Here is a 57,671-nt window from a genome sequence, read left to right on the forward strand (position 1 = left end):
GTTGATTCGTTTTGTGATGATTCAGAAATTGCAAACTATCACACTGATGATCAATTTACCGATATAGATGAAAATGAATTGAGAGAAATTGCAAAGATTGCTCTTCAACAACTTTTGGAGTTGAACAATAAATATTATGATTAACTGATTATCCTTAGCTACGCTTTGCTTAATTCTAAGTTTAATAAAGGATAATTTATGCTTTTTATTGAACATATATAGTGACGCTTCGCTCAACACTATGGATAGTTAGGAAAAAGTTTACTTTTCTAAAAAGTAAAAAACTTTTTTAACCTTCGACATGTATAATGCTAAAATCTCGAAGAGCAGGGGGTAATTACTCACATTTATTAACTATCCGTAGTGACCCATCGCTTAACACTACGGATAGTGGAGGTTTCGGTTAGTGAGGTCTCCTACCGATAATATAAATTTGAAGTTAAATATTTACAGATTAAAATCTGCAATATTAGGCTTCGAGATGCGCTACGCTAACATCTCGAAGAGCGGATTAAATATTTACAGATAAAAATCTGTAGTATCAGGCCTCGAGATGCGCTACGCTAACATCTCGAAGAGCTGAGTGTCTGCATATCTGCTCCGTTAGAGGAAAGAAAGTTTACTTCGCTTTCAATTTTATTAATTCATCAATAAGCGATGGCAAAACATTTCTTGCCATCGCTATGAAATCTTGATCTATTGCGGAAAGGTTTATAAATTCAATGTCATAATTTTTCTCCCCTGTTTGAATAAAATTTGACCCACTAATATGGTCTCTTCCTTCAACAAATGATTTCCACGGACCTGGTGTAACTTTTGATAAAATATTTAATATTTCTTCTATTTCTATTAACATACTATTTCTTTGGATTGTCAATTGTAGGTTTAAATAAGGCTTCGGCTTTTTGTGGAGTTATTCCACTTAAAGTGGCGTGATTAGGATTTCTGTCGTTTGGACTGGGAGTTACTTGACCTCCAGCAGCTCTAATATCACCAACAGTTGTAGTTCCCACTTTGTTATTTGGAATACCTGATGATAATTCTTTTATAGAAAGATTGTTTGCACTATTTACAGATGCTCCGTTAATTTGACCTTTTGAATTAATTGTTACTCCACTTCCGTTTTCAAATTGTATAGCGTTACATGTCCCTCCTCGAACAACATTCGCTTCATTTTGTAACATCCCTTCCACCGCAGTGGCTTCACCCGAAGCAGCATATCCAACTGTTCCCGCTATAACACCTGCGCTCGCTGTTCCATAAGCGGCAGTCGCATCACCCATTAAAGCAGATAATATAGTCCAACCGCTTTCCCCACTACCCGCAACCCATGCTGCACCTCCTGAACCTGCTGCAGCTATTGCTGGTGCAGTAACTATCCCAACTGCCATATAGCCAAATCCATCCGCTATAGCAGCTCCACTTTTTGCATCAGTTTCATTTTGTGTTTCAAACCTTTCAAAATGTCCTTTTGCTAAATAATTTTGACCATTAAACCAATAAGAGCTAATTTGATCACTTGAACTATTATCATTCTTTAAATAAAAATATTTACCTTGACTTTGGCCATCTTCTGCAATAATCCACTTTTCATTTGTGTAAGGATCGACAACACCATAAGCAGTAAATCTTTGTCCACTAACTTTATCATATACATCTATAGAATTCGAACCTCCTAAAGTCACACCTTTCTTTAACCACTTTTCCACCCTTGATGTTGGTTGTAAACCTAATAAATCAACACACCTTAACACATCATTTCCTGCAAATTGATATGGACTGTACCATGGATATGATTTTGCCAAAGGATCAACACTTAATAATCTTCCCAAGCGAACGTCAGTAATTCTAAATCCATAATCTTGTATCCCTTCCCCAGCATTCTTATCATTTTCTTTTCCATTAAACCCGTACCTGTACTCACTTCCGTTGGTATATTTCCTTCCTGGCATTTGCATACCGAACGGATAATAGTCATTGGCCGTAACTACCTCTGCGCTGTAATAATCATTGGTACCGTTACCAGCATCATGCCCTAGCTTTTTATCAGATATAGTTACCAACACATTGCCTAAATGGTTGCTTAACTCAAAGAGCTTATTACCTCTTGTAAATATACTACTAAATGCTGAATAATTTACCGCCATAAGGTTGCTTACATTGCGGTTAATATGCCATACACCCAAGCGGCTGCTGCCATACAAACTTACTTCAGTTTGGGTAAGGGCATTGCTGTTTATACTAGCATCAACACTGTAAATACTCATTACATTACCACTAGCATCTCTCACATAAAAGGTTTTTGTAAGGGTACCATTTATATTCACCAATTTGCTAATACGGTTTCCTGAGGCATCATAAGTGTAATTAATAACTGTGGTTACGCCGCCTTTTATTTTAGTGAGCTTGCTCATTTTACCATAAACCGTCCACTCAATCATGGGTTTGAGGTAGTCGTTAGGGTCGTAAATACCTTCAGCTTTATCTTGTACTAAATTACCAATAGCATCGTACTTATAATTAATTTGGTCACTTTGGTGGTCAATATCATCTGGGTAATTGTTGCCTATTGCACCAATATCTCTAACCCCTCTTAACTGATTTTTATTAGGCTCGTATTCATAGGTTAAATAATCCATATCAGTAGGCAAGCCAACACTTGGAGCACCATTACGCAAGTAACTCTTAATATTTCCATTAGGGTCGTAGGTAATCCTTTCTTTATAGTCATCTATATAAGTAGGGGTATTGTTATTGCCAAACACATTGGTATTGTTATTAAAGCCATTATAACTGTTCATGGCTTTAATACGGTTTAACTGATCATACCTATACCCATATAACAATGCAGCGGCACCACCATTGGTGGTGGCCAATGCTGGTATGTTCACCAACATACCTCTTATATTACCATTAAATAAGTTTTTACCTACTTGCAATGTTTCTGATGGTGCATTCGGTAAACCATTGGCAATACCTACAAAAGGGTTGGTGGTGGTATTAATGGGTTTGTAATCGCCTTCAAAATAATGAAGGTTGTACCCATAGGCATCACGGGCAACGGTGCTATTTCCAATACCATCTTGCCCCATATCAACACCACTATTCAATGCAGTGGTACTAGTAGCTACGCTACTGCTGTTTACTCCTTTTAACCAACCTTGTATAGTATAAGCATATTGCAACCCTTGTACTTCATTTTTACCTAATATGGTTTGGTACAATGGACCATGGCGATAGTAATCATATGCAGCATCTTGCTCCCAATATACACCATCATTACTGGTGTATACATGGGTAATTCTATTTTCAGCATCGTATTGGTATTTATGGAAAAACTGATCTGAAAAGCCAGGCTGGTATGATACTTTATTTACTTTACCACTTATTAAATCATAATCATAAACCATCTTCTTAAATCGATGGCTGGCATAAGTGCCTAAACTACCTTTTAAATCTTGCACCAACGTATCTACATTACCATGTATATCATAGCTATAATAAGTGGCTGCGGCCTGCTCCCCTACATATACCTCTAAACCATCAGCAGGTTCTACATCAATTATTTGGGTATAACTTACCCTGTTACGTAAATTTTGTTGTACCAAGGTACTTTGGCTAGGTGTGTTGAGGGCATCATCACCTGCGTAATAACTAATATCATACACGGTTCGGGTAATTTGCTCTTTTAAACCACCAGTGGTTTTATTGTCGAGCCAATTTTGTAGCGCTACTTCGTTTTGGCTAATAGCTTGGGTCATTATATTTGTTTGAGGCTTCTGCCCTACTTGTGTAATTCTACCCAAAGCATCGTACTGGGTGTAACTGTATTTGTTTTGGGTGATTTGGGCCGCATTTTGACTCACCACTAACCTACCTAACCGATCATACCAAAACTTACTCACCCCGGCATCAGGCGTTTTTTGTTCAACCACTTGGTTGAGTGAATTGTAACGGTATTGCGTTGCCAATGCTTCATTATTATCAGGGTGGGTAAAATCAGCACCAGCATTACGAGCAGCTTTTACATTGGCTAAATAAGTAGCCGTATAATTTGGTTTTACTGCAGCTGGCGGCATGGTTTTTACTAAATTACCAGCTTGGTCGTAATAGTATAAGGTATAATGATACTCTTTTGGTAAATATTCAACATAAAAAACCTCAGTAGCTTGTACAGAAAGGCATTTTGCTTTGTACAAACTATCAAAATTAGCTATCAACGAATCTTTTAAATTATTAAAAATTAATTGTGCGGCATACTGTGCAGCTGTTTGTGTTTGCAAACATGGGTTGTACGGTATGGTATCTAAATTTGCCGGACTATTAGTTGGAGGATCAAATGAACAAATAGTCATTGTGTTCATGTTACTGGAATTACATTGCTGGTAAGCTTGTAAATACGTAAGGGTATTATATGAAAAACCTGTGCGATAATTGATAAACCTAGCCCAAAGTGCATTTTGGCTCATTTGCTCATCAGTGATATTATCACCTAAATAAGGTACTGCTGCATATGGTTGATATAAAAGCCTAAAGGCAGGTGTAAGTTCATTTACCAGTTTATTACAAGTAATGCATGGCTTTACATAACCACAATTTAAAAATGCTGGTATTACTGCATAACTTGGTAAAATAATGGGTTGGTAAACCAAACAAGTATCTGTATTGGTACAACCATTATAGAAGTAAGTGCTAGAGGTTAATACCCTTGTACATGACGCTTTATAACAGCGCAACACAAATGAATATACAGCGCAAGAATCATAGGTTGGCGACGTAAAAGTATAACTGCTTAAGCCACACACATTGCCATTATACCCAACTTGATTACCATTTTGATCATACATATACAACTTACACGAATCGCAACCTGGTGTAGTTTGAAAATATACTTGAAAACTATGATTATATTGGGTAGCATTTACATACGAAATGGTTGGTTTAGTACAATTAGAATCAGGATTGATGATGATATCACAAGGATTATAAAATGACGTATCAGATGCTAAAACTCCACAATTTTCTGTATTACATGTAACTACAAATTTGTATTTAAAACATGAGTCTAAGGCTTTAAAATTTGCAATGCCAGCACCACATGTAGGGTATGAATATTGAATAGGTGTATTATACTGATCAAACATTGTTACTAAACAATTTTGACAAGCATTGGGAGCATTAAAATAAACATTAACAACGGAATTAGCTGCAATATTTACAGATGTTATAACAGGTTTAGTACATACTTCATGTGTCACGTTACATTTATCGTAATATACTGTGTCAGAGATTAAGGTACCACATTCGCCCCTTGTGGAACATGACATAATGAATTTGTATTTCACACAAGTATCACTTACCTCAAATGTTGTAGTGTTCCCTCCACAAGAAACTACATTTGTTTGTACAACGTTATTAAATTCATCAAACATAGTTACTCCACAAAAATTACATGGGGTTGATGATGTATAACGTACTTCTATATTAGTATTACCAAGATCATCCCCTGTTGGAATATTAATGACAGCATTTATTACTGGAGCTACACAGTCACTACCTTTTCCGCTTGTATTTTTTGTTGATTGTAATTTGGTATTTTTAATACTAGGTTTTGAAATTACATTTTTATCCTTACTACATGTATCTGTAAATATGCCACTGCATTGTTGCAGGCCGGTCCATACTACAAGTGTTAAACTATCACGATATACATTATTTAAGAATGTATTCATGGAAGCAAAAGTATTAGGGTTATAACCAGCAGCTGCCGCTTCTAACTGTAATTGACCAAACCTACGGCAAGCACAACTATCGAGCACATTACTGTTATTCACCACGGCTGGCACGTTTAAACCAAATGGTTTAGGGTTATCAATAGTGAAAGGGTTACAGTAATAATGATCTCCAGGAGTTGTGCTAATATTATTGTTAGCAAATACATTATTAATGACTTCTTCAAAGCTTCGTGGCGTTCCTACAAAAATTGGATTAACAGTTGATGCTCCGTTAGGGTTTTGTGGTGTTTGAGAATGATTACATACAGATTCCATTCCATCTAAAATTTGATCGATGATGGAATTAACTTGAGCAGAATCTACAGGTGTTTCTAACAACAATTTATTTTTTAACACATCACATTGCAACAGCTTGGCCCTCCATAAAGGTCTTTGTCCTTTACAGAAATTTATCGTATTATTTGCTGTAGAAACTCCCACCCCTGTGGTATCAAAATTATTGGCATTAGTAACACCTTGCCACCAACTCCAGCCATTTTGAGCAGCAATATTTTCATTTAATGCAAAAATTAACTGCTTACCTTCTACATTTAAACGAGCCATATCAGCCTCTGATAATGCATTCGTTGCATGACTATTAATGTAACGCACCACCATTTGATTACGGTAAGACAGGTAACCTAATTTAACAGATTCCCATACTTCATTTTTATCAGCATCAGAAGTAATAAGTGAACTTAAACCATTGGTAGTAGTACCTTCCATACAAGCTGCCCTAGCAGCTCCTGTGGTTGTATTACACAAAATACTACCATTGGCCATTTGCCAAATACTAGGGTTAATTGGCGAACTGTTATAAGCAATACCTACGTTTAAATAATGGTTTAAAGTATCTTTTTGTAAGGCAGTACCAGGCATATTGAAAAACGGATCTACCGCTGTAAAATTCAAATAATTATTGGTTACAGCACTTGCGTAAGTTGTTGTAGCCATTACATTATCTAACCAAGTATAAGCGCTTAAAAGGGCAGTTTCTGCATAATGTAGCTTTGAATATTCAGGGTGATATTTTATTAAACTTTCTCTCCACTTTGGTTGAAAAATAGCAGTAAAATCAGCTTTATTTATATTTTCAAGTATCGTTGTTGTACTACCATTGCTCACAGGTGCATGTATCGTTTCATCTACTATATTATTTTCAGTAAAATATTTATTTGCTGGAGTATTGGTTTCGTGTAAGGGATTACGGTAAAAAGGTTTATTAGTTGGTGTTACAGTGGCACCACCCACAATATTAATGTAAGAATTGGTAAAAATATTAAACTTCGCATCTAAACTCTGGTAATTAGGTACCCCATTATTAGTAACAATGGTATCAGTTGCATACTGACCTGTAAAAGGTTCCATATCGGCTAACATCTGATTTCTATACCCGACCAAAGTAGCAAACGCAGGATTAGTACCTGTACCACAAATACGCTTACATTCAACTGAATCCATACTATACAAAGCTTGTATTTCTTGCATAGTGGCAGTGGCTGGCGCAATGGATTGTAAATATTTTACAGCATACGTATTAAACGAGCCTAAATGTGCATTACAGCTATCACAAGCTGATTGTGAAGGGTTGGTATTACCACAGCCAGTTGTAGTAGAAAATACAGTATAAACTGAATCATAAATTTGTTGTTGTGTTCTACACAACAATGAATCTAATGCAATGGCTCTTCTTATTTTAAATAACGAATCATTAATGGTTAATGTTTTCCTTACTACATAAGAGCCGGCCGGCAGTAAATAATCAAAACTAATTTGTGTTGTAGGTGTATTGATGTTTTCTCCTATAAAGCCCATTGGAGTGGTACAAGCAGCATTAGCAGGCACCATTGATAAATTAGCGTATTTTTTTACAATAGGTGCATCATTATCACATTGCTCTGGCCTTATAGAAATTTCTAAATCATACTTACAATCAAAACAAATCGGTTGATTGGTACAAGTTAATAAAGAAAGAATAGCAGGGTTGAGTTCATAAACAAAATGATAGTTAGTAACAGCAGGCGCTAAAATAGTACTGATAGATTCTATTTGGTTACCATTAATAATATTAGTGGTGCTGGTTAGTAAATCATTTTTTACAACGCTGGCAGCTAAGGGATAATCAGCATTATTTTGAATACCATCTAAACCATTAGGTGCGTCACCGGCTAAAGCCGTAGCAATGGTTCTGCCATGCATATCTACATAACTTACACTCATTTGCCCATTGGCATCTCTCACCATATTTTTAAAGTAATGACTAGCATCTCCTACCTCTGTCGCAAATAAGGCATCTAACTCAGCTTGTGATGGCTTTCCATAAAAATATTGTGTTTCATGTCCACTACCAATTTGATGATCGATACCTACGCCGCCTTGACTTTTAATACGTTGTGTAGCATCATCTGTAAACCTTGTTTCAGTATAGGCATATCCTTGAGCGTTAGGTATAAATTTTGATTTCGATTCTGTTGTTAACCAACTATTATTACCTGAGTAATATTTTCCGTTTCCATATGCAGAATCAAGTTTAGGCGATGCTTGACATTTAAGAGCTGAAGGTGTTAAATCAAAATACTTGGCAGGGTCGTCATCTACTGCCATACCCACAAACTTATTAAACCCATTAAAATATTTGATGGTATTATCTATAGTAGGTGTTGGTAATATTTGAACATTAGGCCTTCCTTGATAATCATAAATAGTTTCACCTACAACAGTATTACCAGTTGTATTGTCTTTAGTAACTGTTTGCCTTCCTCTTAAACTTCCATCAAAATATTGTATTACCGTTTTGTATTTACCTTCTTCTGCAAAACTCGAGCTACTTTGCCAATTCAAATTTGGCTCATGCCCCATAAATGCAAACGCATTTTGTGTAGCACTAACAGTTGACCAAGGCCCTGTTATTAATGTACCGTTTGCTTTTTGTTGAACAGCCCTTACCCTATAAAAAAGTTTACCTTCATTAGGGTACAATAGTGGTATTTTATAAAGATAGCCTGTTAAACGATTTCTATATTCTAAATCAACCCTCGTACTATTTTTTTGAAATAAGGCTTCAAAATTATTATTGTAAAAAGGCAACAACTCGTTTTCAACATATGTCCATTCCAACTGCGTCATATTTTCATGGGCAGCAGAAAGATTAGCAAAATTGGCGTCGGCAGGAAAATTCCAATTCAATTGCAATACATCAGGCGTAGGTTGTGAGGTGGTAATGGCAGCTGTTAAATCTGTAGCGTTAGTTGAAAGGTTAAAATATCGAGTAATCCTCATTTCATTTTCAACTTCAAGTAACGGTTTGGGGTCCCAACTAGTTGCACCGGTAATGGTAATTGGGCTAGCCAGCGTAACTTTTACTGATTTATATCCTTCAAATGTTCGGTAATCTCTCACTACAAATTTAGCGCCTGTTGCTTTGTCATAATTAATGTTTAATGTAATGGCAGGGGGTGTTGTTACAACACTGTTCATATCAGTTAATTCCACATTAACTTGAACAGATGCGGTAAAGCTAGTAGCGATGTAGTTATTTTGACCCTCTTTGATTTTAAAGGTAATTACATTTAAAATTTTGGCAGCTACCTCACCCGTATTGCTGTAGTTAATAGTATTAGTTGTGCCACTTACAGCTAAATTGGCACCTGTTATAGCAGGTACAGCAAACACATTAGGCATTACAATACCTTCTTCAATTTGGCCATAAGTAGGTAAAGTGAAAAAGCATAATACTAGGTAAAGTCCTAAAAATTTTTGTAATAATTGTTGTATCATAAAGTAGATATGTACGTTGATTAAATATTTAGAAATACGCCAACATTATAAATTGAATAAGAATCGTTTTAAAATGTTTGTGTGATTTCATAACTGCTATATTTTCCCTTTGCTATAAAACTGTTTTCATTTTGTTGAAACGTTAATACTGTCGTCCAATCGGGTATGGCTGCTACAGTATTTTTTTCGAAAGCAATTGTATTAAATATCACTTTCATTTGTTGTGTTCTTAATAAAAATTTATTGTCGCCAATTTGTTGCACCAACTGCTGTGTATCTAAACCATCATCACGTAATTGTTGAATACCCTCATCATCAATACTTTTTTTAAATTGTACATTTAATTCAAAAGCATTGGGCAAATAAGTACGTGAATCATATGTTAGGCTAATATTCATTTTGGTAGATGTATATGCTGCATATTCATCCTTCATATCAAATGTTATTTTTTGATGTTGCGCATCTAGCTTTTGTTGAGCGATTGCATAATTATTCCTTATAACCGCTTGTAAATCTTTATTTGACAAAGGCAGTATGCTCAGCTTTTGTTTGGAGCCTTCATCAATTTTACTAACCCAAATAGTTTTTTTATCATTATTAATTTCAATCATAAAACTATCTTGGATGTAATACTCCTGTTGTAGCTGTTGCAAATAATAGCTTTGGGCACTTTTATAAAAAACGCTGTTACTACGCATAGTATCAGAGGCGACTAATACAGGCTGTGCAGTTAAATAACTAGTACAGGTATAATACACAAATGGTTTTTCAAAAAATGCAACCACTTTATTAAAGTCTTTAATGATAGCGGCAGTATCATTTTGTGCTTTACACACATTTGATAACATTACTACCATGATGGTTAAATTGAATATTTTTTTCATACTACTTAAATGCTTTTACTCAACAATTTGAGTGATGCCTTGTTGTTTGGCACTCCTTGTTTCTTTTATGGTTTTTACACCTTGTATAGTTTCTTTCTTTACCCTTATTAATTGCCCCTCTTCATCGTACTCATAAAAAGTTGCATAATTATTTTCATCCAATTCAGCGGTTAAACGCAAATTGAGTGGATCATAAACATAACTTTTCATGTTAGCATTGAAAGGATGAATACGGATATCATCCCAATAACTAGGTGATGTGCCAGTATTAACAAATTTCAGTTGCATATTTGTCGCAGTAGCAGGTATAGTAAATGTTCCTTCTACCTTTTGCCATCCATCGATAATAGCACCTGTTGGTAGAATTTCTACATTTGTAGCACTACCATCATTAAATGCCACTTGTATTTTATTGTCAGTATAATTAAGTTTAGTACAAGGTGTTGTACACTGCTCTCTAACCCATCCTGAAAACAACATTTTTTTATTAGCAAATGGAGAGAATACTGGATTGAGGAGTGAATCAGAGATACCTATTCCTTTTGTGTAGATACAACTATTTGAACTAGTGATATCAGTATAACATTCCGTTTGATAAAACATAGAAGCAAAACGCATTGAACCAATAGCGGGTAGATTATTACCAGAACAATAATATGCAGTATAATGACCAGCGCCGAAATATATTTTAACCTTATAAAAACCTTTACTTAAACAAAATGTAAATGATTCAGAGCTATTAAACAATGATGCGCTTCCAACTATGGTACCATCAAGATCTTCTATAAAAATCACTCCGCTTGCTGAAGTTGTAGCATCGGCAAATGCTGTTAAAGTAAGTCCAAATTCGCCATCTTGTGGAAGAAATATGTAACTAGAAGATAAATAAACCTGTGAAAATATGCCAACACATTCATTTGTATTTTGGTTAATATATAATGAATCTTGAGGTATAACAGTAAAATCCAAATTACAATTCGGTTCTGTGGGGTAGTTATAACCAGCACTTTGTGGTGTTGAAGATACTATTGAAAATGTAGCTCCGGGATTAATCAAGGTTTTTAGTGTATCAAGCTTATATCTTAAATTATAATCATCATTAATATTAGATAAGGGTATATCAAAAATGGCATTATTATAAACCTGTAAAAATTTTGAACCACTATGAGCATTGACATTACTATTTGATGTTACAATTCCACCTGCTAAATTAATATGCCTTTTTTCACAACTTTGAGGTATTGAATTCAAGGAGCTATTAAAATAATAATCCTCAAAATTATCAGCAAACATCTCATTAACACGACTATTATTAGCTACTGCAACAGGTTGATTTTTTGAATAACCATACTGTGCAGCTGTATAAATATTTAAAGGATTTTTCGTTTCTAGTTCTTGACCATACTTATTTATTTTAGATACCTCAGAATTCCAAACCCATTTATTATTTATGTTACTAGTTGTTAAATTATTATTGGAATTGAAAGTCCAATAATTTGCGTAATCACTCAAGTAGCCATTTCGTTTAATTCTAGTTAGTGTATTAGAATTTTGTTCTATCCTCTCACCATAATAAACCAAATTTTTATAAGGTTTAAAATTACCCACCAACCCTTTTAAATATGGATTAATGGTTTTTTCATATTTCCCATTTGTACAATCAACAACCTCATAATATTGACATAATGCTATATCATAAAACCTTGAAAATTTAGGAAATACCTCATTATCCACCTGCCACTTTTCTTTAAACTCCATTGCGGAAGCTGTTACAACTTTGCTGGCATTATTTAATGATAAAAGATTATTCTGTATCGGGTTACTCATACAAGTAGCGCTACTAACTGAAAGACCCAAAAGATTTCGTTTTCCACTACGAACAATTTTGAAGCTTACACCTGCCTTAGTAAATAAATTACCTTTTTCATCTAAAAAAATAAAATATTTATTCGGCACAGTTAAGGCGGTTGAATTTTTAGTAGTATCAAATGCCCAGATTTTTTTTACACTTGGTGTTTCAGGACTACAACCCGGTGCACCGTTGCCCACTACTGTAAGATATAATTCATCACCACTTTCAAACAAACTATTTTGTATACTTGGTGATAAAGAAATTCTACCATTATCAAAATTTACATTAGTATAAATGGCACCAATATTTTTATATGCTAAACCTGTACCGCTATACCCCCAATAAGCAGGGTAGGTAACATTATAGATAGGGTCATTAAACTCATTGGCAGTTTTGGTTACAATACCATTACCAGTTTCAATATCATAAGCAATGGTTTTGGTGGTGACTACACTACCTTTATCCATCACTATAACGCTATCTTCAATGGCATGGTAATTAATGAGCTTTGTACAAGTAACAGCCCTGTATTTATTTTCAGTGACAGTTTTTATAGGGAACATAAAAATTGCAAAAATAAAAGGTACAGGGATGATGATATCATTTTGAATTTGGCCATTAAAGCCATTAGATTTTACAGTAAACTCTCTAACATCAGTCATCAGTTCTACATCAATACCTAAATTAGCTTTCACTATTGCACCACTTTGTGCATTATTTACGAAATCGACCTGATCATTAAAACCATTTCTACCAGTATTTTTATAACTATAAAAAGAAGATGATAAAGCCGTTTTTTCATCAGATGAACTATATGCAGCTTGTGATTTCATTTTGCCATGCATGTCGTTTGTTTCAACCAAAAAGCCTTGAGAAACAACTTTCCTATCAATCATTTCTTTATATAAAAAATTAAGCAAATTATTATAATGATATACCTTGGAATCCATCAATGTATTTGCATAAAATGTAGGATAATCCTTTGCTGTATAAAATTCTGTTACTTGTTTACCTATAGATGATCGTAAACGTTTACTGGTATCCGTTAAATTTTTATTATTATTAATAGAGCGTACTGTTACCTTACTATATCCAACCACTGGAGAAGGGAAGAATGCGTCTAACATGGGCATTTCTATAGCACCGTATTGTGCTGAAGCTAATGGTAATTTATTGCTAAATGCAACAATCTCTCTAAATGGATTTTCTTCACTACCAATACCAGGCTCATAAGATGCTACACCACTACTAATGGGTACTTCTTTACCAGCAATCTTTTCAGTAGTGGTATAGTCGTACTCCTGCCCATATACAGATGTATAACCAAAGCTACTACTACCAGTAGGGTTGAGCATTTTTTTCCAGTTATCTTTTACAATAACCTTTTTTACACGATACCCACCACCATATTTTATTTTATTAGGATTAGCTAAACGAACAAATGATTTTGATAATTGTATCGTTCGTGCTTTAGATACACTTCGCATTTGTTGATCAACATTCTTAAATACATTTTTAATAGAAGTTAATGCAGTTACTACCATCCCAAAAAAATCAACTATTCCTCCAGGCTCTACTTCATAACCTTCAAAAGCTTGTCCTGGTAAACTTTCTGTTAAAAATCCGATTGCACTTTTTGCTAAAGGACTTTTACCATCTACTGCTTTTAGTTTGATATAAATAATATCTTTATTGGTGCTGTTACTACATACTCCATATTCATCGTATTGAGCATACACTGTTAATGCCTCTGGACCTTTAGGCATATTAACTAATATTTTAAATGCTATTTGATTAAATCCTTCTAAATACTTTTCATAAATTTCCTGCTTTTGAGCGGTAACTACATTGCTAACAATCGGCTGTGTAAGTTGTACATATACATACATATTATCCGTAGCCGCTAATCCATTTTGGTACATACTATTATTGGAAGTAGCAACAGTTGAATTACCTAAACCAAAAATATTTTGCATATTGCATGCCCTCTTGTTTTGAACATATCCGTAATCATCAGATTCGTATTGAACCTCCATTTGTCCACCAGAAGGAAGCAATATCCGCTTCAAACTCCAAGCACCTGCAAAAGCATCATTTTTAACTTTATCAGATACTGTATAAGGGTACTCGGCATTAGTTAATCCGATAGGATTCGCAGTAACAGCATCTTTATAAGTACCCCACCTGTCAGATGCGCTATAAGCATAATTAGGATTATCAGTTGCAGCTGAATTACTATTATATTGATAGTTAAAAACATACCTATCTTTAACAGACCTTACCTGTCCATTGTAACTAAAAAATATAGATTCTAAAGTAAGTTTACCACCACCTGATGGATTGTCAGGCGTACCATTACAAAGCGTATAGCTATAAGTAAAATTTACAGTTTTAATAGGTATAGCATTGTTAATTCCTTTAGCTTTAATTTCAGCTTTAGTATATAAATCAATTTGCTTTAAACGTTTATTAGCATCTTCATTAGCATTAGCATTTCCATTGAATTCACTTGAAACACCTTTAGCATCTAACCTAGTTTCTGTTTTAAAAATAGCAATCATGTTCTTTGACTCTATTGCATTCAAATACCAAACTTCTCTTTCGCCGTAAGTAATAGTGGCTTTATTATCTTTTTTCTCAGACTTGATTCCTTCATTAAAATGAGCACTATAGCCATTACTCCTCGGTGTTCTCCACTTGTGGGTAGAAGTTGATTTAGAATAATCAAACTTAACTGCAGTTCCTAAATCATCTTCAGTAATACCATTTCCTGTTACATCAACATAATCGGGAGATAATAAACCAGTCAACAAAAAAGACGCAGCATAAGCTGGAGTTTCTTGATTCATTACATAACCATCTAACTTCGATGAATTACTCATATGAGGTGAAGAAACTTGAGGTTCTGTTGGATCGAAATTTACAATACCGGTTGATGGGTTACCAATATTATTGACAGAAAAAGTAAATTCTTTTTGTACCAAATTATAAACAGGAAGCCCATATACATAGCGCATACCACTCGTTTCTAATACATCTATTTCAGAAATATGATGCGCCTTTCTGTAATTATCATCTACCCTAGCTATTTCGTTATATATGATATTATTGTTTGCATCAAATCCGGTATAATTTCTAATCGATTTTTCTAAACCAATATCAGAAGCCTCCTTAGCAGTAAACATGGTAGTTACTTGCGTACGCTTATCTCTCTCTGTAAGTGTAGTATTATTTGAAAGGGATAAATTACCTTTTACAGCTAATGTTTTTTTATCAAATTGCTCTAAATTCGATTCTAAAACAGGGTTTACTGATGAGCCCCCTAATTTAAATCGCACTAAGCGATCTCCTCCTACCCTTGAAAGTTGTTGATTACTGGTTACAGTAAGTTCACTAGGATTTCTAAAATAAATATTTTCAAAGGTCGAATTAGGTTTATAAGATTGAAATGACATTGTTTTCTTTAAGGTATTATTTCCATCTTCCCACCCTCCAACTTTAGTAGGTGTATGCACAATATTCCAATTCCCCCCGAAATGTCCTCCGGGTGCCAAATCAACACCAATCGATATGTTATTATCCTTCGAAATAGTTTCATTGTCTTTCATAAACCCCAATTCCCCTCTATATGCCCTAATATCACCACCGGTACCCTCACCTTGTATAGAAAAAACATCGTATGCATATTGTGGTGCAGATATTATAGGAGTGTTCGGAGTAACTTCTGCATCATTTAAACGATTAAAATCCATCACGGCATCTTTATTATTCAAAGCTTTTTCAGAATACATAAAACCAACCAACGACTTTTTAATCACTTTCCATTCATTAGGTATTTTTGACTCAGAATAATAACCATTTGCAGTTCCTGATAGTCTTACACCTCCAAAAGTGCCTATACCTAATTCAACTTGCCCAGAATAATTTGAATATTGTAAGGGCATCCTTAAAGTTGGTATATATGAAGGTTTTGCAAAACTTATAGGTGATGGCCTAAAAAATTTATAATAACCACCTAGTGTTAAATTCAAATCTTTTATACCAGTACGAGAATTATAACTTGTACTAATTCCCACTCCTAAACCATCAGATCTATTGCCTAATGGTAAACTTGCGTTCAAAGATGGTGACAAGGTAAAACCAGACCTAGAACTAGATTTTGTGGAAAGACCAAAATTAATATTACCGCCTCCACCGCCTCCACTAGAACTATCAGTTTTTTCTGCTGACTTCTCACTCTTCACACTTTCAGTAATAGGAATACTAACTGAAATGGAGGTTCCAAAATCAATGGCTGGCCCTAAGTAATTATTATATGAATAACCAATTGTTTTCCCAAAAGCAAGTTTTGGTTTTTTTAACCCCATAATTTCTACATCAGCTCCAATTTCTCCTCCCCAAGTTCTATTAGGTTTTACGTTTTGTGTTTGAATAAGTTGATCTTCACCGTTAAAATCATCTGGCACACCTCTTAAGTTTCTGCTAACAGTACCAGGGTTGATGTTCCACCCTAAACCTACCCAACTAGCTTCTTGTTCCATAGTAACACCTCCATTATAAAATAAGTTTACAGGGTAGCCGCCTACATCTAGCAAAGGGATACTATAAGAAAAATCACCTGTAAATAAATTCACTAAATTATCAGACCCCACCGCCTTAAAACTAGAAGCTTCTGGCGAACCTGGACCTCCAATATCTCCTTTAAAAAAAACTGAAGGTTTATTGGTTGGTAAATGTGATACATTCCCATTTTTGTTTAATGTAGGCAATGGTTTTATGTTACTAGGATCTATGGTTGTAACATTAAAATTTTTAGAGCCATTGATTTTAAATTGATTAGCTGTTTCGGAAAAATTATTTATGAAATAAGGATTACCGCTGGGCACATGCAAAGCCGCTTGTAAGGGTAATGCTATTACCTGTGTATAAAATAAAATAAATAAAAAATAAGCAAAATGCTTTGGGTACTTAATAGCTATCGTTTGTATCATTGCTGCTAAATTATTTTGATGGAGTACTGAATGTTAGAGTATGAGATTGTTTGTTTTTATCAACTATATTAATACTGTAAATATGATTCGCTTTAAATTTTTTTGATAAACTAAAATCTAAATAATTATCTCCTTGAGTGATTTTTTGTTGTAGACTTTTAATGGTATTTCCTTTTTCGTCTATAAAAAGTATAGTAGCATCATAATCAGTATAATTTGAAAAATATTTTATATGTAAAGTGTCACCAACAATACCATAGGTTCCCTTTTGCTCATCGCTTATTTGTAAATAATAACCATTTACTAAATGGTTCTCTTTTTTTTCTTCATGTATCGTAAAAACAAATACATCACTTTTACCTGCATAATTATAATCGTCTCTTGCCTGTACTTGCCAAGCGTAGGTTTTTTCTTTTTCAAATGGTAAACCTAAACCCATAAGCGATAATTGATTGGTGGGTATATTTGAAGCTGAATAGAAAGGTATATTTTGTTGTACCGCTTCAACTGGTTTTTGTCCTACCAATAACTCAACAATGTTAATTTCATAACTAAGTCTGTTAAATAAATTAAAGGGTGAAGGTGGTAACCAAGTTAGTTGCGTAGGGCTATTTATCAGTTGTGAAGCATCAACTGGCGTAATTAATATAGGAGGGCTCAAAGGCTCAATATCAAATGAAATACATTCTTCTGCTAAAATGTTTTTATCGCCTGTAAGTCTATAGCAAGCTGTGTAATCGCCTATGGGCAGTAATTCGTCTGTTCTAACGTTGATATTGTTTACAACGTTATTATATTGAATTGGTTGCAATTGTGAAACATTGAATTGCTTTGCGCCAGCTTGAAGTTGAATATTGGCTGTTGTCGCTGTAAGTACTTCTAATCCATTGATCCTATTCCTTAAAATTAATTCAAGCCTACATTCTATAGTTGTAGTAGAAGTATTTATAATAGCTACATTCCATAAATTACTCTTCTGAATAATACCAGCTAAAGGTAAAACTGGTTGTATGGTAAACTGTGACTTAACATACAAAAACCAACTACTAAAAATTAAAAAAAGTATACTCTTTTTCATATTATTATTTTTAAAATACCCTATTAAAAGTTATTCTCCCTACATCTACAGGAAGCAAGTTTCTATAAAAACCTGGTAAATAAATTTTATCGTATTGTAATTGTATAGTACCAATTTTATCTACTTTAAAAAACATAGCTGCCCTACCACCCCAAAGGGTATTTGCCTTATTGATACGATTCCATTTTGCACCTCCTGTAATCGAAAACTTATTATTTGGTTGGTAAGTAACTACTGGCTCAATACTTAATTGATGTATAAAGTTTTGTTGTGTTATGGATGCAATACCTTGTAAGTTGAAATGTTTTAAATTGATAGTGTGTTCAAAATTAATAGTAGTGGCGTTGTAATATATAAATCCACTATCTATTTGTTGATTATAAAACTTAGTATAGGTCGCATTACTTAACATACTTAAATTTCCTAAAACGTATGTGTGACTAACAATTGCGTTGAGCGTATTATACCTACTTTCAAACAATACATTATTATTACTCAAACTTAATTGTGATGAAGGATAATATCCAACAGATATAAATGGAAATTTAGGTACCCTCAAGGTTAATTGTAATGATTTAAAAATATTAGTTGTTGAAAATTGAGGTGCAGCTATAGGACTATTAAAATCGTTTTTTCGAATGGCAGCATCAACTAAAAATTTATTTCGCCAAAGACTTTGATTAAGTTTAATCATCCAAGCATCCTGCTTATTATTTGTAGGAAATAGTGTGAAAGATTGAAACCCTTCTCCAGTTTTACGATAATAACTGGTCAATTTAGTTTTACCATAAGTACTGAATAACTTGATACTCCAAGCTTCATTAGTTTTGTTTTGTAAATCAAAAATTTTCCCCTTTATGCTGGGTGAAGTAGATTTAGCATATTCTGCAATCAGATAATTATTCGCATTTAGTGCGGCTTTGGTTTCAATAGATATACCTGCAATAGGTTGAACTGAAGCAGTATCATTGATAGATCGCTGATTTAATAAAGCTTTCTTACCAGAATAATAAGTTACGATAAAATTGGTACCATCTTTTTTTCCGAATCCTGCTCGTAATAATCCCACTGATTGATTGCTTCCTGCATAATTTCCTTTTACAATGTAATCTCTAAATCTATAATTCACTTTTCCGGCCGCAGCAGCTACGTAAACTTTATTAGGGTTTAGTTCTACATTAATACCATTTAACGAAATATTCTTTACAGTTAATTCAGAATAATCAATCCATGTTCTGCCAATACCAATTTGTTTAACTGATAATAAAAACTTTTGAAACTTTGAAAGAGCACCATTGTCTAATTGATTAGTTGCAATATATTCGTCAAGAGTTGATTTATCTTTGATATTATTGATTTTACTTTTAATTATTCTTAATGAATCAAGTATTTTATGTTGATAAGATTGATATTTTTTAAATGCTTCTTGTAGCATTTCTTTATTCTTCTGAAGGAGTAATTGCTTTTCCTTAAGTGCTGAATAATATCCAACACTATCCATTGAATTGATAGTATTTATATTTTGGGGTATTTTGAGGTCATTATCGCTTTTATTTTTTAGTTGATTTTTTAACTGCTTTTCATTTTTTTCTACAGCTTCTTGAGTACTTGATTTATTGTAATTTAACCTTTCTAAATTGGACACTTGCTGCTTAATTGTTTCATAATTATTCGATAATTTTTTTAATGAATCTATAATAGCAGCCTTTTTTTTCTCAAATAAAGGATTAATAAAATCTTTTGAAGTACCTAAAATTGAGGTATTTGTATTTACATGTTTGTCAAGAGAACTAGGTTGTGCAAATTGCTCTGGAGTTTTGTTTAAATAAGGATCTGATAAAAGATTTTCTACATCAAGCAACATGTTTTTCTTTATACCTGATAACAATTCTTGCTGCTTAAATTGAAAAGAAACATCAGTAGCGTTAGTAAAAAAAGGAGAGTTGGAGTGTCTGGTTGTAAAAAATACTGTAAAAGGAAGTTGTTCCTTCAAGGTGATATCTAACCTTGTTTGTAGGGATTGCTGTACTACATCATTTTGTGTAAATGGAGTATCAATGTAACTTCGATAGTTTAAATTATAGGTAATATTTCCATGTACTGTTAAAAATTTTGTAGTTGGTTTTATTATGCTATATGCTGTACTATTAGAACTTAATACAACAACTTCATTTGGAAAGAAATAACCTTCGTTCAAATAAGCTTTACAACCAACCCTATACTGTTCTATAAAAACTACACCCGAGTCTACTACTTTATAACTTATTTTAAAAGGACCATTTTCGCCACTTGGTTCAGTAACTTTTACAACAGTTACATTTTGACAAAATGCACTAAAAAAAAACAATAAAGTAATAGTTGTTAAAAGGGTAAATCTAATCATTAGAGTACGGCTACTTTGTTTGATTTGATACTATAAAACAACAACATATTTTTAACATAACAAAAAAATATCTAAAATAATTATCAATCCATAATTATTAATTTGAATATTTTATTTTAAGTAATTGAAAAACATAGCTTTAAGTTTTCTATTAATAAATAGTTACTTCATTAAATAATTTCAAAAATTATAGTGTTTGAATCAAATGCGTTTATTTGTGACCGTTTCGCAATTCAGCTTCAACATGTTTTATACAACTTTGTTGCGCCGTTATAAATTTTTGTGCATTAATACTCACTGTAACAAGTTGTTTAACATGTATTGTTGCTCAACTATGGTAAGATTATGTGCAGTTAACAAAAACGAAATGGCCTCAAAACCCGAGTTTAAAGCCACAAATGTTGTTTCGAAAAATACCATATCAAGTGTGCATATAGTTATGCTTTGGTTTATTTTTTCATACACAGGTATAAAATCATCTATCAGTAAATCAAGATAAGGAGTTTTCCATTTATTGAATATGGGGTCATCAGTTTTTATCCAAACATCAATTTCCCAAATTGCATTACAATTTGCTTTACCTACACCAATAAATATACCCTCGTGGAATATTAAAACATCAATATGTAATAACCTCAAATCATTATAAGGTATGGAAGTTTTCATGGTATAAAAGTAAATTTTATAAAAGGTGTTGATGTGCAACGCCTATTTTTAACAGCACGTACAGCCTTGCTTCCGACTAATCATTTTAGCTGTATTTAATTGGTAATTCAAAACCAAAAAAATTGGGGATTAGTAACTACAACTAGCCTTACTTAACCGCCAATATTTAAAATAAATATAATCGAAAACCTTCACAAAAATATTTGCAATCTAAAAGAAAGTTGTCATTAATCACTCCTATTTCATCATCCCCCATTCCTCATTCATCATTCATCATTCAACATTCATAATTCCTCATCCCAAATAAAAAAAGGAGCAAGACTTTCATCTTACTCCCTTTTAATATAATGCATCAATAATGATTACTCTTCTTCATCAAAATTCATCGCTTCTTTGGTAGTCATCAACAATTCGTATTCTTCTTTGCTACCTACAATCATATTTTCAAATTCACGTAAGCCCGTACCTGCTGGAATATGGTGACCAGTAATTACGTTTTCTTTTAAGCCTAACATTAAATCTGTTTTACCTTGTATAGCGGCAGATGATAATACTTTTGTTGTTTCTTGGAACGACGCTGCTGAAATCCAACTTTGTGTACCCAATGACGCTTTTGTAATACCTAATAACAATGGTGATGATGTTGCCGGACGAGCATCTCTAAACTCAACCAACTTCTTATCAGCCCTTCTTAAAATTGAGTTTTCTTCTCTTACATCTCTCAATGTAACGATTTGACCCGTTTTTAATTTAGTACTTTCACCATGATCCGTTACTACTTTCTTATCGAAAATATCATCGTTCACACTGTTAAAGTCCATTTTATCTTCAACATCTCCTTCTAAGAATATGGTATCACCAGCATCTTCAATGGTTACCTTACGCATCATTTGGCGAACAATTACTTCTACGTGTTTGTCGTTGATACGTACACCTTGTAAACGATATACTTCTTGAATTTCATTTACTACATACTCTTGTACTGCAAACGGACCTTTGATCGCCAAAATATCTGCTGGCGCTGTTTGTCCGTCACTCAATGATGCACCTGCTTTCACAAAGTCACCATCTTGTACCAAAATCTGACGACTCAATGGTACTAAGTATTTACGAACAACACCGTCTTTAGCTTCTACAATGATTTCTCTGTTACCACGTTTAACAGCACCAAAAGCAACTACACCATCAATTTCACACACTACAGAAGGGTTACTTGGGTTACGAGCCTCAAACAATTCTGTTACTCGAGGTAAACCACCCGTAATATCCTTCAATTTACTTAACACACGTGGAATTTTCACCAACACCTGACCGCTCTTCACTTCATCACCTTCTTCTACTACAATGTGCGACCCAACAGGTAAGTTGTAGGTTTTCTTTTCTTTACCTTCAACAAAAATGGTAGGTAACTTGGTTTTATCTTTTGTATCAATAACCACTTTTTCACGGTGACCAGTTTGTTCATCAGCTTCATCTCGGTAAGTAATACCTTCTAACAAAGCTTCAAACTTAATAGTACCAGGTACTTCAGCAACAATAACGTTGTTAAATGGATCCCATGTACAAATTACATCACCTTTTGCTACTTTTTGTCCGTCTTTCACTTTCAACACAGAACCGTAAGGAATGTGCATGCTGTTTAATAAACGGTCAGATTTTACATCGATGTTTCTAATTTCACCGGTTCTACCAATAACCACCATTTGTTTTTTACCATCTGCATCTTCAGTATTTACAGTACGTAAACCATCAAATTGCAAAGTACCATCAAACTTAGCGTACAATGATGATTCAACTGAAGCTGAACCAGCCACACCACCCACGTGGAAGGTACGTAAGGTAAGCTGTGTACCAGGCTCACCAATTGATTGTGCTGCAATGATACCAACAGCATCACCACGTTGTGCGATGGTACCTGTTGCCAAGTTTTTTCCATAACACTTCACACAAACACCACGTTTGCTTTCGCAGGTTAAAACTGAGCGTATTTCAACAGTTTCAATACCACTATCTTCAATCAATTTAGCAGTATCTGCACTAATTTCTTCACCAGCTACAGCCAATATTTCTTCAGTTACAGGATGCAATACATCATGCAAACTCATTCTACCTTCAATTCTGTCACTCAATGGTTCAATAATGTCTTCATTATCTTTTAATGCAGATGTTGCTATACCTCTTAAAGTACCACAATCTTCTTCATTAATTACCACATCTTGCGCCACATCAACCAATCTTCTTGTTAAGTAACCAGCATCCGCAGTTTTCAAGGCCGTATCCGCCAAACCTTTACGAGCACCGTGGGTAGAAATAAAGTACTCCAATACACTTAAACCATCTTTAAAGTTGGCCAAAATTGGGTTCTCAATAATTTCACTACCAGATGAACCTGATTTACGTGGCTTAGCCATTAACCCTCTCAAACCAGCCAACTGCTTAATTTGTTGTTTACTACCACGAGCACCAGAATCAAGCATCATATAAACAGAGTTAAACCCTTGTTTATCTGTTGCCAAATCACGAATCAATGTTTCTGTTACTTTGGTATCAACACGGCTCCAAATATCAATAATTTGGTTATAACGTTCGTTATTGGTAATTAAACCCATGTTATAGCTATCCCAAACTTCTGCTACTTCACCTTGTGCATTTTCAACTAACTCCTGTTTAATTTCAGGAATAATTAAGTCGTTAATGTTGAACGATAAACCACCACGGAAGGCCATACGGTAACCCAATGTTTTAATATCATCCAAAAATTTAGCAGTGATAGGTACACTTGTCCACTTAATAATATCACCAATAATTTCTCTTAAGTTCTTCTTAGTAAGCAATGCATTAATAAAACCTACTTCTTTTGGTACGTGTTGGTTAAAAATAACCCTACCCACTGTAGTTTCAATTAATTTATTGGTTAACGTACCATCGTTGTTACGATAGTTCGCTTTTACTTTGATGTTAGCATGTAAATCAATCTTCTTTTCATTGTAAGCTATAATAACTTCTTCTGCAGAGTAGAATGATTTGCCTTCACCTTTCACGATTTCATCGCCAATGGTTTTTTTACCCTTTGTGATGTAATACAAGCCCAATACCATGTCCTGAGAAGGCAAGGTAATAGGTGTACCATTTTGAGGGTTTAAGATATTGTGCGATGATAACATTAACAACTGTGCTTCTAAAATAGCAGCGTTGCTTAATGGTACGTGTACCGCCATTTGGTCACCATCGAAATCGGCGTTGAACGCTGATGTTACTAATGGGTGTAATTGAATCGCTTTACCTTCAATTAATTTGGGTTGGAAAGCTTGAATTGACAAACGGTGAAGGGTTGGAGCCCTGTTCAACATTACCGGATGGCCTTTCAATATATTTTCTAAGATATCCCAAATGATGGCTTCTTTTTTATCAACCAACTTACGGGCACTCTTAACTGTTTTTACAATACCTCTTTCAATTAATTTGCGAATAATAAATGGCTTAAATAATTCAGCCGCCATATCTTTCGGCAAACCGCACTCGTGCATTTTTAATTCTGGTCCTACCACAATTACAGAACGGCCTGAATAATCCACACGTTTACCTAATAAGTTCTGACGGAAACGACCTTGCTTACCTTTCAATACATCGCTCAATGATTTTAAAGCACGACCACCTTCTGCTTTTACAGCATTAGATTTACGGCTGTTATCAAACAATGAATCAATCGCTTCTTGCAACATACGTTTTTCATTACGTAAGATTACTTCTGGCGCTTTAATTTCTAACAAACGCTTTAAACGGTTGTTACGAATAATTACACGACGGTATAAATCGTTTAAATCTGATGATGCAAAACGACCACCATCTAATGGAACTAAAGGACGTAATTCTGGTGGAATTACAGGAATGTATTGCATAACCATCCACTCAGGGCGGTTTTCAATTCTTGTATTCGCATCACGGAAGCTTTCAACTACACTCAAACGCTTTAAAGCATCAGCTTTACGTTGTTGTGAAGTTTCGTTCGCTGCTGAGTTACGTAAATCAAAACTTAATTGATCTAAATCCAAACGCTCTAACATAGCATGAACGGCTTCTGCCCCCATTTTAGCTACAAATTTTTCCGGATCTTCATCAGGAAGCATTTGGTTTTCTTTTGGTAACGTATCTAAAATATCTAAGTACTCTTCTTCTGTTAATAAATCACCATAATTCTGACCTTTATCGGCACGAATACCTGGGTTTATTACCACAAAACGTTCGTAGTAAACAATGGTTTCTAATTTCTTAGAACTCATGCCTAATAAGTAACCAATTTTGTTTGGTAATGATTTAAAATACCAAATATGTACTACAGGAACCACTAATTTAATATGGCCCATTCTTTCTCTACGTACTTTCTTTTCTGTTACTTCAACACCACAACGATCGCATACAATGCCCTTGTAACGAATACGCTTGTATTTACCACAAGCACACTCATAATCTTTTACCGGACCAAAAATTCTTTCACAAAACAAACCATCTCTTTCAGGCTTGTAAGTACGGTAGTTAATGGTTTCTGGCTTTAACACTTCACCATAACTTCTTTCTAAAATAGTATCAGGCGAAGCCAAACCAATCGTAATTTGAGAGAAGGTTGCTCTCGGACGATTTTCTTTTTTGAATGCCATATTAAATTGAATAATTGTCTAAAAAATTAATTAAAAAAACTGCTCATCCTCATGGCAATTTGCTTATTGCAAACTGCCCCACTCCTTCCCTCTTACTCGAACTTTAAATCTAAACCTAAACCTCTTAATTCATGTACCAATACATTGAACGATTCAGGTATACCAGCTCTTGGAATGTTATCGCCTTTTACAATTGCTTCATAAGTTTTAGCTCTTCCAATAATATCATCAGATTTAAGCGTTAACAACTCTTGTAAAATGTTAGATGCACCATAAGCTTCTAAAGCCCAAACCTCCATCTCACCAAAACGTTGACCACCAAACTGTGCTTTACCACCCAACGGCTGTTGAGTAATTAAACTGTATGGTCCGATAGAACGAGCATGCATTTTATCATCAACCATGTGGTGTAACTTAATGATGTAGATGATACCTACTGTTGCTTTTTGGTCAAAACGTTCTCCCGTTTCACCATCGTACAAGTAAGTATGTCCAAACTTAGGTAAACCAGCTTTTTCAATGTTTTCAGCAATTTCGTTTACAGATGCACCATCAAAAATTGGTGTAGCAAAACGAACGCCTAATTTTTCACCAGCCCAACCTAACGCAGTTTCATATATCTGCCCAAGGTTCATACGGCTTGGTACACCTAGTGGGTTTAAAACGATATCAACCGGGGTACCATCTTCTAAGAACGGCATATCTTCTGCACGTACAATTTTAGCAACAATACCTTTGTTACCGTGACGGCCCGCCATTTTATCACCTACTTTCAACTTACGTTTAACTGCCATGTATACTTTTGCTAATTTCAATACACCTGCTGGTAATTCATCACCAATAGATATGTTGAACTTCTCTCTCTTATAACGGCCTAACTCTTCGTTAAACTTAATATTGTAGTTGTGTAATAAAGTGTTGATTAAATCATCTGTTTTTTCATCGCCACTCCAACCTAATGGGTTTACGTTTACATAATCAATACCAGCTAAGTTTTTAGCAGTAAATTTTACGCCTTTACCAATTAAAACTTCACCGAAGTTGTTGGTAACACCTTGACTGGTTTTGTTTTGTAACAACGACTGCAATTTGTTTTGCAGCATTTCCATTAATTTATTTTCATTGTCTTCGTGTGTTTTCTCAATTTTATCTAACTGAGCTTTTTCACGAACTTTTGCATTTTTATCTTTCTTCGCTCTTTGGAACAAACGCTTATCAATAACAACACCTTCAGTACCACTTGGTGCTTTCAATGAAGCATCTTTAGCATCACCAGCTTTATCACCAAAAATAGCACGTAATAACTTTTCTTCTGGTGTTGGATCGCTTTCACCTTTAGGGGTTATTTTACCAATAATGATATCGCCTTCTTTGATTGTTGCACCAATGCGAATAATACCATTTGCATCTAAATCTTTTGTAGCTTCTTCTGATACGTTCGGGATATCTGGCGTTAATTCCTCTTCACCCAACTTCGTATCTCTTACTTCAGTTTCAAATTCACTGATGTGGATAGAAGTAAACAAATCATCTTTTACTACTTTCTCAGATATTACAATCGCATCTTCAAAGTTGTAACCTTTCCATGGCATGAAGGCCACTTTCATGTTACGACCCAATGCTAATTCACCATCTTTTGTAGCATAACCTTCTGTTAAGAAATCACCTTCACTTACTTTTTGCCCTTTCGTTACTGCCGGACGTAAATTGATGGTTGTTTCTTGGTTGGTACGAACGAATTTGGTTAACTTATAAATCGTTAAATCATCTTCAAAGCTTACCAATTGTGCCTCTTCACTACGCTTGTAACGTACATGAATTTCATTAGCATCAACATACTCCACCACACCTTCACCAGTTGCATGTATTTGAATACGTGCATCTCTAGCAGCTTTCGCTTCTAAACCAGTACCTACAATTGGCACTTCTGGTTTAATTAATGGTACAGCTTGACGTTGCATGTTTGAACCCATTAAGGCACGGTTCGCATCATCATGCTCTAAGAATGGAATTAACGAAGCACTCAAACCAACAATTTGGTTAGGTGCTACATCCATATACTCTACTTCACCTTTATCTAAAATAGGGAAATCGCCTGTTTGACGTGACTTGATTTTATCATCAACAAAGTTGCCTTTATCATCAATATCAACGTTTGCCTGTGCAATTTTCGCTGTATCTTCTTCTTCAGCACTTAAGAAAGTTACTTTCTTCATATCCACTTTACCATCAGTTACTTTTCGGTAAGGTGTTTCAATGAAGCCCATGTCATTGATTTTGGCATGTACACAAAGTGTAGATATCAAACCAATGTTTGGACCTTCAGGTGTTTCAATAGTACATAAACGACCGTAGTGAGAATAGTGAACGTCACGTACCTCAAAACCAGCTCTTTCACGACTTAAACCGCCGGGCCCAAGCGCTGAAATACGACGTTTGTGCGTAATTTCTGACAATGGGTTGGTTTGGTCTAAAAACTGAGATAACTGTGATGTACCAAAGAAAGAGTTGATAACAGATGATAATGTACGAGCATTAATCAAATCAACCGGTGTAAATACCTCGTTATCACGAACGTTCATACGCTCACGAATGGTACGAGCCATACGGGCCAAACCTACACCAAATTGAGCGTACAATTGCTCACCTACCGTACGTACACGACGGTTACTTAAGTGATCAATATCATCAATTTCACTTTTACCATTGGTTAATTGTACCAAGGTTTTAATGATGGCGATAATATCGTCTTTGGTTAATACTTTTTTAGTAACAGGGAAATCTAAACCTAAACGACGGTTAATTTTATAACGACCAACTTCACCTAAATCATAACGCTTGTCGCTAAAGAACAACTTATCGATGATACCACGAGCCGTTTCATCATCTGGCGCATCTGCACCACGTAATTGTTTGTAAATATGTTGTACCGCCTCTAACTCACTGTTAGAAGTATCTTTATTTAAAGTATTGTAAATGATAGAATAATCACCACTAACTTCTTCTTTTTGAATGAATACACTCTTTACTTCTACGTTAAGGATGGTAGCAATGTTGCTTTCATCTAAAACAGTATCTCTTTCTAAAATAATTTCATTTCTTTCGATAGAAACTACTTCACCAGTATCTTCATCCACAAAATCTTCTACCCAAGTACGTAAAACACGGGCAGCAAGGCGTTTACCAATATGTTTGTCTAAGCTTTTTTTATCGGCCTTCACTTCATCAGCCATACCAAACAACTCTAATATGTCTTTATCAGTTTCAAAACCGATAGAACGTAATAAGGTTGTTACAGGGAATTTTTTCTTACGATCGATATACGCAAACATTACGTTATTGATATCGGTAGCAAACTCCATCCATGCACCTTTGAAAGGTATTACACGAGCAGAGAAAATTTTAGTACCATTTGGGTGAATTGATTGACCAAAGAATACACCTGGTGAACGGTGTAATTGGCTTACTACAACCCTTTCAGCACCGTTAATTACGAAAGTACCACGTGGGGTCATGTACGGTATGTTTCCTAAGAATACATCTTGTACAATGGTTTGAAAATCCACATGCTCTTCATCATTACAACTTAAACGAAGCTTAGCTTTTAAAGGCACCGCATACGTTAACCCTCTTTCAATACATTCATCGATTGAATAACGTGGTGGATCTACGAAGTAGTCCAAAAATTCCAATACGAAAATGTTACGGGTATCACTAATAGGAAAGTTCTCTTTGAACACACGAAACAATCCTTCTACATTTCGTTTATCTGGCGTTGTTTCCAACTGAAAAAAGTCCTTAAACGACTGTATCTGGATTCCGAGCAAATCAGGCTGTTCCGCTATGAGTTCAACTTTCCCGAAGTTGATACGCTTAGCAGCATTTGTTTTTGTTGCAGACATATATTAATTAAAACGTTTAGTGAAGATCCTTGCAGTGAAAATAGAGCTTGCGCTACTATCGCCAATTTAAGGATGGTAAAGGTAGGGAAATATTATAAATAAATCATCAAATATTATCATTTTGGCAGGAGATTTGTTAAAAACCGACAATTTTGACCTATTTTTTACTGAAATAGCAAGTTTTGGTTAGTTACCCTATACAAGAAAGAGCACCTTAATAGGTACTCTTTCATGATCAATTTGTAAAATGCAATATTATTTTTTTAGTTCATCTTTCACATCAGCCTTAATTTCAGCCGCTGTTAAAGCTGCTTTTGCTTTTGCAATTTCAGCCTCATCTTTTAAATCGTCAATTTTATCAGCTGCCTTTTCTTTTAAATCTGCTGTTTTGTCTTTTGCGCCATCCCATAAATCTGCTGCTTTTTCTTTAGCAGCGTCTAATGCATCTTCAGCTTTGTCTTTTGCTTTATCCCAAAGCTCTTCTGCTTTATCGGTAGCATCTTCCCAAGCATCACCAGCTTTATCTGCTAAATCAGCAGCTTTGTTTTTTAACTTATCTAAAAAGCCTTCTTCTTCTTTAATAATTTCGTTACTCATGGTGTGTATTTTTTAATAATGAATAATAATCGTTAAAGAAAATGGCAGCTATTGTGCCAAAATAATTTACTACCAAATACGAGCCCTGTTTGCAGGAGCGATGTACATAGAATCCCCCACTTGCACATTAAATGCAGCATAAAATGGGTCAAAATTTGCCAACGGACCATTAATTCTAAATACTTCGGGTGAATGTGGGTCGGTTAATAATCGTGTACGCATGGTTTCATCTCTGGTTTTGATACGCCAAATTTGAGCATACCCTAAAAAGAAACGTTGATCAGGCGTAAAGCCATCAATTTTTTCATTTGATTGTCCTTGCTTGGTCATTTTAAAGGCATCGTATGCAATGGCAATACCACCAAAATCAGCAATATTTTCTCCCAAAGTGAGTGCACCATTCACATGCATATTACCGAATAAAGTATATGCATTGTATTGCTTAACCACCATGGCTGTTTTTGCATTAAACTTTTTATCATCACCTTTAGCCCACCAATTTTTTAAGTTGCCTTGGTAATCATATTGACTACCTTGGTCATCAAAACCATGCGTCATTTCATGCCCTATTACCATACCAATACCACCATAATTAATAGCATCATCAGCATTTACATCAAAAAAAGGAAATTGTAAAATGCCAGCTGGGAAAACAATTTCATTGTTGGTGGGGTTGTAATAGGCATTTACGGTGGGAGGCGTCATATCCCAATCTGTTTTGTCAACCGGTTTGCTCAATTTAGCAATACGTTCAGCATGCTCATGTTTACTGATGCTTTTAGCACTGTTGAAAAAATCATTTCTATCAATACTAACATCATCGTATGATTTCCATTTAGTTGTGTAACCAATTTTCTTTAAAAAAGAGTTGAGCTTAATGGTCGCAATAGCTTTGGTACTATCACTCATCCACTCACTTTTTTGAATACGAATGGCAAAGGCTTTTTGTAAGTTACTTACAAGCTCATCCATACGTTTTTTTGCAGCTTCGGTAAAATAGGTTTTTACATAAAGTTGGCCAAGTAAATCACCCAAACTACCATCTACCCTGCTCACCATTTTCTTCCAACGTTCGTTATCAGTTTTTTGTCCGCTAAACACTTTTGAAAAATTAAAAGCAGCATCTCTCATTGCTTTATTTAATAATGATGCATTGTTGCTTAAGTATACAAAAGCAAGTTTACTTTTAAAAACACTCAACATGTTGGGAGCAATTAATTTATTTAGTGCTTCGTAATATTTAGGTTGTTGAATATTTACACTATCAACCGTAGCATTCATGGCTTTAAAAAAATTAGACCAACCAATATTAGGCTGTGCCTTATCCAAATCAACCAAGCTCATTTTATTGTAATTCTTAATGGGGTCTCTTGTTTCAGCAGGTTTCAAATGCGATGTTGCCATCATTGTTTCAAGTGCTAGTAATTCATTGGCTGCTTTTATTGCAGTTGGTTCATCTTTACCTGATAATACAAATAATTGTTTTGCATATGTAACCAATGCTGCTCTTGCTGCAATGCTAGCACTATCTTGCTTTGTGTAATAATCTTTTTCTGGCAACGATAAACCTGATTGGCTAAATATTGCTAGGTTGCGTTGGCTATTTTTTTCATCGGCGCCAACATAAAACCCTAGTAATCCATGTGATTCACCACTAGCATACAATGCTGTGGCTAAAGGCATAATACCATTGATATCATTTACAGAATCAATTTTAGCTATAACTGCTTTAACAGGTGTTACACCAATTTTTTCAAGACCAATAGTATCCATACCAGCTGCATAAAAGTCACCTACTTTTTGCTCTAAACTTCCTTTTGCATTATTGGTTGCAGCTGCTTTTTCTAAAATAGTTTTCAGTGCTTTTTGATTGCTTTCATATAGCGTATAAAAACTACCCCAACCTGTTTGATCATTTGGAATGGTAGTTATTTTTAACCAAGCACCATTGGCATATTCAAAGAAATTATTGCCAGGTTTTACAGATGTATCCATTCCAGCCACATCAAAAAATTGGGTTACTTTTTCTGTTGCTATAGTAGCAGGTTCAGCAGCTTTTGGGTTATTGCATGCTGCAACAAACATGAGGGGTAAACCCCATTTTATAAAACGAACATTCATACTTATTTATTTAGTCTGTAAATATCTACAATACTATTGTTATTGAAAAATGAAATATACAAACGGTAAGTATTACAAGTTCATTAAAAAGTTTAATGCAAAAAAATACCCTTGCAAAACTGCAAGGGCATTTTATAAATTATAATGCAATAATTAAGCGATTTCAACTTCAGCACCAGCTTCAGTTAATTTAGCTTTTAAATCATCAGCTGTTGCTTTATCAACACCTTCTTTAATTGGTTTTGGAGCACCATCTACTAAGTCTTTAGCTTCTTTTAAGCCTAAACCAGTAAGATCTTTAACGATTTTTACAACCGCTAATTTGTTAGCGCCACCGCTCTTCAAGATTACGTTGAAAGAAGTTTTTTCTTCCGCTGCTGCTGGACCTTCGCCTGCGCTTACTACAACTGCTGCTGCAGCTGGTTCAATACCGTACTCTGATTTTAAGAATTCTGCTAATTCTTGTACTTCTTTTACTGTTAAACCTACTAGGTTTTCAGCTAGTGCTTTAATATCTGCCATTGTTGTTTGTTTTTTTCCGCCTTCATTGTTTGTTACTCCGGCGGATGTGTTATTAAAAAAAATATACTTTAAAATTCAATTACGCTTCTGGTGTAGCTGCTTCATCTGTAGCTGCAGCTGGTGCTTCAGTTGCAGGTGCTACTACTTCTGGTGCTGCTTCAACTGCTGGAGCTTCTTCTGTAGTAGCTGATGCATTATCTTTATTTTGCAAAGCACCTATTACACGTTGTATTGGCGCTTGTAATAAACCAATTACTTCACCAATTAATTCATTCTTAGTTTTGATTTGTGTAAGCGCTTTCAATTGATTGTCGCCAACAAATATATCACCATTAATAAAAGCTGCTTTTAAAACAGGCTTTTCGTTATTATTTGCCTTACGGAAACCGCTTAAAATCATAGCTGGTTCCTTAGGGTTTTCGCTGAACATTAATGCAGTTACTTGGTGTAATGAATCGAACACACCAGCATATTTTTCTGCATCAATACTTTCTAAAGCTTTCTTAATTAAAGTATTTTTAGCCACTTTCATTTCCACTTGCTTATTAAAGCAATGGCTACGTAAAGTGCTAATTTGTGCTACTGATAAACTTTCAGTATCGGTTATGTAGAAGTTGTTGTATTGATTAAATTTACCTTTCAGTAATTCAATCACTTCATTTTTTTCTTGTTTTGTCATTTCAATTATTTTTTAAAAATGTTGTAGCCTTCGACAAGCTTAGGATGACCACATTTTTTAGTTTTGAACAGATTTAGTGTCAATCATAATACCTGGGCTCATAGAGCTTGCCATGCTTACACCTTTAAGGTAAGTACCTTTTGAAGTAGCAGGTTTCAACTTAATTAAAGCATTGATAAACTCCATAGAATTTTCAGCTAATTTTTCAGGTGCAAAACTTACACGACCGATAGAAGCATGAATAATACCTGATTTATCAACTTTAAAAGCGATTTTACCACCTTTTAAGTCTTTTACTGCACCTGCTACATCATTGGTAACAGTACCAGTTTTAGGGTTTGGCATTAAGTTACGAGGACCTAATACTTTACCTAATTTACCCATTTTAGGCATTACTGATGGTGTTGCTACGATCACATCAACGTCTGTCCAACCACCTTCAATTTTTGCGATATATTCATCTAAACCTACAAAATCAGCACCAGCAGCAGTTGCTTCGGCTTCTTTATCTGGTGTACATAATACCAAAACCTTTTTAGTTTTACCTGTACCGTGAGGTAATGAAACTGTACCACGAATGGCTTGATCAGCTTTTTTAGGATCTACACCTAAACGTACGTGTAAATCAACAGAGCTATCAAATTTTGTTGTGTTAATATCTTTTACCAAAGCAGTTGCCTCTTTAAGCGTATAAGCTTTATTAGCATCAACCTTAGCGTTTGCTATTTTTCTTTTTTTAGTAATCATTTTTTTATTTGTTTGTTGGTGACAACCTGCCTGCTGGCAGGGAGATTAATTTTCCCAAGGTGCTTTACCTTCTACAGTAAGCCCCATGCTGCGTGCAGTACCAGCTACCATGCTCATTGCGCTATTAAGCGTAAAAGCATTTAAGTCAGGCATTTTGTCTTTCGCAATTTCTTCTACTTGTGCCCAAGTTACCTTACCCACTTTTACACGGTTTGGTTCTTTAGAGCCACTAGTAATTTTTGCAGCATCCATTAGCTGTACAGCAGCTGGAGGAGTTTTAATTACAAAATCAAATGATTTGTCACCGTAAACAGTGATGAGAACTGGTAATACTTTACCTGGTTTGTCTTGAGTTCTAGCATTGAATTGCTTACAGAACTCCATGATGTTGATACCTTTAGAACCCAAAGCAGGCCCAATTGGCGGTGCTGGATTGGCTTGTCCTCCCTTACATTGGAGTTTAACATAGCCGGTGATTTCTTTAGCCATATTTTATTTTTTTGGTGATAACGTTTTACCATTTGGTAAAACTCCCAATGCTGTAAATTTGTTTACAACATATTCAAAAGAACTATTTGGGAGTGCAAAAGTAGTATTTTATTTTTAAATACAACACTTTTGTGGCACATTTTATACTTGCTCTTACTATTTACGTAATAAAAAAAGGGCTTTAACAAATTTTAAGCGAAATGGTTGAAAGCTACCAACAAATATTACGTAATTACAGTACAAATCAAATTCAAATTAGTTTATCATGAAAAAAATAACACAATTATTTTCTGTTTCATTGTTCACGGCACTTGTTATTACACAAATAAGTTGTGCTCAAACAAGCACTAACAAAAAAGAAGAAAAGAAAACAACTGAAAACAGTGTAATGCTTGCAGCACCTGCTGCTAATGGAAAAGCAGTGGCTGCATTTGCTGAGGGATGCTTTTGGTGCTCTGTTCATATTTTTGAAGCTGTAAACGGCGTTGACAGTGCAATTGCCGGATATGCAGGTGGTCGTACCAAAAACCCAACATATAGAGAAGTAGGAACAGAAACAACCGGTCATGCCGAATCAGTGATGGTGTATTATGATCCAAAAGTAGTAAGCTACGATGAGTTGTTAAACGTATTTTTTACTTCGCAAGACCCTACTACGCCTGACCAACAAGGGCCAGACAGAGGCTCTTCTTACAGATCAGTAATATTTTATAAAACACCTGAAGAAAAAGCACTAGCAGATGCTGCTATTGTAAAGTACAATAAATCGGGTATGTTCAAAAAGCCAATTGTAACAGAAGTAAAAAATCTAGATATTTTTTATAGGGCAGAAGAGTACCATCAACACTACATCATTAAAAACCCGAACGATAGTTATGTAACAAATGTATCGCTTCCAAGGTTTGAATTGTTTAAAGCAACCTACAAAGGCAAATTAAAAGAATAATGTAGCATTACTATAAAAAAGGCACCTTTTCAAGGTGCCTTTTTTATGAAGTAAACACAACAAAAAAGCCCCACAAAAGTGGGGCTTACTATAAAATTTCAATAAATATTATGCTAATTTTTCAACCTGCATGTAACTAAGTTCAACTGGTGTAGCTCTACCAAAAATCTTCACTTGTACTTTTAATTTTTTCTTCTCATCATTAACTTCTTCAATAACACCATTAAAGTCATTGAATGGACCGTCAATAATTTTGATAGTTTCACCAACTATGAAAGGTTCAGATAATGTAACACCACCTTGGTCCGTCATTTCATCTACCTTACCTAACATTTTGTTCACTTCAGCTTTTCTTAAAGAAATGATATTTCCTTTTGAACCTTTACCGTCTGTAAGAAAATGCATTACGTTACTAATACCACTGATATGCTGAATAATATCATCTGTTAATTTTCCATCAGCAACTTCAATCATAATATAACCAGGGTAGAAGTTTCTTTCTCTCATCACTTTTTTACCGTTGGCAACTTTGTAAACTTTTTCAACTGGTAAAAATATTTGTGATATTATTTTCTCCCAACCATTACGAACAATATCCTTATCAAGATACTCTTTTATTTTACGCTCTTTACCACTTACCACACGAAGTACATACCACTTGTTTTCTTTCTCTACTTTTTCGCCGGTATTGGTAGTTATTAGTTCTTCCATGATGTAATTACTTGAATAAAGAATAAATAAATTTCATTGAACCATTTGCTACAAAATCCATCACACCAACTAAAAGTGTAATAAATAAGGTAGCACCAAGTACAATCATGGTTGATTGTGTTAATTGTTCCCACTTAGGCCAACTAACTTTTTCGGTTAATTCAATGTAAGATTCTTTTACAAAAACTGTGAATTTGTTCATAAAAACAATTTACTAATGTTATAATGTGCTAAAGATCAACGCTCCGAATTATTTAGAAGAGTCTCACATTTGTTAGCACGGGCACTAGGATTCGAACCCAGATCAAAGGTTTTGGAGACCCGTATGCTACCGTTGCACCATGCCCGTAGAAGTATTTACTATAAAGTACAAAGTACTTAGATGCTAGATCTAAGTACTTTGTAAAGATATAAATACTATTTTATTTCTTTGTACTAAATACTTAGTACGCAATACTACTTGATAATTTCAGTAACCTGACCAGCACCTACTGTACGGCCACCTTCACGAATCGCAAATTTCAAACCTTTTTCCATTGCGATTGGTTGAATTAACTTAACTGTAAAGTTAGTGTTATCACCAGGCATGATCATTTCAGTACCTTCGTTCAAAGTTACTTCACCAGTTACATCCGTAGTACGGAAGTAAAACTGAGGACGGTATTTGTTGAAGAATGGGGTGTGACGACCACCTTCTTCTTTGCTTAATACGTAAACCTCACCTTTAAATTCAGTATGCGGAGTAATAGAACCTGGCTTACAAAGTACCATACCACGACGGATTTGAGTTTTTTCAATACCACGTAATAATAAACCTGCGTTATCACCAGCCTCACCTTCGTCCAATAATTTTTTGAACATTTCAACACCTGTACAAGTAGTAGATAATGGTTTTTCCATTAAACCAACGATTTCAATTGGTTCACCTACTTTTACACGGCCTCTTTCAATACGACCAGTTGCAACCGTACCACGACCAGTGATAGAGAATACATCCTCAACACTCATCAAGAAAGGTAAGTCAACTAAACGTGGAGGAACTGGAATGTAGCTATCAACAGCTTCCATCAACTCAGTAACTTTAGCTACCCATTGTGGATCACCTGCTAATGCACCTGTTGCAGAACCTTGGATGATTGGTGTGTTATCGCCATCAAAACCGTAAGAAGAAAGTAATTCACGTACTTCCATTTCTACTAATTCTAATAATTCTGGGTCATCAACCAAATCAACTTTGTTCATGAATACAACAAGCTTAGGAACACCTACCTGGCGAGCCAATAAGATGTGTTCTTTAGTTTGTGGCATTGGACCATCAGTTGCAGCTACTACTAAGATAGCACCATCCATTTGTGCAGCACCAGTAATCATGTTCTTTACATAATCGGCGTGACCTGGACAATCTACGTGAGCGTAGTGACGAGAGTCAGTTTGATATTCTACGTGAGCAGTATTGATCGTGATACCTCTTTCTTTTTCCTCTGGAGCACCATCGATATCATCGTAATTTTTCTTTTCCGCTAAACCTCTTTTTGACAAAACATCGGTTATAGCGGCTGTTAGGGTTGTTTTACCATGATCCACGTGACCGATAGTACCAACGTTAAGATGGGGTTTATCCCTCTTGAATGATTCTTTTGCCATTGTTTTTATTTTATTATTTGTTTTGAAAATTGGTTCTTGCTTAACGTCGTAGAACTACCGACTTTTATTTTTAAACGCTTACGCATTTGTTTTTTTATTGAGCCATCAATGAGAATCGAACTCATGACCCCTTCCCTACCAAGGAAGTGCTCTACCCCTGAGCTACGACGGCTAGTCAGCTTTCAGGAAGTAATTAACAGCTTTTATAATTGCTGCAAATTACCCTGCTGAGCAATGAGCGGAAGACCGGGCTCGAACCGGCCACCTGAAGCTTGGAAGGCTACCGCTCTACCAAATGAGCTACTTCCGCTGGTATTAATTTTAAAGAACTAACCCAAACAAAAACACAAGATTTTTATTTAGGTATAAATTTGTTTTAACAAAAACATTATTAAGTAGCGCAATACAAAGTAGTTGCTTTACTTGAAGTGGGCAGAGTAGGTTTCGAACCTACGTACTCCGGAGAGAACAGATTTACAGTCTGTCGCCTTTAACCACTCGGCCATCTGCCCAAATTAACTCCAAAAAAAAGGTACAGGTTAACCTGTACACTTCTTTTATTGAGCCGAAAACTGGAGTCGAACCAGCGACCTACTGATTACAAATCAGTTGCTCTACCAACTGAGCTATTTCGGCTTATTAATCAAAAGAACTTCTCAAAAAGAAGGATTAATTATGTACCCTTATTTTTCGGAAGGCAAAGGTAGGCGTTTTTTTTTAACAGACAAATTTTGATTGATTTTTTTTAAAAAAAATATTAAAAAAAAATAGTCATTTTTTTAAAAGTAAAAGCCCGCTTGAATTGCGGGCTTTTATAATTTTTATTTTTATGCTGCTAATTTTTCTTTTTTTCTTTTTATCTGATTAATGACAGCATCTAAAGCACTATCAAAACTTTCTTCGAATGATTTTGAAGAATGCTTTACAAAAAATTCATGGCCAGGAATTAACACCCTTATTTCGGCAATTTTATCTTTTATGTTATGTACTACGTTATCGAGTTTTAAAAATACATCTACTTTGGTTATTCTATCATGGAATTGTGCAATTTTTGAACTTTTTCCTTCTACATGTGCGATCAATTTTGAATCGGCATCAAAGTGTACTGTTTGAATATTTACGTTCATAACCTTTGTTTAAAAGAGTGAATAAAAATAATTAAGTAACAATTACATCATAGGCAAATAACAATTTATTTATAATTACAAGTTAACAAATTGGCTTTACAAAATCAAATATTTATATAACAATTTAACTATGCTTTTGGATGTGCTTTATTGAACACATCTTTCAACTTTTCAATACTATTATGGGTATAAATTTGTGTGGCTGCTAAACTACTATGCCCCAATAATTCTTTCACTGCATTTAAATCAGCCCCATTGTTCATTAAATGCGTAGCAAAACTATGCCGCAGTACGTGAGGGCTTTTTTTATTAATAGTAGTTACTAACGACAAATATTTTTTTACAACATTATATACCTCTTTAGGATCAATTTTTGTGCCCTTTTGTGAAACGATTAAATATGGGTTTTCAGTATTACCAAATAACTTTTTCTTTTCACCAATATACTTTTTAATTAATGTAACAATGGCTGAACTAATGGGCACAATCCTTTCTTTATTGCCTTTACCTAATAATTTTATGGCAGCATTGCTAAAATCAACACTATAATCATATAAACTTATAAGCTCTGCCTTACGCATACCTGTATTATATAACAGCGCAATGATTAACTGTTCTGTTAATCCTTTAAAACCTTCTGAATAGCCATCTGTTTCAGTGAGTGTTTTCATAGCCAATTCATCAACAAATTGTGGTAACCTTTTAGGAACTTTTGGGCCAATAATGGTAGCAACTGGATTTACCTGAACCACCTCTTTTTTTAATAAAAATTTAAAATACGAACGAAGTGCAGCAATTTTTCTATTGATTGTTTTTGATGTAATACCAGCTTCTTTCAAATGCGCCAACCATGTACGGATGTAAGCTGTTTTAATTTGTGCAACAGTTGTTTGTGGATATTGGTTGGCAATAAACTGATGAAACGCCGTTAAATCATTTTGATATGATGTGATCGTATGTGAACTATACCGCTTTTGATACTGTAGAAAATCTAAAAATTGTTGTTGGTATGTTGAGTGAGATATGGACATAAAAAAACTGATGATTAAAGTTAGTGAAACCAATCATCAGTTTTAAAAAATATATGTACAAAATAAATTAATCGAATTTACCTGCAGCTAATTGTTGCTTGTAGATAGCTTTAAGCACTTTAGTACGGTGACGAACAGATGGCTTAGTAAAAGCTTGCCTATCCCTTAATTGTAAAAGTGTACGACTTTTTTCAAATTTCTTTTTGTACTTTTTTAGCGCCTTGTCTATGTTTTCGCAATCTTTAGAATCTATTATTAACATTGTATTATACCCCCTTTTGGTGAATTAGGATTGCAAAGATAAAAGAAATATTTAAAAAAAGAAATTTTATGAACTATTTCCGAAATTTACACCATGTTTACAGGAATTATTGAACAATTAGGTACTATAACTGCTATAGAAAATAAAGACACCAACGTTACGCTAACAGTAAAAACGCCCATTACACATGAGCTAAAAGTTGACCAAAGTGTTAGCCATAGTGGGGTTTGCCTTACAGTTGAAAGTATTAGTGATGATACGTATACAGTAACTGCCATAGCAGAAACGTTACTTAAAACCAATATTAGCCAATGGAAAGTAGGTACAGTAGTAAATATTGAAAGATGCTTACGTTTTGATGGTAGGTTAGATGGCCATATTGTGCAAGGCCATGTTGATACTGTTGGTAAATGCACCGGCTACACAGCTAAAAATGGTAGTTGGGAGTATGTAATTACTATAGATGAAAAATTTGCACCACTTATTATTGAAAAAGGTTCAATTTCGTTAAACGGTATTAGTTTAACCATATTTAATGTTACAAAAAATAGCTTTACAGTAGCCATTATACCATTTACATATGAGCATACTAATATGCACCAACTACAATTAAACGACCAGGTAAATATAGAGTTTGATATGATTGGGAAGTATGTAAATAGAATGAATAGTTTAAAGTAACAAGTTTTAACAACGTTGTATATTTAAAGTAAATTAAGATACATTCATTTACATATTTTACCATAATTACAGATTTTAATCATTATCATCATTATGATTTCTAAAGCTGCATTACAAACTCAAAATTCTCGAAATGTTTGTTTAGATGGATTAAGAGGTATTGCAATATTAATGGTGATATTGTTTCACTATTTTACAGGATTTTATGTATTTGATTTCGGTTGGAGTGGAGTAGATCTTTTTTTTATATTATCTGGCTACCTATTAAGCGGTAGAATCATTCCTTTTTTAGATGACAAAAAAATAATTTGGAAATTTTATTTAAACCGTATTTTAAGAATTATTCCACTTTACTTTTCGTTTCTTATAGTATTTTATTTAGCCTATTACTTTTTAGCATCAAATGAAACACAAAATTTTAGTGAGCAATTAAACCGCCCAGTTGCATTTTTTGGGTTTGTGTGCAATTGGTTGTTTATTTTGTTTTTTAATCCTTCACAACATCAATTATCACACCTATGGTCGTTGGCTGTAGAGGAACAATTTTATTTATTGTTTCCTATATATGTACTCATAATAAAACATCAAAAAAAGCTTTTACAATGCACAATATTAGCTATTGCCCTTATTGCGGTGAGTAGATGTTTACACATGATGATATATAGCGAAATGAATGTTTTGAAAATTTATTGGAACAGCTTTTACAGAATGGATAGTTTTTTATTTGGTGTGTTGATTTACTTACTAAATAATATTGGGTTCTTCAACAAATTTTATAAAAGCATTCCCTACATTTTAATAATTACTACAATTGCAATTCTGGTTGGGGGATTTTATGAAAATACTTTTAGAGTAAACTATTTTTTTGTAACAATAGGCTTTACATTAAATGCAATTGTTTATGGGTGTATGCTAATTTTTACTTTAAATGAAAACAATAATTTCCTTAAAAGAATCATGGCAAATAAGTTGTTGGTATTTTTTGGAAAAATATCATTTGGCTTATATATTTTTCATTGGCCAATTTATTTAACGATGTTTTCTGCTACCAACTTATTTGCAAAGAAGTTAGGTTTTAATTTAAGTACACAACATATTCAATTACTCAATATTATGTTCAGTTTTTTAAGTGTTACGATTATAAGTTTTTTAAGCTTTAAATACTATGAAAGTATATTTTTAAAATGGAAACAAAAACCAGTAACTAAGCCACTCTTAAGCTAATTTTTTACATCGCAAAAAATTGATCCCGAAACCAGCTAACACAATTATAAAAGGAAAAATAGGAGCAATAAATCTGTTAGACCAATCATCACAAGTAATAAAAATACTCAATGCTGTAAAAAATAACATTGAAATACAGCAAACTTTTATGAGTAGTAGTTCTTTTTTTTTGTAAAAGAAAATACCAATGATTGCAAAAGGATAAAACAACCAATTTATAGCAAGAAAAATGTTATTTTTCAAACTATAGTAGGGTCTTACTAAACCAAAAAACAATTGCAATTTTTTAATACCAACTTTTAAAAAATTTATAACACCAATATCATTTTTTACAACATTAAAAGCGCCCATTAAACCAACTCTATTATATTGACTATAACTAGCAGTAATATTTTTTTGTGGTACCATACATATTACTTCCATACGTTTTAATGAATCGGGGTTAATAAAATAACGTACTGGAGAGTTTAAAAGTGCTATGCAAATAATAAGCCCTGCTAATATTAATATTCGCAACAATTTATGTTGCTTGCTTATGTAACAATAAATTAAAAAAGTGGTAAAAACAGCAAGTAAAAACAAAATACCTACTGGCCTTGTAGTAATTATTGCAATGGTAAGCAGTATGAAAAAGAATACATTTTTGAAAGAAAAATCATCTACTAACTTCATAAAAACACAAAACCCAATTACTACAAAACTTGTATAAACTCCCTCTGAGTAAATAAAGAAAAGCCATTTTTGAATAGGATAACAAAATAAATAACAAGTGAAAATTAGTAGTGCCAAAAAATGATTATTGGCTTTACGCAATATAAGCTTGTACAAACAATACGCCGCCACGTATGCAAGCAAAATTTGTATAATTACTACTGCCCATAAACTAATTTTTAATTTTATAAAAAAAGCAAGCAATATAGAGTAAGTGATGAAAAAATAGCTGAATTCTCCATAGTTTAATCCTTTGTTTTCTGCAATACTTTTTCCATCAAGTAAATATTTAAATGCTTCTCCATCATCGTTTATACCATAATAAAAAAGTATAGTAAAAGCAATTACATAGTACACAATTGATACAATGGTAAATTGTTTATTTTTAAAAGAGTATAATAATGAGTGCATCATATTATTTTTCCTTTCATGGCAGCTCCAACTGCATTGTTCATAATTCTTTCAGCATATGGCCTTGAAATATCATTTAGGGCTTCGGTTTTTTGTTGCACTAAATTTTTATCATCCATTGTAAGGGCCAATTGCAACGCTTGCATTGCAGCAGCTGTATCATGCAACTCAGTACCTATGAGTAAATTAGCATTTTTTTGCAGAAAACGTTCAGTGGTTTTTAATAATTGTTCGCCTTCTGTTTTAGCTTCTGCTAATGCCCTTGCTGCTATATCTGCCTGTGCATGTTGCATTGAATCAAGGAGCATTTTCTCAACTGTACTATCATCTAAACCAATTTGTGGTTTTACCTCTATACTTTGTTCAACACCGCTTCGTAATTCTTTTGCTCTAACTGTTAAAATACCATCAGCATTAATCATAAATGCCACTTGTACTTTAGCCATACCTGCAGGCATAGCCGGTATACCTTTTAAATTTAGGGTAGCCAACAATCGATTATCTTTTACAATATCTCTTTCGCCTTGGTAAACACTTATACGCATATTCATTTGTCCATCAAGCTGAGTGGTATATTCTCTTGCTGCGGATGATGGTATTTTTGCGTTACGAGGTATCAGTACATCCATTAACTCACCTGCAGTTTCAATACCAAGGCTTAGCGGTGTAATATCAAGCAACAATACCTCTTTATTATTTCCTGCTAAAATATCTGCTTGAATGGCGGCACCTAAAGCCACAACCTCATCGGGATTAACTGAATTGTTTACAGGCTTTCCAAAAAAAGTACCTACCATTTCATTTACCAATGGCACCCTTGTGCTGCCACCTACCATAATAATTTCATCAATTTCTGATTTTGTTATGCCGGCATCTTTCAATGCTTTTTTACAACAGGTAATGGTGGTTTCAATGGCTGTTTTTATCAATTCATTAAATTGGGTAATAGTTATCTGTAGCGACTTACCATTAACATTGGTTTCAAACAGCTCGTTGGTAGACAAATGCTTTTTGGCGGCTTCTGCTTGTAACCTTAACGTTTGGGCTAACGATGCATCAGTTGCTAACTGTTCGTTCGTAAAACCATATTGAGCTTTCCAAAACGCTACAATAGCATTATCAAAATCATCGCCACCGAGGTAGGTATCGCCATTGGTAGAAAGTACTTCAAACACACCTCCATTGAGGCGTAAAATAGATACATCAAAAGTACCTCCCCCTAAATCATATACGGCAATGGTGGCGCTTTCGTGTTGGTGTAACCCAATGCCATATGCAAGACTTGCCGCTGTAGGTTCATTTATAATACGCAATACATCTAAACCGGCTAATTTACCAGCATCTCTAGTAGCTTGGCGTTGTGCATCGTTAAAATAAGCTGGCACCGTAATAACGGCTTTATTAACGGGTGTTTTTAAAATATGTTCTGCTCGTTTTTTTAATTCTTTTAAAATTAAAGATGACAAATCAACTGGTGAATAATACTGCTCATCAATTTTAATTTTTACTTGACGATCATCTGCCTCATCAATTATTTTGTAGGCAAAAAAAGCTGCTTTTGATTTGATGTCGTTATAATTTTTACCTAACAAACGCTTGGCAGAAAATATGGTACGTTCTGGAGCCGTTTCTAAAAACGCCTTTGCTTCATTACCAACTATAACACCACCATTATGATCAAAGTAAACCACTGATGGCACCAACGAACTGCTATCATGCTCTTTTAAAGCTACAGCTTTTTTAGTATCGGGGTGTATCATAGCTACTAAGCTATTGGTAGTACCCAAATCAATCCCCACAATAATTTCATCCTTTTGTAAACTACCTGTTGCTATATTGATTGCAATTTTTGCCATTGTATTATTTTTTGCAAAAGTATTAAAAAAGCCCTGCAAGGCAGGGCTTTAAAAGGAAATAAAAACTATTTAACGCATGAGGTACATTTTACCATACCCTTTGTTGAAGTATTTGTCTGTATTATCACCATCAGCTTTATACTTATCAAGCGATTTACCGTTGAGGTTGGTAATAACCCTGTAAATGTAAACGCCATTGGCTAATTTTTGACCATACATATCTGTACCATCCCACTTAAATTCGGTGATATTTCTTCCAATATGAATAGGCCCTAATTCTTCTTTGGTTACCTCTCTTACAATTTTACCCGTTATGGTTAAAATTTGTATGCGTAAATTTTGAGGCACTTGGCTACCTGTAAGTGTAAATACAAATGCTGTTGATGTGGTGAATGGATTAGGGTAATTGAGCATTTCACTGATAGCAGGTTTGTTATAAACGGTAAACACAGTACGATAATTGAGTGCGCCGGCTGAGTTACCTGAAACATCTTTACCCGTAACAATTAACTCATACTCACCATCATCTGGTAAAAATGGTTTAAACTCAATGCTAGCCGCATTTTCACCCGTTGTAATATTTGCAGGTATAAAGCGCATGGTATCATTGTTAAAATAGAAATTACGCAATGTTTGATCAGGATAACGCAATTGTACTTTTAACAGCGCCGTATCTTTTAAAGCTAAAAACCTGTTTTCATCTTTTAATTTTATTAAGATATTGGGTTTTGATGCAACAATGTCTCTACTCAAAATATGCACCCCATCAAACGTAACATCTAAAATTGGATTGAAAGGATCATTTTTTACAAAGAAGTTTTTGTATAAAATATTATTAAACAAATACTGCTCTGGTTGATCTCTGTTTGGATTAAACTCAACAATTAAAGTATTATTACCTAAATAATTTTGAGTTGGGATGGTGTACGATGCTTTAAGTGTATCGCCAGCAATTAAAATTTTGCCTCGAGGTAAGTTGATGATACTATCAACATTGTTATTGGTACGTATTTTTAAACTAATACGCATCATACTATCAAACTTAACCTGACTAATATTTTTAAAAGCTACTGAAAAGTTAATAGGCTCTCCCACCTCAACCGTATCTTTCATTGTAAATAAAATATTAGGTGCTACAGCTCCCTCAGGTACTGGTGTGTAATTCAACCTTATATATCTTACTTGGTAAGGCGTTGCTGTTTTTTTATCAACATTTATCATTTTAATTTTTAAATAAGGATAAACGTTGGCATTTATGCTTGAAATATTTACATCTTTTAATGTTGAATCCACAGTTAAAAGTACATTTTCAGTACCTGATGGCGTAACACCAATAATATTAAATGCAATTGAATCTCCAGTTGGTATTTCTTGAGATTTTCCTCTCCAATGAAAATAATCCCAAGCTTTTGCTGGCCCAAACATTGGAGAAGTTATTGTACCACCTCCTTTTATAGCTGGGCAAGCAGCTTCCAAAATTATTCTATCAAATCTGTCAACAGAAAACATTGACATTGGCACAAATGAATTATTTGCTTTTCTATAAATAAAGTTAAATGCTCGTGGACGGTTAAATGAATCAAGATCATTAAAACCAGCATCTTTCAATCTGGTATATAATGAATTAGGTCCATCGGCTTGCCATTGTGCAGCATATGTATCCAATGAATAGTTAGCTCCCGATACGTTTCTAACAATAACATAATAACCGTTAGGAATAGAATCTAAACAATCTCGTGCCTTATTTCTTGAAAGTACGTCCAATGTACTGTACTGAAAATTATACTCACGACCCGGGCCATTGCCTGGTGCACAAACTGGTTCACTTCCAAATTGACCTGGCCCTCCTGCAACATTATTAAATTTGGGTTCCATATCAGATGGGTTGATTGCATTAATGATAATTTTTGCAACACCACATAAACTTTGAATATTTGTAGAACCATCAATATCTACTTGATAATCTTCTGCCTGTGTACCTGAAGTAGGGAAAACGCCGTTTTTAATTTTTACTGTTGAAGTATAGGTATCAAACTTTAAAGTGCGATCACTAGCAATATTAATTGCATCATAAGTAGATTTTAAATTTTGATAATAATGCGATTGGTTAAAACCTGGTGTGCTATTAGGTAAAAATATGAATGAACTATTATTCCATACAATATTATTGCCATTGGTTGGGGCACTACCAGTACGCCAATAATAAACAGTACTGTCAGAAAAAGTGAGGTTGGTTGGTGTAAACTCAATAACCCCACCAATGCTTGTTTTATTGTAAACTTTTTTGAAAGGTGAATTAAATGTTGTCGTTGTATCAATTTCCATTATGTAATTTCTTGATACAGCAATTGGGTTGGCAGTACTAGCCGCAAATGTGATGTTTTGATTATTTACAATTGCATATTCATATGGGTAAACGGGTCGGATATTATCTTCAAATATCAACACATTTTTAGTAATCTTATTATTAGTTTCATAAAGTTCGGCAATACGGTTAGTATAATCTAACTCCACAATTATGCTGTTATTACCCACATCTGTAGATGGTGTTATTGGTACATTTAAATTTAAGCTATCTATCAATTTAATTGCCGGAATAAGTGTGTCAATTAGGGTTACAGGTACAGTAGTGTTAGGTCTTAATCTTTTTACATAAACCCTCATTGAATCGTTTACCGCCCTTCCTAAATTTTGCATTTTAACTTTTACGTTAAAAGAAGCATCTGCAATTGATATGATGCTTGGAGAAATTACTATAGATGGATCTTCTATAACATAATCAGGCTTATCAAAATTATTTATTTTAATTGCAGGGTCACCATGAAGATTGATTTCTTCTAAATGAATTCTTGTATAGTAATCTACATTAGGATTTAAGCCATCTGATATTCCTATTACAGCCTTTAGTTGGTTACCTACAGACTGACCATATTGTAACAATGAAAAGTTTTTATAAAACTGTAAATTATAATTATTGAGAGCGAATGGTATTCCGAAATGTGTATCAGCTAAAAAGCCTATACTACCTCGTTGATTGGCAAAAATATATCTTTCAGAAATAGACAAGTTACCATTTAAACGTTGCGGATCAAAAGTATAAAAATCACCTGCTGTACAACCACTAGCCTCAAAAAAAGGATACTTACCTACATTATTATAAACAGCAGGATCTGCTAAATTATACTCAAATGTGGTAGCAGATGAATGACCAAAATATCCAATAAAACCAACTCCTCCATTTATTAAATCAGTAATACGTGCACTATTAATTTGTTGTGTAGTTGCCGATGATGATTTAATAAACGTTTCAACGTGTGCACCCATTAAAGTATCTTTTGCTAAATCTTTCCATTGGTTCATATAAAATGATAATAAATTTGATTCATCTTGTGTTTTACCACCTATAATATGAATCATATTTTTCATCCACTCCTTATCATTTATTAACGGGCTACCCGTGCGTTGCACCTGCTCATATTGCAATAATTTTTGAACATACGTACCCACTTCTGAACCATTTATGGCAGCTAACCTACCTATAGGTACAATAGGTAAAACGGTGCCTGGTTGCGATACCAATAAAATATCAGAAGCTGGCCAACCAAACGAAGGCACTAAATTTATTTTAGGTAAAATAGGATTGTTTTCTTGCGGCCTAGCTTCATTATAAGCAACCCCTCTACCAATTATAAAAATGTATTTAGGCTTAATAGGATATTGCTGATCCATAAACCTTACAAAATCTCTTATGGAAGCAGGGTGGTTTTTTATACCAAATGCAAATTGATCAATTAACTCATTTGCATCAACAATTTTTGCATTATAACCTCCACCGTTTGCCGAAGCTCTATACGCCCTTAATGTTTCAACATGATTATTACCATTGCCATCGTTGAATAAAACTGGGTTAGTAATAATGATATAATCGCCTCTATTTGCAGCAGTATTATAATTGAAAAACACCCTGCTTTGTAAGCTGTTAATGGTTATAATATTTGCAGCTTCAACATTGTTTAAAATAAATTTACGTACTGCTAATGTTGATGCTGGCAATACAAACTTTACCTTACCTGGGGTTGATGTTACATCACCCACATAACGTATACCGTTAGTAATATCATATAAAATAGGTGCTGTAGTACCATAATTAAAATTATCAATCAATAAATAATTACCTGAAGCACTTGCTGCCAAATCAAATGCAAATGATTTGGTGTTATTGAAATTAAAAGTGGCAGGGTATGTTAACCCCAAAGTAGCTATTACTAACCTATCATTGATGGCTGGGTTAGATTGATTGATGGTACCTACATTTACAGTAGCCGTGCTAGCACTCGTTAAACTAGTAAGTGGCATATTTTGCACATTAGCAATCACCTCAGCTGTGTTGGTTGTAGTAGTTGAATTAATGATGTTATTATTCAACTTTACTTGTACGGTTCTTGTAATATTATCGGTATTAGAAAATAATTTGGCAGTAACATTTACACTGTTTGCAGGGCCTGCTGTATATACATTTAAGTTATTAAAAGTTTCAGTGAAAGATGCGCCAGTTGATATATCTGATGATGTGTACCCTTCCCCAATATCATAAGCTGATGAGTAAACATATTCTCCTAAATCTTTACCAAAGCCATAATTAATTTGATTGCGATAAAAAACATCAATGGTTCGCATAAAAAACAAATCGGGGTTGGTTGCGCCAGTAATATTGTTTAAACCTGTAATATAGCGAAGGTTACCACCTGCTGTATTTACGGTTAAAAAATAGGTAGCAGTATCAGTTTCTAAACTATACCTATCTGCTAATTGAAATGTAGGTGATTTATACAAAGTTGCATCAGCCTTACCATCATTCATTTCACCAAAAAACTCTATGTAATCTGATGCGCCTAACGCTACGCCGTTTACTGATGTAAATAAGCGTACTTGCTTACCATTACGCCATAACTGAAAATGATCTGCATTGGTGGCTGATAGCCCTGCATTTGCAATAGTGGTTTGTGGTATTCTACAAATATTATCTGTACCTAGTTTAAACTTATAATAAGTTTTGCTGTAATCAATCCAACTATTATTTAATTGTGCTTTTGTTGTAAAAGCCAATAATAGCAACAAAGGAAGTATACATTTTTTCATCATAAACAGTTTCTATAATTATTTATTGATCATCTTTTTTAGCAAAAATGATTCGCAACGAAATTACATGGGTGTATAATGGATTATTTTGATTTGCTAAGTTGGTAAAAGCATAATCAATATTTACGTTTTTAACCTTAAAGCCAGCGCCTAAACTTGGTTGGTAAATCCATACTTTTTTTTGATTGAGTGTATCACCATCTGATAATGCTCTTTGAAAATTGGTGACACCAGCTCTTACAAAAAAAGCATTATTAATAGCGGCTTCAAGCCCAACATGAGGGTCAACACTTACGGTATTAGTACTGAAGACGGTGTTACGTTTTCCATCAAAAGTAACATCTACATTAGCTTCTGTTTGTAAACTAAATTTTTCAGAAATATCAAATCTGTACGCACCACCGAGTGCTAAACGAGGCGCTGTTAACTCGGTTGATTTTACTGGTATATCATTATTGGTTAAATAGAGGGCTTCTTTTTCTCTGTCGGTAAATTTGAATGTCCAAGCATTAAAAGTAGAGGTTACATCTTTAGCCACTAAACCAAGGCTCCATTTATCGCTTTTCATTTGTATGCCAGCGTCTAAACCAAAACCCCAAGCATTGGCAAATTTGCCCACTTTTCGATAAATTACTTTACCATTTAAACCGGCGTTTAATGTGTAATTGTCGTTTTCTTTAATAGTTTGTGCAAACGATAACAACATTGCATAATCTGCTGATGAAAAGGATTGTATATTATTGTAATTCACACTACCATCTGGCTCCACTAAAAATAATGTATTGGGAATATCATCCACCGCAAATCGCAAAAGCGATAAACCTAAAGTGCGTTTATTATCTTGAATAGGAATAGCAGCTGCTGCATAATCATACTTTGCAATACCACCAAAATACTCTGCATGCATTATAGTTGCAGCCGTATTATTTTTTACTTGAGCAAGACCTGCTGGGTTCCAATAACCTGCCGTAGCATCATTAACAGATGCTATTTGAGCACTTCCCATACCTAAGCCCCTTGCACCAGCGCCTATGTTCAAAAATTCGTTTGAGTATTTACGGAATTGTGCATTTACTGAACTATCACTAATGAAAAATATTATAACGAAAGCAATAAAGCTTTTTCTCATACAATTAAAATTTGGTACACAAAATAATAACCAGTGTTTTTGAAGGAGATATGGAAACTGCGTTAGTTTAGGGTTTCGATACTCAAATATATACAAAACAGTGGTATTACACTTCAATATTTACGTAATGTTAGATGCTAAAGACGTATAAAATGTTGTTTTAGTACATCAATTGGTAAAAATTTAATGAAATACCAATCAAAATGGCGTTTTTAAACCTATTTTACGATGAAGCAACTTATTTTTACCCAAAAATTTTACACTTTAGATGAACGCTTTTATAGAAGAACTGAAATGGAGAGGCATGTTACAAGATATAATGCCCGGTACAGAAGAACAATTAAATAAGGAAATTACGACAGGTTATATTGGCTTCGACCCAACATCAGACAGTTTACACATTGGCAGTTTAGTGCCCATTTTATTATTGGTTCACTTACAAAAAGCTGGTCATAAACCAATTGCTTTGGTAGGTGGTGCCACCGGTATGGTTGGCGACCCTAGCGGTAAAAGCCAAGAAAGAAATATGTTGAGTGAAGAAGTGTTACATCATAATGTAGCTGGTATAAAAAAACAATTGGCCCAGTTTTTAGATTTTGAAAGTACAGCACCCAATGCCGCTGTAATGGTAAATAATTACGATTGGTTCAAAGGCATATCTTTCTTAGATTTTATTAGAGACGCTGGTAAACATATCACCGTTAATTACATGATGGCGAAAGATAGTGTAAAAAAACGCCTAGAGGGTGAAAGTGGTATGTCTTTCACAGAGTTTACCTATCAATTAGTACAAGGGTACGATTTTTATTGGTTACATAAAAACATGCATTGTAAATTACAAATGGGCGGTAGTGACCAATGGGGTAATATTGTAACTGGTACTGAATTAATAAGAAGAAAAGATGCTGGTGAGGCATTTGCATTTACTTGTCCGCTCATTAAAAAAGCTGATGGTACAAAATTTGGTAAATCGGAGCAGGGCAATGTTTGGTTAGATGCTACTAAAACATCTCCTTTTCAATTTTACCAATTTTGGTTGAATGCCTCTGATGAAGATGCTGCAAATTGGATTAAAATTTTTACGTTTCTTGATAAAGCAACTATTGAGCAATTAATTTGCGAACATGCTGTTGATGCCTCAAATAGGTTATTACAAAAAGCATTGGCAAAAGAGCTCACTATTTTTGTACATGGCGATGCAGCTTTTGATGAAGCCGTAGCTACTACTGAAAAATTATTTAGCAATCAAAACGCACCAATTGAAAGTTTAAGCGAAGCAGATTTAAACAATATACAAGGCATTAAAAAATTTAGTGTATCAAAAGCTAGGTTTGATGAAGGCATTGATGTGACAACACTTTTTGCCGAATTGGGCATTTTTGAAAGTAAAGGAGAAGCCAGAAAAATGATTACCAATGGTGGTGTAAGTATCAACAGGGTTAAATTAGATAACCCACTATACAAACCTGATACAGCACAGTTGCTACACCAAAAGTTTTTGTTGGTACAAAAAGGTAAAAAGCAATATTATTTAATAACCATAGAATAAAGAAAAGGCTCGAAATTGTTTCGAGCCTTTTCTTTATTCTACATCAACCTGTTTATTGGTTAAAGCACCTTCATAAGCTTCTACCATAAAAATACGTTCGTTGGCTAAGTAACCATTACCTTTCTCTAAAAAATGCACTTTCATATTTTCAATACTGATGGGGCAACCATCGGGTATGTCGGCAATATTACTGTGGCGTATATCATGGCCATCAACAATAATTACCAAACCACTGCCAATTGCTTCCATTTTATTACCATCAATAATAAGTACACCCGTATCTTCACCTAAGCCAATACCAATGCATGATGGGTTGCTTGATATAGCTTGTGCTAACCTACCAAAGCGACCTCTTTTTTCAAAGTGAGAGTCAAAAATAACATCATCCATAAACCCTAACCCTGTGGTAATTTTTACTTCACCTTTTAAGTGTGCTTTAGCGGCATTACCTTCATATATCATGGTATTGCTCATAGCCATTGCACCTGCGGATGTACCTGCTACTAAAAATTGAGGCTCATCATTATAACGTTGTAATACTATTTGTAAAAATGTAGTGCCTCCAAATGTACTCGTTAACCTTAATTGATTACCACCACTAAACATAACGGCATCGCATGTACGAAGTCTATCTAAATACGCTTCATTCATTGCATCGGCACGGTTACGAATGTGCATTAAACCAACATCTTTACAACCTATTTTACCAAAAGCGCTTAAGTAATTATCACCCACCTCTAAAGGTATCATACTTGCGGTGGTTACAACTTCAATACGTTTATCTTGCCCACCAATTTCTTCAACAATTCTGCGAAGAATACCCAGTTCAAAAAAATTGAGGTTATTTCTGTGAATTTGGCCAGTTTCTAAATCTGTACCTTTATCTTCTGCTCCGCCAATGGCTAGCAATTTTCCTTTTGCAATTTGCATGCACTTTAAATTGTGGTTGATACAAAAATAATACAATAAGACACATATTAAGTTATTGTTATCAACCTAATGTGTATATGTGGTTGTTTTTTTACTGTTACAACATCAATTAACTTTTTCTTTAATTTCTTGCAGCTTTAACAATGCTTCTACAGGGGTTAATCTATTGATATCTACTGTTGCCAATATGGTTCTGATTTCTTCAAAAGTAATACTATGGGCATCAAAAATATTGAGTTGCATTTTTGGCATTGTAAGGGCTTTTACTTTGTTTGATATATCGGCCGTAGCAGCTACCCCTTTTTCTGGTGTTACTTCACCTTCGTTCTTACGCTCAAGTTGCAGTAAAATTTCGTTGGCCCTTTCAATTAATGCAGGCGGCATGCCTGCCATTCGTGCCACATGTATACCAAAGCTATGTGTACTACCACCTGGGGCCAATTTTCGTAAAAAGATGATTTTATTACCGATTTCTTTGTTAGTTATATGGTAATTTTTAATGCGTTCAAATTTATTTTCAAGTTCATTTAACTCATGGTAATGTGTTGCAAACAATGTTTTTGGTGCATGTATGGACTGATGAATATATTCTGCAATACTCCATGCTATAGAAATACCATCATACGTTGAAGTACCACGGCCAATTTCATCTAATAAAATCAAACTTCTATCTGTTAAATTATTGATGATACTGGCGGTTTCATTCATTTCAACCATAAAAGTACTTTCGCCACCTGCAATATTATCTGATGCACCTACTCTTGTAAAAATCTTATCTGTCAGCGGAATTTTTGCGCTGGTTGCAGGCACAAAACTACCCATATGCGCCATTAAAGTTATAAGGGCTGTTTGCCTTAGTATGGCACTTTTACCACTCATGTTAGGGCCTGTTAAAATAATGAGTTGCTGCTGCGCATTATCTAACAAAATATCATTAGTGATATAAACTTCGCCAACTGGAATGTTGCGTTCAATAACAGGGTGCCTGCTTTCCTTTAACGACAATTCAAAACCATCATGCAGCGTAGGTTGATGGTATTGATATTGTAAAGCATTGTTGGCAAAACAAGTAAGACAATCAATAATGGCCATTACATGTGCGTTTACTTGCATAGGAGCAATAAAATCTTGCAGTTCATGTAACAAGGCTTGAAATAATTGTGTTTCTATTTCAAAAATTTTATCTTCTGCCCCAACAATTTTTTCTTCATATACCTTTAACTCTGGCGTAATATAACGTTCAGCACTGGCCAAAGTTTGTTTACGTATCCACGTTTCGGGTACTTTATTTTTATGGAGGTTGGTTACTTCTAAATAATAACCAAACACATTATTAAAACTTATTTTGAGTGATGATATACCTGTAGCTTGTGCTTCTTTTTGCTGTAACTCTAACAAATAATTTTTACCGCCGCTTGCTATAGCCCTCAGTTCATCTAACTCAGCATGTATACCTGTTGCTATAAGTCCACCTTTATTTGCTGCTGCAGGAGGATTTTCATTTATTTCTGTAATAATTTTCTGTAAAATGTAATCACAAGGGTTCAACGAATTACCCAATCTTTTTAAATACTCGTTGTTAGATGCTTCACAAAAAGCCTTTATAATTTTTGTTTGCTGTAACCCTTTAGCTACTTGCAATACTTCTCTCGGATTTATTTTTTTTAAAGGCACTTTTGCAGCCAAACGCTCTACATCACCAGCTTGTTTAATGCTTTTTGTTATTTCGTTTTTGAGCGTTACATCTTTAATAAAATAAGCAACAGTTTGTAGGCGTTCATTTATTTTATTGATATCTTTTAACGGCATAAGCAACCAACGTTTCATAAGCCTTGCCCCCATTGGTGAAACAGTGTTGTTTAATATTTTATACAAGCAACTATTTTCATTAGGCCCTACCAACTCAAGGTTACGAATAGTGAAGCGGTCCATCCACAAATGCTCCTCTTTTGTAATGCGTTGTAAAGATGTTATGTGCTGTAAGTTAGGGTGCTCCGTATCTTTTAAATAGTGTAAAATAGCCCCAGCAGCAATAATACCTGCGGTTAAACCATCTGTACCAAAGCCTTTTAAACTATGGGTTCCAAAATGTTTTAATAAAATTTCGTTGGCATAAACATCAGCAAAAATCCATTCATCTAAACTGTAGGTAAAAAAAGAAACGCCGTAATTTTCTTTAAAAAACTTTTGTTTGTTGCGTTGAAAAATAACTTCCGCAGGTTGTAAACTTTGTAACAGTTTATCAGTGTATTCTTTGTCACCTTCTGCCACAAAAAACTCACCGGTTGATATATCTAAAAACGCAATACCTGTAATATGATCAGCAAAATGTAATGCAGCCAAAAAATTGTTACTGTTATGTTCTAATAATTTATCGCTGGTGGCCACACCTGGTGTCACCAATTCGGTTACACCCCTTTTTACTATACCCTTTGTAGCTTTAGGGTCTTCAAGTTGATCGCAAATAGCTACCCTATAACCTGCTTTCACCAGCTTATGCAAATAGGTATCCATGGCATGGTGAGGAAAACCAGCCAATTCAGCTGAAGCGGCATTGCCGTTGTTTCGCTTGGTTAAAGTTATGCCTAATACTTGCGATGCAATGACAGCATCTTGCCCAAAAGTTTCGTAAAAATCACCCACTCTAAATAACAATATAGCATCGGGATATTTTGCCTTGATGCTATTGTGCTGCTGCATGAGTGGCGTTTCTGTTGCCGATTTTGCCATAAGCGACAAAAATATTGATTTTACAGTAGTTGTACCACCATTTTATTAACAGATTATACCTATAAGCATTAACATAACCCTAGCAAAAATGATTTAAACCATAGCAACATCAGTGGGTCTATTACCTATCTTTGCAACTCAAAAATTAAAATACATGATTAAGAAAATAGGTACCCTATTGATAGCGGCTACAACCCTAGCATTAAATGTGCAAGCACAAGTACCAAAAGGTATGGGCACTAACGACCCTAATGCTAAAAAGATTTTAGATGCAGTAAGTGCTAAGTTTAAATCGTACAAAACAGTACAAGCTAAATTTGCATTAAAAATTGAAAATAATGCAGGTAAAACTTTAGGTAATAAAACAGGTACTGTTTACATGAAAGGAACGAAATATAGAATTAGTGTAACCGGACAAGAGATTTTTAGCGATGGTAGCAATGTATGGACGTATGACAAATTAGCGAACGAAG

Annotated in this window: 32 protein-coding genes and 5 tRNA genes (1 of these 37 only partly in view); 5 read left to right on the plus strand and 32 right to left on the minus strand. The window is 34.4% G+C overall.

Annotated features, from left to right (window positions below; translation table 11 throughout):
* Window positions 1–619 precede the first annotated feature (619 nt).
* From ACFOWM_RS04250 to rplK, 15 genes are all read right to left on the minus strand, one after another.
* Window positions 620–856: a hypothetical protein gene (locus ACFOWM_RS04250; protein WP_379707439.1), complete on the minus strand. Its 237-nt coding sequence runs from the start codon at window positions 854–856 to the stop codon at window positions 620–622.
* A 1-nt stretch (window position 857) separates the two neighbouring features.
* Window positions 858–9,551 carry a DUF6443 domain-containing protein gene (locus ACFOWM_RS04255; RefSeq protein ID WP_379707440.1) on the minus strand — a complete coding sequence of 2,898 codons (8,694 nt, stop codon included), beginning with the start codon at window positions 9,549–9,551 and terminating at the stop codon, window positions 858–860.
* A 68-nt stretch (window positions 9,552–9,619) separates the two neighbouring features.
* Window positions 9,620–10,435, minus strand: a complete 816-nt coding sequence (locus ACFOWM_RS04260; RefSeq protein ID WP_379707441.1) for a hypothetical protein — start codon at window positions 10,433–10,435, stop codon at window positions 9,620–9,622.
* Between the two features lie 15 nt (window positions 10,436–10,450).
* Complete coding sequence (locus ACFOWM_RS04265; protein ID WP_379707442.1) at window positions 10,451–17,278, minus strand: hypothetical protein; 6,828 nt, start codon at window positions 17,276–17,278, stop codon at window positions 10,451–10,453.
* A 10-nt stretch (window positions 17,279–17,288) separates the two neighbouring features.
* Window positions 17,289–18,356, minus strand: a complete 1,068-nt coding sequence (locus ACFOWM_RS04270; protein ID WP_379707443.1) for a hypothetical protein — start codon at window positions 18,354–18,356, stop codon at window positions 17,289–17,291.
* A gap of 10 nt (window positions 18,357–18,366) precedes the next feature.
* Complete coding sequence (locus ACFOWM_RS04275; RefSeq protein ID WP_379707444.1) at window positions 18,367–20,739, minus strand: hypothetical protein; 2,373 nt, start codon at window positions 20,737–20,739, stop codon at window positions 18,367–18,369.
* A gap of 294 nt (window positions 20,740–21,033) precedes the next feature.
* Window positions 21,034–21,405 carry a hypothetical protein gene (locus tag ACFOWM_RS04280; RefSeq protein WP_379707445.1) on the minus strand — a complete coding sequence of 124 codons (372 nt, stop codon included), beginning with the start codon at window positions 21,403–21,405 and terminating at the stop codon, window positions 21,034–21,036.
* 362 nt (window positions 21,406–21,767) lie between these two features.
* Complete coding sequence (gene rpoC, locus ACFOWM_RS04285; RefSeq protein WP_379707446.1) at window positions 21,768–26,060, minus strand: DNA-directed RNA polymerase subunit beta'; 4,293 nt, start codon at window positions 26,058–26,060, stop codon at window positions 21,768–21,770.
* A gap of 92 nt (window positions 26,061–26,152) precedes the next feature.
* Window positions 26,153–29,962 carry a DNA-directed RNA polymerase subunit beta gene (rpoB, locus tag ACFOWM_RS04290; protein ID WP_379707447.1) on the minus strand — a complete coding sequence of 1,270 codons (3,810 nt, stop codon included), beginning with the start codon at window positions 29,960–29,962 and terminating at the stop codon, window positions 26,153–26,155.
* 255 nt (window positions 29,963–30,217) lie between these two features.
* Window positions 30,218–30,559: a hypothetical protein gene (locus ACFOWM_RS04295; RefSeq protein WP_379707448.1), complete on the minus strand. Its 342-nt coding sequence runs from the start codon at window positions 30,557–30,559 to the stop codon at window positions 30,218–30,220.
* Between the two features lie 69 nt (window positions 30,560–30,628).
* Window positions 30,629–32,680 (minus strand): M13 family metallopeptidase, encoded by a 2,052-nt coding sequence (locus tag ACFOWM_RS04300; protein ID WP_379707449.1) that lies wholly within the window; start codon window positions 32,678–32,680, stop codon window positions 30,629–30,631.
* 153 nt (window positions 32,681–32,833) lie between these two features.
* Entirely contained in the window at window positions 32,834–33,202 is a 369-nt protein-coding gene (rplL, locus tag ACFOWM_RS04305) for a 50S ribosomal protein L7/L12 (RefSeq protein WP_379707450.1), read from the minus strand.
* Window positions 33,203–33,281: 79 nt separating this feature from the next.
* Window positions 33,282–33,881 carry a 50S ribosomal protein L10 gene (gene rplJ, locus ACFOWM_RS04310; protein ID WP_379707451.1) on the minus strand — a complete coding sequence of 200 codons (600 nt, stop codon included), beginning with the start codon at window positions 33,879–33,881 and terminating at the stop codon, window positions 33,282–33,284.
* A 57-nt stretch (window positions 33,882–33,938) separates the two neighbouring features.
* The gene (gene rplA, locus ACFOWM_RS04315; RefSeq protein ID WP_379707452.1) at window positions 33,939–34,628 is read right to left on the minus strand and encodes a 50S ribosomal protein L1; all 690 of its coding nucleotides are present in this window, start codon (window positions 34,626–34,628) and stop codon (window positions 33,939–33,941) included.
* Between the two features lie 45 nt (window positions 34,629–34,673).
* Entirely contained in the window at window positions 34,674–35,117 is a 444-nt protein-coding gene (gene rplK, locus ACFOWM_RS04320; protein ID WP_379707453.1) for a 50S ribosomal protein L11, read from the minus strand.
* A 265-nt stretch (window positions 35,118–35,382) separates the two neighbouring features.
* Here rplK and msrA point away from each other — a divergent pair, with 265 nt between their 5' ends.
* Entirely contained in the window at window positions 35,383–36,063 is a 681-nt protein-coding gene (gene msrA / locus ACFOWM_RS04325) for a peptide-methionine (S)-S-oxide reductase MsrA (protein ID WP_379707454.1), read from the plus strand.
* Window positions 36,064–36,171: 108 nt separating this feature from the next.
* On the opposite strand, the gene nusG is transcribed toward msrA, so the two are convergent.
* From nusG to rpsU, 11 genes are all read right to left on the minus strand, one after another.
* Window positions 36,172–36,774, minus strand: a complete 603-nt coding sequence (gene nusG / locus ACFOWM_RS04330; RefSeq protein ID WP_379707455.1) for a transcription termination/antitermination protein NusG — start codon at window positions 36,772–36,774, stop codon at window positions 36,172–36,174.
* A 7-nt stretch (window positions 36,775–36,781) separates the two neighbouring features.
* Window positions 36,782–36,976, minus strand: coding sequence for a preprotein translocase subunit SecE (gene secE / locus ACFOWM_RS04335; RefSeq protein ID WP_379707456.1), 195 nt, complete (start codon window positions 36,974–36,976; stop codon window positions 36,782–36,784).
* 76 nt (window positions 36,977–37,052) lie between these two features.
* Window positions 37,053–37,123 (minus strand) — tRNA-Trp (locus tag ACFOWM_RS04340).
* Window positions 37,124–37,230: 107 nt separating this feature from the next.
* Window positions 37,231–38,418 carry an elongation factor Tu gene (gene tuf, locus ACFOWM_RS04345; RefSeq protein WP_379707457.1) on the minus strand — a complete coding sequence of 396 codons (1,188 nt, stop codon included), beginning with the start codon at window positions 38,416–38,418 and terminating at the stop codon, window positions 37,231–37,233.
* 100 nt (window positions 38,419–38,518) lie between these two features.
* Window positions 38,519–38,590, minus strand: a tRNA-Thr gene (locus tag ACFOWM_RS04350).
* A 65-nt stretch (window positions 38,591–38,655) separates the two neighbouring features.
* A tRNA-Gly gene (locus ACFOWM_RS04355) sits at window positions 38,656–38,728 on the minus strand.
* 119 nt (window positions 38,729–38,847) lie between these two features.
* Window positions 38,848–38,930, minus strand: a tRNA-Tyr gene (locus ACFOWM_RS04360).
* Between the two features lie 51 nt (window positions 38,931–38,981).
* A tRNA-Thr gene (locus ACFOWM_RS04365) sits at window positions 38,982–39,054 on the minus strand.
* A gap of 191 nt (window positions 39,055–39,245) precedes the next feature.
* Window positions 39,246–39,545 (minus strand): HPF/RaiA family ribosome-associated protein, encoded by a 300-nt coding sequence (locus tag ACFOWM_RS04370; protein WP_379707458.1) that lies wholly within the window; start codon window positions 39,543–39,545, stop codon window positions 39,246–39,248.
* Between the two features lie 128 nt (window positions 39,546–39,673).
* A complete protein-coding gene (locus ACFOWM_RS04375; RefSeq protein ID WP_379707459.1) occupies window positions 39,674–40,576 on the minus strand; it encodes a tyrosine-type recombinase/integrase in 903 nt (300 codons plus the stop codon).
* Between the two features lie 67 nt (window positions 40,577–40,643).
* Window positions 40,644–40,838, minus strand: a complete 195-nt coding sequence (rpsU, locus tag ACFOWM_RS04380) for a 30S ribosomal protein S21 (RefSeq protein WP_379707460.1) — start codon at window positions 40,836–40,838, stop codon at window positions 40,644–40,646.
* 93 nt (window positions 40,839–40,931) lie between these two features.
* Here rpsU and ACFOWM_RS04385 point away from each other — a divergent pair, with 93 nt between their 5' ends.
* Both ACFOWM_RS04385 and ACFOWM_RS04390 read left to right on the plus strand, forming a co-directional pair.
* Complete coding sequence (locus ACFOWM_RS04385) at window positions 40,932–41,519, plus strand: riboflavin synthase (RefSeq protein ID WP_379707461.1); 588 nt, start codon at window positions 40,932–40,934, stop codon at window positions 41,517–41,519.
* Window positions 41,520–41,612: 93 nt separating this feature from the next.
* Window positions 41,613–42,743 carry an acyltransferase family protein gene (locus ACFOWM_RS04390; RefSeq protein ID WP_379707462.1) on the plus strand — a complete coding sequence of 377 codons (1,131 nt, stop codon included), beginning with the start codon at window positions 41,613–41,615 and terminating at the stop codon, window positions 42,741–42,743.
* On the opposite strand, the gene ACFOWM_RS04395 is transcribed toward ACFOWM_RS04390, so the two are convergent.
* The 4 genes from ACFOWM_RS04395 to ACFOWM_RS04410 form a co-directional block, all read right to left on the minus strand.
* Window positions 42,735–43,868, minus strand: coding sequence for a hypothetical protein (locus tag ACFOWM_RS04395; protein WP_379707463.1), 1,134 nt, complete (start codon window positions 43,866–43,868; stop codon window positions 42,735–42,737). The genes ACFOWM_RS04390 and ACFOWM_RS04395 overlap by 9 nt on opposite strands.
* Window positions 43,865–45,721, minus strand: coding sequence for a Fe-S protein assembly chaperone HscA (gene hscA, locus ACFOWM_RS04400; protein ID WP_379707464.1), 1,857 nt, complete (start codon window positions 45,719–45,721; stop codon window positions 43,865–43,867). The genes ACFOWM_RS04395 and hscA overlap by 4 nt, the downstream gene beginning before the upstream one ends.
* A 69-nt stretch (window positions 45,722–45,790) precedes the next feature.
* The gene (porU2, locus tag ACFOWM_RS04405; protein ID WP_379707465.1) at window positions 45,791–50,860 is read right to left on the minus strand and encodes a putative type IX secretion system sortase PorU2; all 5,070 of its coding nucleotides are present in this window, start codon (window positions 50,858–50,860) and stop codon (window positions 45,791–45,793) included.
* A gap of 22 nt (window positions 50,861–50,882) precedes the next feature.
* Window positions 50,883–51,989 carry a putative type IX sorting system protein PorV2 gene (locus ACFOWM_RS04410; protein ID WP_379707466.1) on the minus strand — a complete coding sequence of 369 codons (1,107 nt, stop codon included), beginning with the start codon at window positions 51,987–51,989 and terminating at the stop codon, window positions 50,883–50,885.
* A gap of 268 nt (window positions 51,990–52,257) precedes the next feature.
* Here ACFOWM_RS04410 and tyrS point away from each other — a divergent pair, with 268 nt between their 5' ends.
* Window positions 52,258–53,538 carry a tyrosine--tRNA ligase gene (gene tyrS, locus ACFOWM_RS04415; protein WP_379707467.1) on the plus strand — a complete coding sequence of 427 codons (1,281 nt, stop codon included), beginning with the start codon at window positions 52,258–52,260 and terminating at the stop codon, window positions 53,536–53,538.
* 33 nt (window positions 53,539–53,571) lie between these two features.
* On the opposite strand, the gene ACFOWM_RS04420 is transcribed toward tyrS, so the two are convergent.
* Both ACFOWM_RS04420 and mutS read right to left on the minus strand, forming a co-directional pair.
* On the minus strand, window positions 53,572–54,468 hold the full coding sequence (locus ACFOWM_RS04420; RefSeq protein ID WP_379707468.1) for a cyanophycinase: 897 nt from the start codon (window positions 54,466–54,468) through the stop codon (window positions 53,572–53,574).
* A gap of 105 nt (window positions 54,469–54,573) precedes the next feature.
* Window positions 54,574–57,198 carry a DNA mismatch repair protein MutS gene (gene mutS / locus ACFOWM_RS04425; RefSeq protein WP_379707469.1) on the minus strand — a complete coding sequence of 875 codons (2,625 nt, stop codon included), beginning with the start codon at window positions 57,196–57,198 and terminating at the stop codon, window positions 54,574–54,576.
* Between the two features lie 154 nt (window positions 57,199–57,352).
* Between mutS and ACFOWM_RS04430 the strand changes: the two genes are divergently transcribed.
* Window positions 57,353–57,671: the 5' portion of a LolA family protein gene (locus ACFOWM_RS04430; protein ID WP_379707470.1), read on the plus strand. 335 nt of this gene lie beyond the right edge of the window; the window shows 319 of its 654 coding nt (coding positions 1–319); it begins with the start codon at window positions 57,353–57,355; its stop codon lies beyond the right edge, outside the window.

This window comes from Ferruginibacter yonginensis, assembly GCF_042651465.1.
In the GTDB taxonomy this organism is placed as follows: domain Bacteria; phylum Bacteroidota; class Bacteroidia; order Chitinophagales; family Chitinophagaceae; genus Ferruginibacter; species Ferruginibacter yonginensis.

What these genes read in the sequence shown, in the direction of transcription:
- rplJ (WP_379707451.1), bottom strand. Translation starts at nt 33,881, where the DNA reads ATGACAAAACAAGAAAAAAATGAAGTGATTGAATTACTGAAAGGTAAA.
- rplA (WP_379707452.1), bottom strand. Translation starts at nt 34,628, where the DNA reads ATGATTACTAAAAAAAGAAAAATAGCAAACGCTAAGGTTGATGCTAAT.
- ACFOWM_RS04370 (WP_379707458.1), bottom strand. Translation starts at nt 39,545, where the DNA reads ATGAACGTAAATATTCAAACAGTACACTTTGATGCCGATTCAAAATTG.
- porU2 (WP_379707465.1), bottom strand. Translation starts at nt 50,860, where the DNA reads ATGAAAAAATGTATACTTCCTTTGTTGCTATTATTGGCTTTTACAACA.
- ACFOWM_RS04420 (WP_379707468.1), bottom strand. Translation starts at nt 54,468, where the DNA reads ATGCAAATTGCAAAAGGAAAATTGCTAGCCATTGGCGGAGCAGAAGAT.
- rpoC (WP_379707446.1), bottom strand. Translation starts at nt 26,060, where the DNA reads ATGGCATTCAAAAAAGAAAATCGTCCGAGAGCAACCTTCTCTCAAATT.
- ACFOWM_RS04275 (WP_379707444.1), bottom strand. Translation starts at nt 20,739, where the DNA reads ATGATTAGATTTACCCTTTTAACAACTATTACTTTATTGTTTTTTTTT.
- secE (WP_379707456.1), bottom strand. Translation starts at nt 36,976, where the DNA reads ATGAACAAATTCACAGTTTTTGTAAAAGAATCTTACATTGAATTAACC.
- ACFOWM_RS04255 (WP_379707440.1), bottom strand. Translation starts at nt 9,551, where the DNA reads ATGATACAACAATTATTACAAAAATTTTTAGGACTTTACCTAGTATTA.
- rplK (WP_379707453.1), bottom strand. Translation starts at nt 35,117, where the DNA reads ATGGCTAAAGAAATCACCGGCTATGTTAAACTCCAATGTAAGGGAGGA.
- ACFOWM_RS04410 (WP_379707466.1), bottom strand. Translation starts at nt 51,989, where the DNA reads ATGAGAAAAAGCTTTATTGCTTTCGTTATAATATTTTTCATTAGTGAT.
- tyrS (WP_379707467.1), top strand. Translation starts at nt 52,258, where the DNA reads ATGAACGCTTTTATAGAAGAACTGAAATGGAGAGGCATGTTACAAGAT.
- ACFOWM_RS04390 (WP_379707462.1), top strand. Translation starts at nt 41,613, where the DNA reads ATGATTTCTAAAGCTGCATTACAAACTCAAAATTCTCGAAATGTTTGT.
- rpoB (WP_379707447.1), bottom strand. Translation starts at nt 29,962, where the DNA reads ATGTCTGCAACAAAAACAAATGCTGCTAAGCGTATCAACTTCGGGAAA.
- hscA (WP_379707464.1), bottom strand. Translation starts at nt 45,721, where the DNA reads ATGGCAAAAATTGCAATCAATATAGCAACAGGTAGTTTACAAAAGGAT.
- ACFOWM_RS04295 (WP_379707448.1), bottom strand. Translation starts at nt 30,559, where the DNA reads ATGAGTAACGAAATTATTAAAGAAGAAGAAGGCTTTTTAGATAAGTTA.
- ACFOWM_RS04265 (WP_379707442.1), bottom strand. Translation starts at nt 17,278, where the DNA reads ATGATACAAACGATAGCTATTAAGTACCCAAAGCATTTTGCTTATTTT.
- msrA (WP_379707454.1), top strand. Translation starts at nt 35,383, where the DNA reads ATGAAAAAAATAACACAATTATTTTCTGTTTCATTGTTCACGGCACTT.
- ACFOWM_RS04260 (WP_379707441.1), bottom strand. Translation starts at nt 10,435, where the DNA reads ATGAAAAAAATATTCAATTTAACCATCATGGTAGTAATGTTATCAAAT.
- ACFOWM_RS04385 (WP_379707461.1), top strand. Translation starts at nt 40,932, where the DNA reads ATGTTTACAGGAATTATTGAACAATTAGGTACTATAACTGCTATAGAA.
- rplL (WP_379707450.1), bottom strand. Translation starts at nt 33,202, where the DNA reads ATGGCAGATATTAAAGCACTAGCTGAAAACCTAGTAGGTTTAACAGTA.
- ACFOWM_RS04300 (WP_379707449.1), bottom strand. Translation starts at nt 32,680, where the DNA reads ATGAATGTTCGTTTTATAAAATGGGGTTTACCCCTCATGTTTGTTGCA.
- rpsU (WP_379707460.1), bottom strand. Translation starts at nt 40,838, where the DNA reads ATGTTAATAATAGATTCTAAAGATTGCGAAAACATAGACAAGGCGCTA.
- mutS (WP_379707469.1), bottom strand. Translation starts at nt 57,198, where the DNA reads ATGGCAAAATCGGCAACAGAAACGCCACTCATGCAGCAGCACAATAGC.
- ACFOWM_RS04375 (WP_379707459.1), bottom strand. Translation starts at nt 40,576, where the DNA reads ATGTCCATATCTCACTCAACATACCAACAACAATTTTTAGATTTTCTA.
- ACFOWM_RS04250 (WP_379707439.1), bottom strand. Translation starts at nt 856, where the DNA reads ATGTTAATAGAAATAGAAGAAATATTAAATATTTTATCAAAAGTTACA.
- tuf (WP_379707457.1), bottom strand. Translation starts at nt 38,418, where the DNA reads ATGGCAAAAGAATCATTCAAGAGGGATAAACCCCATCTTAACGTTGGT.
- ACFOWM_RS04395 (WP_379707463.1), bottom strand. Translation starts at nt 43,868, where the DNA reads ATGATGCACTCATTATTATACTCTTTTAAAAATAAACAATTTACCATT.
- ACFOWM_RS04280 (WP_379707445.1), bottom strand. Translation starts at nt 21,405, where the DNA reads ATGAAAACTTCCATACCTTATAATGATTTGAGGTTATTACATATTGAT.
- ACFOWM_RS04270 (WP_379707443.1), bottom strand. Translation starts at nt 18,356, where the DNA reads ATGAAAAAGAGTATACTTTTTTTAATTTTTAGTAGTTGGTTTTTGTAT.
- nusG (WP_379707455.1), bottom strand. Translation starts at nt 36,774, where the DNA reads ATGGAAGAACTAATAACTACCAATACCGGCGAAAAAGTAGAGAAAGAA.